49 protein-coding genes and 1 tRNA gene (1 of these 50 cut by a window edge) are annotated in these 57,671 nt (G+C 41.1%); 1 reads left to right on the top strand and 49 read right to left on the bottom strand.

Annotated elements, in window-relative coordinates; translation table 11 throughout:
- From CSV74_RS04425 to CSV74_RS04355, 15 genes are all read right to left on the bottom strand, one after another.
- Positions 1 to 1,435, bottom strand: the 5' portion of a protein-coding gene (locus CSV74_RS04425; RefSeq protein ID WP_099690713.1) for an FAD-dependent oxidoreductase. Its footprint begins 254 nt before the window's first position; 1,435 of the gene's 1,689 nt are visible here — the first part of the coding sequence; its start codon is at positions 1,433 to 1,435; its stop codon lies off the left edge, out of view.
- A gap of 107 nt (positions 1,436 to 1,542) precedes the next feature.
- Complete coding sequence (locus tag CSV74_RS04420) at positions 1,543 to 3,495, bottom strand: hypothetical protein (RefSeq protein ID WP_099690712.1); 1,953 nt, start codon at positions 3,493 to 3,495, stop codon at positions 1,543 to 1,545.
- A gap of 281 nt (positions 3,496 to 3,776) precedes the next feature.
- Positions 3,777 to 4,007, bottom strand: coding sequence for a helix-turn-helix domain-containing protein (locus CSV74_RS04415; RefSeq protein ID WP_083032017.1), 231 nt, complete (start codon positions 4,005 to 4,007; stop codon positions 3,777 to 3,779).
- A 15-nt stretch (positions 4,008 to 4,022) separates the two neighbouring features.
- Positions 4,023 to 4,514: a DUF2975 domain-containing protein gene (locus tag CSV74_RS04410; RefSeq protein WP_099690711.1), complete on the bottom strand. Its 492-nt coding sequence runs from the start codon at positions 4,512 to 4,514 to the stop codon at positions 4,023 to 4,025.
- 330 nt (positions 4,515 to 4,844) lie between these two features.
- Entirely contained in the window at positions 4,845 to 5,243 is a 399-nt protein-coding gene (locus tag CSV74_RS04405; RefSeq protein WP_029053630.1) for a VOC family protein, read from the bottom strand.
- Positions 5,244 to 5,284: 41 nt separating this feature from the next.
- On the bottom strand, positions 5,285 to 5,656 hold the full coding sequence (locus tag CSV74_RS04400; RefSeq protein WP_099690710.1) for an iron chaperone: 372 nt from the start codon (positions 5,654 to 5,656) through the stop codon (positions 5,285 to 5,287).
- 278 nt (positions 5,657 to 5,934) lie between these two features.
- Positions 5,935 to 6,345: an SRPBCC family protein gene (locus CSV74_RS04395; protein ID WP_099690709.1), complete on the bottom strand. Its 411-nt coding sequence runs from the start codon at positions 6,343 to 6,345 to the stop codon at positions 5,935 to 5,937.
- A gap of 3 nt (positions 6,346 to 6,348) precedes the next feature.
- Positions 6,349 to 6,672 carry an ArsR/SmtB family transcription factor gene (locus CSV74_RS04390; protein ID WP_099690708.1) on the bottom strand — a complete coding sequence of 108 codons (324 nt, stop codon included), beginning with the start codon at positions 6,670 to 6,672 and terminating at the stop codon, positions 6,349 to 6,351.
- Positions 6,673 to 7,203: 531 nt separating this feature from the next.
- A complete protein-coding gene (locus CSV74_RS04385; RefSeq protein ID WP_099690707.1) occupies positions 7,204 to 8,748 on the bottom strand; it encodes an acyl-CoA carboxylase subunit beta in 1,545 nt (514 codons plus the stop codon).
- A gap of 26 nt (positions 8,749 to 8,774) precedes the next feature.
- Positions 8,775 to 9,557 carry an enoyl-CoA hydratase gene (locus CSV74_RS04380; RefSeq protein ID WP_099690784.1) on the bottom strand — a complete coding sequence of 261 codons (783 nt, stop codon included), beginning with the start codon at positions 9,555 to 9,557 and terminating at the stop codon, positions 8,775 to 8,777.
- A gap of 13 nt (positions 9,558 to 9,570) precedes the next feature.
- On the bottom strand, positions 9,571 to 10,476 hold the full coding sequence (locus CSV74_RS04375; RefSeq protein WP_099690706.1) for a hydroxymethylglutaryl-CoA lyase: 906 nt from the start codon (positions 10,474 to 10,476) through the stop codon (positions 9,571 to 9,573).
- A gap of 23 nt (positions 10,477 to 10,499) precedes the next feature.
- Positions 10,500 to 10,715, bottom strand: coding sequence for an acetyl-CoA carboxylase biotin carboxyl carrier protein subunit (locus tag CSV74_RS04370; RefSeq protein ID WP_255408324.1), 216 nt, complete (start codon positions 10,713 to 10,715; stop codon positions 10,500 to 10,502).
- 13 nt (positions 10,716 to 10,728) lie between these two features.
- Complete coding sequence (locus tag CSV74_RS04365) at positions 10,729 to 12,096, bottom strand: acetyl-CoA carboxylase biotin carboxylase subunit (RefSeq protein ID WP_099690705.1); 1,368 nt, start codon at positions 12,094 to 12,096, stop codon at positions 10,729 to 10,731.
- Between the two features lie 99 nt (positions 12,097 to 12,195).
- Positions 12,196 to 14,163: an acetate--CoA ligase gene (locus tag CSV74_RS04360; protein ID WP_099690704.1), complete on the bottom strand. Its 1,968-nt coding sequence runs from the start codon at positions 14,161 to 14,163 to the stop codon at positions 12,196 to 12,198.
- A gap of 42 nt (positions 14,164 to 14,205) precedes the next feature.
- The gene (locus tag CSV74_RS04355; protein WP_029053620.1) at positions 14,206 to 15,345 is read right to left on the bottom strand and encodes an acyl-CoA dehydrogenase; all 1,140 of its coding nucleotides are present in this window, start codon (positions 15,343 to 15,345) and stop codon (positions 14,206 to 14,208) included.
- A gap of 237 nt (positions 15,346 to 15,582) precedes the next feature.
- Between CSV74_RS04355 and CSV74_RS04350 the strand changes: the two genes are divergently transcribed.
- On the top strand, positions 15,583 to 17,391 hold the full coding sequence (locus CSV74_RS04350) for a helix-turn-helix domain-containing protein (protein ID WP_099690703.1): 1,809 nt from the start codon (positions 15,583 to 15,585) through the stop codon (positions 17,389 to 17,391).
- A 487-nt stretch (positions 17,392 to 17,878) separates the two neighbouring features.
- On the opposite strand, the gene CSV74_RS04345 is transcribed toward CSV74_RS04350, so the two are convergent.
- From CSV74_RS04345 to CSV74_RS04180, 34 genes are all read right to left on the bottom strand, one after another.
- Positions 17,879 to 18,589, bottom strand: coding sequence for a hypothetical protein (locus CSV74_RS04345; protein ID WP_029052985.1), 711 nt, complete (start codon positions 18,587 to 18,589; stop codon positions 17,879 to 17,881).
- 128 nt (positions 18,590 to 18,717) lie between these two features.
- Positions 18,718 to 19,509 (bottom strand): ABC transporter ATP-binding protein, encoded by a 792-nt coding sequence (locus CSV74_RS04340; protein WP_029052984.1) that lies wholly within the window; start codon positions 19,507 to 19,509, stop codon positions 18,718 to 18,720.
- Between the two features lie 10 nt (positions 19,510 to 19,519).
- Entirely contained in the window at positions 19,520 to 20,281 is a 762-nt protein-coding gene (locus CSV74_RS04335) for an alpha/beta hydrolase (protein WP_099690702.1), read from the bottom strand.
- Positions 20,282 to 20,297: 16 nt separating this feature from the next.
- The gene (locus tag CSV74_RS04330; RefSeq protein WP_099690701.1) at positions 20,298 to 21,335 is read right to left on the bottom strand and encodes a FecCD family ABC transporter permease; all 1,038 of its coding nucleotides are present in this window, start codon (positions 21,333 to 21,335) and stop codon (positions 20,298 to 20,300) included.
- Positions 21,328 to 22,335 (bottom strand): FecCD family ABC transporter permease, encoded by a 1,008-nt coding sequence (locus CSV74_RS04325; RefSeq protein ID WP_099661197.1) that lies wholly within the window; start codon positions 22,333 to 22,335, stop codon positions 21,328 to 21,330. The genes CSV74_RS04330 and CSV74_RS04325 overlap by 8 nt, the downstream gene beginning before the upstream one ends.
- An 11-nt stretch (positions 22,336 to 22,346) precedes the next feature.
- On the bottom strand, positions 22,347 to 23,360 hold the full coding sequence (locus tag CSV74_RS04320; RefSeq protein WP_369823684.1) for an ABC transporter substrate-binding protein: 1,014 nt from the start codon (positions 23,358 to 23,360) through the stop codon (positions 22,347 to 22,349).
- Positions 23,361 to 24,088: 728 nt separating this feature from the next.
- Complete coding sequence (locus CSV74_RS04315; RefSeq protein ID WP_158231742.1) at positions 24,089 to 24,778, bottom strand: 4'-phosphopantetheinyl transferase family protein; 690 nt, start codon at positions 24,776 to 24,778, stop codon at positions 24,089 to 24,091.
- A gap of 50 nt (positions 24,779 to 24,828) precedes the next feature.
- Positions 24,829 to 26,238 carry an MDR family MFS transporter gene (locus tag CSV74_RS04310; protein WP_099690699.1) on the bottom strand — a complete coding sequence of 470 codons (1,410 nt, stop codon included), beginning with the start codon at positions 26,236 to 26,238 and terminating at the stop codon, positions 24,829 to 24,831.
- A gap of 2 nt (positions 26,239 to 26,240) precedes the next feature.
- A complete protein-coding gene (locus CSV74_RS04305) occupies positions 26,241 to 26,462 on the bottom strand; it encodes an MbtH family protein (protein ID WP_099690698.1) in 222 nt (73 codons plus the stop codon).
- A 3-nt stretch (positions 26,463 to 26,465) separates the two neighbouring features.
- Positions 26,466 to 33,641, bottom strand: coding sequence for an amino acid adenylation domain-containing protein (locus tag CSV74_RS04300; RefSeq protein WP_099690697.1), 7,176 nt, complete (start codon positions 33,639 to 33,641; stop codon positions 26,466 to 26,468).
- A gap of 21 nt (positions 33,642 to 33,662) precedes the next feature.
- Positions 33,663 to 34,556, bottom strand: a complete 894-nt coding sequence (locus CSV74_RS04295; protein WP_099690696.1) for an isochorismatase — start codon at positions 34,554 to 34,556, stop codon at positions 33,663 to 33,665.
- A gap of 24 nt (positions 34,557 to 34,580) precedes the next feature.
- The gene (locus CSV74_RS04290) at positions 34,581 to 36,197 is read right to left on the bottom strand and encodes a (2,3-dihydroxybenzoyl)adenylate synthase (protein ID WP_099690695.1); all 1,617 of its coding nucleotides are present in this window, start codon (positions 36,195 to 36,197) and stop codon (positions 34,581 to 34,583) included.
- A 43-nt stretch (positions 36,198 to 36,240) separates the two neighbouring features.
- Positions 36,241 to 37,455: an isochorismate synthase DhbC gene (gene dhbC, locus CSV74_RS04285; RefSeq protein WP_099690694.1), complete on the bottom strand. Its 1,215-nt coding sequence runs from the start codon at positions 37,453 to 37,455 to the stop codon at positions 36,241 to 36,243.
- An 18-nt stretch (positions 37,456 to 37,473) separates the two neighbouring features.
- A complete protein-coding gene (locus CSV74_RS04280; RefSeq protein WP_099690693.1) occupies positions 37,474 to 38,259 on the bottom strand; it encodes a 2,3-dihydro-2,3-dihydroxybenzoate dehydrogenase in 786 nt (261 codons plus the stop codon).
- Positions 38,260 to 38,983: 724 nt separating this feature from the next.
- Positions 38,984 to 39,057 (bottom strand) — tRNA-Arg (locus tag CSV74_RS04275).
- 73 nt (positions 39,058 to 39,130) lie between these two features.
- A complete protein-coding gene (locus CSV74_RS04270) occupies positions 39,131 to 39,622 on the bottom strand; it encodes a metallophosphoesterase (protein WP_099690692.1) in 492 nt (163 codons plus the stop codon).
- Positions 39,619 to 40,233: an XTP/dITP diphosphatase gene (locus CSV74_RS04265; RefSeq protein ID WP_099690691.1), complete on the bottom strand. Its 615-nt coding sequence runs from the start codon at positions 40,231 to 40,233 to the stop codon at positions 39,619 to 39,621. The genes CSV74_RS04270 and CSV74_RS04265 overlap by 4 nt, the downstream gene beginning before the upstream one ends.
- On the bottom strand, positions 40,230 to 40,988 hold the full coding sequence (rph, locus tag CSV74_RS04260) for a ribonuclease PH (protein ID WP_029052969.1): 759 nt from the start codon (positions 40,986 to 40,988) through the stop codon (positions 40,230 to 40,232). Before rph ends, CSV74_RS04265 begins: the two co-directional genes overlap by 4 nt.
- A 129-nt stretch (positions 40,989 to 41,117) precedes the next feature.
- Positions 41,118 to 41,906, bottom strand: a complete 789-nt coding sequence (gene racE, locus CSV74_RS04255; RefSeq protein ID WP_099690690.1) for a glutamate racemase — start codon at positions 41,904 to 41,906, stop codon at positions 41,118 to 41,120.
- A 9-nt stretch (positions 41,907 to 41,915) separates the two neighbouring features.
- Positions 41,916 to 42,323: a MarR family winged helix-turn-helix transcriptional regulator gene (locus CSV74_RS04250; protein WP_099690782.1), complete on the bottom strand. Its 408-nt coding sequence runs from the start codon at positions 42,321 to 42,323 to the stop codon at positions 41,916 to 41,918.
- Positions 42,324 to 42,514: 191 nt separating this feature from the next.
- The gene (locus CSV74_RS04245) at positions 42,515 to 42,727 is read right to left on the bottom strand and encodes a helix-turn-helix domain-containing protein (RefSeq protein ID WP_037561560.1); all 213 of its coding nucleotides are present in this window, start codon (positions 42,725 to 42,727) and stop codon (positions 42,515 to 42,517) included.
- Between the two features lie 75 nt (positions 42,728 to 42,802).
- The gene (locus CSV74_RS04240) at positions 42,803 to 43,252 is read right to left on the bottom strand and encodes an acyl-CoA thioesterase (RefSeq protein ID WP_099690689.1); all 450 of its coding nucleotides are present in this window, start codon (positions 43,250 to 43,252) and stop codon (positions 42,803 to 42,805) included.
- Between the two features lie 272 nt (positions 43,253 to 43,524).
- Positions 43,525 to 44,319 carry a succinate dehydrogenase iron-sulfur subunit gene (gene sdhB, locus CSV74_RS04235; protein ID WP_199083916.1) on the bottom strand — a complete coding sequence of 265 codons (795 nt, stop codon included), beginning with the start codon at positions 44,317 to 44,319 and terminating at the stop codon, positions 43,525 to 43,527.
- The gene (sdhA, locus tag CSV74_RS04230) at positions 44,316 to 46,070 is read right to left on the bottom strand and encodes a succinate dehydrogenase flavoprotein subunit (RefSeq protein ID WP_029052963.1); all 1,755 of its coding nucleotides are present in this window, start codon (positions 46,068 to 46,070) and stop codon (positions 44,316 to 44,318) included. The genes sdhB and sdhA overlap by 4 nt, the downstream gene beginning before the upstream one ends.
- A gap of 48 nt (positions 46,071 to 46,118) precedes the next feature.
- Positions 46,119 to 46,727, bottom strand: a complete 609-nt coding sequence (locus tag CSV74_RS04225; RefSeq protein ID WP_029052962.1) for a succinate dehydrogenase cytochrome b558 subunit — start codon at positions 46,725 to 46,727, stop codon at positions 46,119 to 46,121.
- Positions 46,728 to 47,145: 418 nt separating this feature from the next.
- A complete protein-coding gene (gene uvrC / locus CSV74_RS04220) occupies positions 47,146 to 48,951 on the bottom strand; it encodes an excinuclease ABC subunit UvrC (protein WP_029052961.1) in 1,806 nt (601 codons plus the stop codon).
- A gap of 52 nt (positions 48,952 to 49,003) precedes the next feature.
- Positions 49,004 to 49,318: a thioredoxin gene (gene trxA / locus CSV74_RS04215; RefSeq protein WP_029052960.1), complete on the bottom strand. Its 315-nt coding sequence runs from the start codon at positions 49,316 to 49,318 to the stop codon at positions 49,004 to 49,006.
- Positions 49,319 to 49,403: 85 nt separating this feature from the next.
- Entirely contained in the window at positions 49,404 to 50,378 is a 975-nt protein-coding gene (locus tag CSV74_RS04210) for an electron transfer flavoprotein subunit alpha/FixB family protein (protein WP_029052959.1), read from the bottom strand.
- A 36-nt stretch (positions 50,379 to 50,414) separates the two neighbouring features.
- A complete protein-coding gene (locus tag CSV74_RS04205) occupies positions 50,415 to 51,188 on the bottom strand; it encodes an electron transfer flavoprotein subunit beta/FixA family protein (protein WP_029052958.1) in 774 nt (257 codons plus the stop codon).
- A 23-nt stretch (positions 51,189 to 51,211) separates the two neighbouring features.
- A complete protein-coding gene (locus CSV74_RS04200) occupies positions 51,212 to 51,985 on the bottom strand; it encodes an enoyl-CoA hydratase (RefSeq protein WP_099690688.1) in 774 nt (257 codons plus the stop codon).
- A gap of 26 nt (positions 51,986 to 52,011) precedes the next feature.
- Positions 52,012 to 52,596, bottom strand: a complete 585-nt coding sequence (locus tag CSV74_RS04195) for a fatty acid metabolism transcriptional regulator FadR (protein ID WP_099690687.1) — start codon at positions 52,594 to 52,596, stop codon at positions 52,012 to 52,014.
- Positions 52,597 to 52,685: 89 nt separating this feature from the next.
- Entirely contained in the window at positions 52,686 to 54,389 is a 1,704-nt protein-coding gene (locus CSV74_RS04190) for an AMP-binding protein (RefSeq protein ID WP_099690686.1), read from the bottom strand.
- Between the two features lie 435 nt (positions 54,390 to 54,824).
- Positions 54,825 to 55,238 carry a DUF350 domain-containing protein gene (locus tag CSV74_RS04185; protein ID WP_029052954.1) on the bottom strand — a complete coding sequence of 138 codons (414 nt, stop codon included), beginning with the start codon at positions 55,236 to 55,238 and terminating at the stop codon, positions 54,825 to 54,827.
- A gap of 63 nt (positions 55,239 to 55,301) precedes the next feature.
- The gene (locus CSV74_RS04180; protein ID WP_099690685.1) at positions 55,302 to 57,659 is read right to left on the bottom strand and encodes an endonuclease MutS2; all 2,358 of its coding nucleotides are present in this window, start codon (positions 57,657 to 57,659) and stop codon (positions 55,302 to 55,304) included.
- Positions 57,660 to 57,671: the final 12 nt, after the last annotated feature.

The following is a 57,671-nucleotide window of genomic DNA, read 5'->3' as shown; positions in this document are numbered from 1 at the left end:
GACCGTTCGCAAATTCATTCTCTTCACGTACGTCGATAATCACCGCGTTTTGCTCTACCAGTTCCCGCACTTCTGATACATGGACTTGCTCATAACGGCCGTATAGAATGTTAAGAGCAACAAGTGCGGCTAGATTGACGACGTCTTTAGCCGTACTGTACATAGGTGAATAGGTTAGCTCAAGCTCTTTTAGATCTTCAAGCGTCCCCCCCATCGAGATAAGTGTCGCAATGACATCAATGCGCTTATCCGCATTTCCTTTACCAATTGCTTGCGCCCCTAATACTTTCCCTGTCGGTACTTCAAATACTAATTTGAAGTGGAGTGGATTACTATTAGGCATCAATGAAACTTTATCGGCTGCAATAATATACACGCTATCATGCTGGATTCCTGCTAATTTCGCCATTTTTTCATTGAGGCCTGTGGAAGCTGCTACCAAATCAAAAATCTGGATACTCGATGAGCCGATGACGCCTTTGTTTTGATGAGGAACCCCATACATGTGATCCGCTGCGGCACGTGCTTGACGTTGAGCAGGACCAGCTAAAGCCAGTCTCGTTGGTTTATGAAGTAACTGGTGATACACTTCAATGGCATCTCCGACTGCATAAATTGATTTGTCATTTGTTCTGTAATTGGCATCTACTTTAATTCCACCAAGCTCTCCGATTTCAAGTTTCGCATCTTTCGCAAGCTTTGTCTCGGGACGAACACCTATTGCTAAGACAACCACTTGTGCATCAATTTCTTTACCAGAATTCAACGTAACATTGCTATCAGTAATTTTAGCCAATCCATCGTTTACAATCACTTCGATCCCTTTATCCATTAGTTCCTTATGCAAAATTTGAGCCATATCATAATCAAAAGGCATCATGACCTGGTTGGCAAATTCGATTAACGAAACATTCCGTCCAGCAAGCTTTAAGTTCTCCGCCACTTCTACACCGATGAAACCACCACCGATGACCGCTATATTTTCGATATCTTTCGTTTGTACATAATTGTTCAGACGCTCAATATCTTCCACGTTGCGAACCGTGAAAACGTGTTTCGAATCTACACCTTCTAAATTCGGAACAATTGGACTCGCTCCTGGAGATAACAACAGTCGATCGTAGCTCTCCTCATATGTTTCACCTGTCAGCACATGCGAAATGCTTACCGTTTTTTCTTTGCGATTAATGGCTATCACTTCTTGTCTAACACGCGCATCAATATTATATTTACTTTTAAACACAACAGGATCCATTAATACAAGCTTGTCGCTATCTTCTACAATACCGCTGAGATAAAACGGTAAAGAACAGTTAGAAAAAGATACATGCGGTCCTTTTTCAAACATAATGATTTCCGCTTGCTCATCCATACGTCGAATACGTGCAGCTGTCGAAGCTCCACCTGCTACTCCGCCAATTACAACAATCTTCATCTTGCCATCCCCTTATTTAGTAATTAAACTTAAATAAACTATATACCCCTCAGGGTATATAGTCAACGAATTGATTTAGGATGCATAGTTTGTTTGAAGTTTGAGGATTAGTTCGCGAAGTCTGCAACCAGGCGTCTTAGTAGGATCATCGTTTCTCTTCTTAAGACTTGTGCCGTTTCAATTTTCAACTCAGCCTCTTTACCAAACGAGGAAGCGCGAATACTATTTACCCAATGTGTGAGGTACTCTACTACATGTACTTTATCTACATTTTCTTTCAATAGACTCGTCCCGTTTGCACTAATATAATGATAGAAACTACCGAGCGTGACATAGTGATAGTACTCTTCACTGCCGATCTCGACAGAGGTTAGTCCAGATTCAGGCATCGCTACATCTATTAAAGGCATCGTCTGTTTACCACCTCGAGTTTTAACAAGTTCATGACCGAAGAATTCTTCCACTGCCTTTACATAATCCGCTATAATAAAAGTGGCTTTTTGACTGGATTGTTGATTTTCTGGTTGAAAGTCCTTTTCAAGTTCTCGCCACTTCGCTTCAGCTGTCGTTAAGAGTCGTCTCACTTCGTTAGATCTCAACAAACGAGGCAATTGTCTTCCCGCTTTTTCAAAGCGTTCTTTCTCTTCCACGCCGAAAATCAGCGCACTTTGAGGATGAAGTGATGTAAAGGTCTCTTCCAACAGTGTCATAGCTTGTTTAGGATCAATTGGTTCCAAATCATATTGGTTAGCCTTTTGTATCACTGCTTCCACATCTGGGGATAAATCCTTTAAGTAAAACTCTGTCAGAAATTCATCTAATTGGATCAAGGCATCTGTAATCATAATTTCACGGTATTCGATTCCTTCGTCAGGTACCAATGATAGAACTCGGTTTCTTAACTTCATGCCTTCATTGCCCAATTCCCAGCCAATCAATAAGTTCAAAGCTGGTTCTTTTACATTGCCTTCTTCTGAAGTTAATGTTTTATCTGCCTTATAAAAACATATCATTGCGTTCAGTAAATTTCTTAATATAGCATCTTGATCTTCAAACGGTAATTCAGAAAAATTCGCTGTACACATTTCTTCAATTTCACATTCGTAAAAGAAAAAATTGAAATCGGCCTGGATAAAGGAATCTTCATTGATCTTCCCGCCATGGTGCTCTTCAATTACGTTCTTCATCCGTAATATGTATTCGGAAATCTTCGTTAACTGGGAAACGATATCTCCTTTATACTTCTCAATGCGATATTGAACTGTTCGCATATCACCGTGCAGAACATGTACCGCGTGATAATCATAGGCGAACTTAGAAAGATTCACCAAGCTAATGACAGTTGGTATATCATTTAGATCGAATAGATCTTTGAATGTGATATAGAATTCCAGACCAACACTGTGCATCTCCTTGTACTTCATCATATGAATCAAACGTTTACAAAAACTTCGCTTCGTTGCAAAGTCGATCAATGTATCGTTATGCACAACTTGTAAAAATAGGTCATACAAATTCATGATAGTCTTTTTCGTTACGCTCTCCAAAATATCGGGATCGCGTGTTTTATCCATTAGTACACTAAGTTCATTGAAATACCTCACAAGTGTCTGCATATGATCAGCACGTGTGTTATTCAATGTTGCACATAACGGATATATTTTAAGATTGAATAGCTGCCAGGATTCGGCCACATATCCTTCATTATTGAAGAAATAGAACCAAAGATGGTACCGCCAATCACCTTTGGCTTTAGTATCCTGATCTAGCTCAAACGGATCAAATTCTTCCCCATAAGCTAGCGCTAGTAATGTTTCATTATATTGGCTCGCTAAAGTAATTTCACTGCCATACAAGTCAGATAGTTCTACAAGCAATGCGTATCGTTCATCATCCCGGCACTCGTTAATCACTTTCGTAAACGAAGGATGGTCGATGACATGACAAACATCCAAGTGACGCCCTTTCAGCAACCACTGACGCAACATATAATCCAAAAATTCTTCCGAATCCAAATAAGCCCCAAAATGTCGGGCTGAAAACTCCTGATAAATATCCAAACTAATTCCCCCTTAACATCTGACAACGTGTTGATCTGTACGAATAACAAACTCTATCCTAGAAATAATAAAGTTTAGACTATCCCTATCATATCGCGATTACCCTTTTTTCTCTACTAGAAATCGCTGGTTCAAATAAGGACCTTCAACAGTTTAATACATTCATTTTGTTATAGACAAAAATATAGAGCATTCCATATTTCACGGATTTGCTCTATATCTTTAAGTTATTAATTATCACTTAATGAATTAAAGGCCTGGCAATTGAAGAAATTTGTTTTCTAATCTACTGGACTTACAGTGTCTTCATCCATTTTATATTCTAATATATCTCCAGGCTGACACTCTAAAGCCTTACAAATCGCATCCAAAGTCGAAAGGCGAATCGCTTTCGCCTTTCCGTTTTTCAGTATGGAAATGTTCGCCATTGTAATTCCAACTCGCTCGGAAAGTTCTGTAACACTCATTTTCCTTTTAGCCAACATTACATCAATATTGATGATAATTACCATGTTATTCACCTCAGCTCAGACTATTAAATCATTTTCCTCTTTTAAATCTATAGCTTCTTTTAAAAGCCTTTGGAGAACAGCAGCAAAGACCGCAATCACCATGGAAGCAAAAATAGGTATCATTCCGATTATTACCACACCTGGGGCATCATCTATCTCTGCCATAATAAAGACGAATGGAAGGGCTACTACATACAAGCCACTGATTGTGATCGCACAGTATTTAATTTTCTTTAAAGCCCTAACAGATAACTCGGAGAAAGCTTGATTCTTGTCAATAAAACTTAATAGGTTAAAGGTTTGATACAATGCGAAATAAAATGGGATCACTGAAATATACATGATTAGTAAAATACTATTCACCACATATGCAAAATCCCAACCTCTTCCTGCTGCTTTACTAGCTTCACTTGCAATTTGAGGCAATAAAAATATGCATAAAGCTAGAACTGGAATTCCGATTAATACGACGGCTATCTTTAAAAATAGTGTTGTTCCTCGTTTCATAAAAAGCACCTCGCTTAACTTCTATATTGTAGATTTTACTTTAACACGTGATTTATCGAATATCAATAAATATATGTTGGTTGCCAATATATAAATCCTGCTAAATTTACATAAATGCCTTCTCACCATAGACAAAAAATCTGGAAACCCCACCTACTTCATGAAGCTTTAATAATACCGTTGATTCAACAAAAACGCTGACTTCATTTATATCTTATAAATGAAGTCAGCGTTTTACTGTTTATTATGTCTTTGAAAATAAGAAAGAGCACTCATACTTTTAGTTAAGCACCCGATTGTTAAATATCTCACACCCCACTTGCAACTGAATTACTCTGGCAAATTCAACTGCCAAGAGATCCCGAACTGGTCATTCAGCCATCCGAATTTTTTACTGAACCCATAGTTGTTTATAGGCATGAGTGCCGTACCATTTTGCATCATTTTTTCATACAGGCTATCAATTTCCTCTTCGGTATCACATGTTAGATAAATAGAAAAAGATGGTGTAAACGTAAACTCGTGATCAATATGGCTGTCTATACACATGAACTCCTGTCCCTTTAATGAGAACACCGCTTGAATAACTGTACCTTCTTTACCAGGTCCCTCAGCTCCATAACGAGTAATGCTTTTAATTTCTGAATCTTCGATGAGAGAGGTGTAGTATTTCATAGCTTCTTCCGCTGTACCGCCTTGAAACATTAAAAATGGTTTTACGTCCTTCACATTTAACTTCCCTTTCTTTATATAAACTTTATTTTTCTGTTCTATTTCCGCCAAAAACTCTTATAGTCTGCTTTATCTTGAATATTAAATTCAATAATTTTCTTAAGCAATTCGTAATTGATCGGCTCATTCCACTGAATTCTAAACAAACCTTTAGTAGCGCTGTAGCCGAGTTGTGCAATATCATCTGCAAAGTTCGCAATCCCTGCCGGTTCGGGTGAAACGCTTAAATGATGCTTAGCTGTGGAAAAACCAATAATAAATGTGCCATCATTAGAAAACATTGGTGTATTCCATTTGATTATTGGTTCCAAATTAGGAAATTCATTAGCAACCCACTTCAAAACTTCCTCCGTCCGGTCACGATGTTCGGGATGATCGATACTTGCTAGATATTTTGAAAAAACCATTATGTAACCCCCTCCTAAGATAAATCACTAATCGTTTATAACAACCTCATTCCTTGTATTTAGGTAAGTTACACCTATCGATGCTTGGTCGGCAATGCCATCAAGTTCATCTTTAAATAGAAATGATAAATTGCTATCCAAATAGAGTCAATCTATGATCTCCTTTTTCCTTACATTGTAAAACAGAACACTAATTGGCGAATAAAACCATTTAGTGAGCTGTTTATCGTTACTTATTATACGCTACTTGGGCTTGTTCTGTTAGCTAAAGCCACATGCAATCATTGTTCTACTATTTTTTTAAGTTGCTCTCCAAAATTCATCCAACTATATTTTGCTCCTTCAATTGCTCCTTTGGTCGCTTTTGTTTCTTCACTGAAACCAGTTTGTTCAAAATACACATGTGTAGCACCATCTGTTCCTGTTGATAATGTCCATGTAATCGTAGTAGTTTCTCCGGCACTTGCCCAAGTGTACGTTAGTATATGAGGTTCCTCTACTTCCAGCACTTCACCATTAACGACTCCATCCCACCATTCATTTGGCTCAGAACGAAATTGGAATTTTTCTCCTATCACTGGTGCAAAGTCATTTTTCCATATCCATGTTGCCAGTATCTCTGAGTCTGTTAATGCCTTCCACACTTGCTCAATTGAACTTGAAAATTGAAAATCTAATGTTACATCTGCCATTCTCTATTCCTCCAATAACACTTTTTTAAGTTGTGACACTTTTCCCACCCAAAAATTTTCGTAAAACGTTACCCAGTCTTTAATTTCTTGCAAAGGAGCTGCATTTATTCGATACCTTGTTTCCCTTCCAACTTTACGAACAGTAACTAGGCCAGCCTCTTTAAGAATAGCCAAATGTTTAGATATTGCAGTACGCCCCATTTGAAATTTCGAAGTTAGTTCGTACAAAGGTAATTCATCTGCTTCTGCCAACAAATGTAGCAATTTACGTCTTGTTGGATCAGCGATGGCTACATAAATATCACGTTCATGTTTTTTATCGCTCATAACCTCCCACCTCGCAATAGGACACCCTTTAGTGTCTTCAACTTATGACACTGGCCAGTGTCGTGTCAATGTTTATTCTTGGCATAATTGGCATCGCTTTATTCACTTACCTATAATTAAATTCTTATTCAATCTTTTCTGTTAAAATAATTCTTTATCTTTCTGTGTTTTTACTAATAATTACAAAATACTTACTTCAAATTTAGTAAGGCGAAGTAATTAGTCAGTAAGTGCTCGATTGCGAATAAAATTTATCGACTCAGATAGGGTATGAAATTCATTCGATTATGAAATAAATTTAGAAAAGGTAATAGGCTAAGAATTTGCATGATTTTTTATGAAATGCTTTGGTATTTCAGTGTTACTATTTGAATTCTCACACAAAAAGCACGGTATACATTGATTTAACAATGTAGACCGTGCTTTTTTAATTCGTATATAGATTTCACTTTATGACGTCCTAAGAGGACATGAAAAAATGCAATAGTAGCGATAGTTGACTATTTAATTAAAAGTCCCTGTCACCTTCTATCACACCGGATAAACCGGATGCTTGCGGTCTGTAAACTGGATATATTTCGTCGCATACGCTTCGTATCGCGTAATCAGCTCATCGCGCAGTGAGTCTGCTGGGATGATGCCGTCGATAATCATTTCAGAAGCTAAATGGTAAATGTCGATATCTTCTCGGTATTCGTTACGCTTCTCTTCAATATAAGCTGCGCGCTCTTGCTCAGGCAACGCGGCGATTTTATTCGCGTAGACTGCGTTGATAGCTGCGTCCGGCCCCATGACCGCGATGGAAGCGGTTGGTAGCGCTAAACACGCGTCTGGTTCAAATGCTGGACCTGCCATAGCGTACAACCCTGCGCCATACGCTTTACGGACGATGACGGAAATTTTCGGCACTGTGGCTTCAGACATCGCAGAAATCATTTTCGCGCCGTGGCGTATGATGCCTGCACGTTCAACTTTTGTACCGATCATGAATCCAGGCACGTCGACTAAGAACAGCAGCGGAATGTGGAATGCATCGCAAAGGTTGATAAACTTTGCCGATTTGTCGGCAGAGTCGTGGAATAGCACGCCACCTTTAACACGTGGTTGGTTCGCGATAATGCCGACCGCTTTTCCATCGATGCGTGCAAGGCCAGTAATGAGCTCGCCTGCAAATAGTTTCTTAATTTCAAAAAATGAATCTTCATCGATAATCCCTTTGATCAAGTCGTGCATATTAAACGGAGCGTTTTCGTTTTTCGGAATAATTTCTTCCAATGCCTTCTCCAGCTGTTTCGGCTCCACAGCATCACGTACAGGCGGCTTTTCCGAGAAGTTTGCTGGGAAATACGATAAATATCTTCGCGCTGCTGCGATTGCTTCTTCTTCGCTTTTCGCGAGCACATCGCCGCATCCTGAAGTTGAGCAGTGCATGCGCGCTCCGCCCATTTCCTCTAATGTTACTTTTTCTCCGATAACCATTTCCGCCATGCGCGGTGATCCAAGGTACATCGAAGCGTTTTTGTCGACCATGATGACGATATCGCAAAACGCCGGAATATACGCGCCGCCAGCAGCAGACGGTCCGAACAAGACGCAGATTTGTGGAATCCGGCCGGATAATTTCACTTGATTGTAGAAAATTCTACCTGCACCACGGCGCCCCGGGAACATTTCGACTTGATCCGTAATCCGCGCGCCTGCTGAATCAACTAAGTAAACGAGCGGCACATTCAATTTTTCAGCGGTTTCCTGAATGCGAATAATTTTTTCCACTGTCCGCGCGCCCCATGAGCCTGCTTTGATTGTAGAATCATTTGCCATGACGCAAACAACTTGGCCGTTAATCTTCCCCATACCTGTTACAACACCGTCAGCAGGAAGATCGCCCGCCATGCAGTTCGCAAATTGGCCATCTTCGATTTCAAGATCTGAATCGAATAATAATTTCAAGCGGTCCCGTACGAACATTTTCCCTTGGTCCGCATTTTTCTCATGGTATTTCGGCGCGCCACCTTTTTTTATCTGCTCTACTCTTTCATTCAATGCTTGCTGCAAAGATTTCGTATCTGTTGTCATCGTCCTGCCTCCCTTATAGTCATTTATCATTCGCCAGTATATACAGGCTTGCGTTTTTCCTTAAATGCCTGCAGTCCTTCGAGCCGGTCTTTTGAAGGAATCGTCACTTCATAGGCATTCTGTTCGATTGCGAGCCCCGTCTGCAGTTCGACGTCATAGCCATGGTCAATCGCGAACTTCGCCTGCGCGACAGCAAGCGGGCTGTTCGCTGCGATTTGTCCAGTGATAGCAAGCGCTTTATCCATCAGCTGATCAGGCGCCACAATGTATTCAGCGAGCCCGATTTCCAATGCTTCTGCCGCTTCGACTCTGCGGGCGGTGAAAATAAGCACTTTCGCCCGTCCTTTGCCAATCAATCTCGGCAGACGCTGCGTACCGCCAGCTCCCGGAATAATGCCAAGCGAAGTTTCCGTCAATCCGAACTTTGCTGTCTCTGCAGCAATGCGGATGTCGCATGCCAGCGCCAGTTCTGTTCCGCCGCCGAGCGCAACGCCGTTGACTGCGGCGATGACCGGCTGCGGCAGTAATTCAATACCGTTAATCGTCTCCCGGATTAATGAAACCGTCTTGCGCACATCGACCGGATTCATTCCTGCGCGTTCTTTTAAATCAGCGCCCGCACAAAAAGCTTTTTCACCGGCGCCTGTTAGAATAACTGCGCGTATTTCCCGGTCGTAACGGCATTCCTGCAACGCATCGTAAAGCCCTTGTAGCATCTCGACCGACAATGCATTTGCCGCTTCTGGACGATTCAATACGATGATCGCAATTCCGTCGCCGCGCTTCTCTAGCATCACTTGATTCCCCATATACTCACGTCCTTCACTGATCATGCGCACCGGCAGCCTGCAAGTTTTTACTTGGAAGCGACTGGCCGATTTTTTCTTGAATAAACGCGGATGCCACTAAAATCTTTTCTTCATCGACGCCGGTATGAATGCCCATGCCATGCAACATATACAATAGATCTTCTGTCACCGCGTTGCCTGAAGCACCCGGTGCGTACGGACAGCCACCGAGCCCGCCAGCTGAACTGTCGAATACCGTAATGCCCATATCAAGCGACGCCAGGACATTCGCTAAAGCCATCCCGCGCGTGTCATGGAAATGCATCGCCAATTTGTCTGACGGAAAACGTTTCAATAGCAGGTCAAGCACTTCCTGGACTTGCCGCGGATTCGCAACGCCGATCGTATCGCCCAGCGACAATTCGTCAATGCCCATATCAAACAACGAATCCGCCACGCGGACGACCGCTTCCGTATTGACCACACCTTCGTACGGACAGCCGAACACTGTAGACACATAGCCTCTCGTCTTCTTGCCTGCCGCATTCGCGTCTTGAACAATTTCTTTTAATACAGGCAGTGTATCCGGAATCGTTTTATTAATATTTTTCAAATTATGCGTTTCGCTCGCCGACATGAACACCGCCGCTTCATCGATATCTGCCGCAAATGCCCGTTCAAGCCCTTGGCGGTTCGGGACGAGCGCCGAGTAAGAGACGCCCGGCTCCCGCTTAATGCCCGCCATCACATCAACTGCGTCCGCAAGTGCCGGAATCCATTTCGGATTGACGAAAGACGTCACTTCAATCGATGTCAGACCACTTTTAGACAGCTCATTAATCCAAGCAATTTTGTCATCGGTAGGAATGAAGATTTTTTCGTTCTGGAGTCCGTCGCGCGGTCCGACTTCTTTAATCGTAATCGTTTCAGGCCATTTCATCGTTTCATCTCCTTCTACAGGAATTATTCAATGACTGCGATGACGTCTCCTTCGTTGACGAACTCGCCTTCGTTCACTTTTACTTCTTTTACGACTCCGTCAAAATCAGTAGCAATCGGTATTTCCATTTTCATCGATTCCAAGATGGCGATGTCTTGATCTTCTTCTACTTCGTCTCCTGCTTTCACGAGTACTTTCCAAACGCTTCCTGCCATGCTTGCTGTAATTTCTGTCATAATAATTCCTCCAGAGTCATTTCGTCTGTTTTTGTTTTTTCTTTTTCTTCGTCAAGTATTTTTCCACGAATACCGTCGTCGTATCCCCAAAACGGAATGCTTCATGCGCTGCTACTTCCTGGAGCATCGGGATATTCGTCTTGATGCCTTCAATATGGTAGTTTGATAGCGCTTGTTGCAGCCGGTCGATTGCTTCATCGCGGTCTTTACCTTTAACGACGAGTTTCGCGATCATCGGGTCGTAAAACGGTGTGACGACCGAATCGCCGTGAACTGCCAATTCGTGGCGGATGCCCGGTCCTTCCGGCAGCTCCAGTTTCGTGATCGTTCCAGGTGAAGGGAAAAATGTTTTCGGATCTTCTGCGTAAATCCGCACTTCAATTGCGTGTCCGTCGCGTTTGACGTCTTCTTGCGCAAATGAGAGTGTTCTCCCCGCTGCGATATCAAGCTGCTCCTTCACTAAGTCAAGCCCCGTAATCTCTTCCGTAATCGGGTGCTCAACTTGCAGCCGTGTATTCATTTCAAGAAAGTAGAAGTTTTGATCTGCGTCGACTAAAAACTCGATCGTGCCGGCGTTTTTATAACCGATGGACTTCGCCGCTTTAACCGCCGCTTCGCCCATTTTTCTTCGTGTCTCTTCTGAAATGAATGAAGACGGCGCTTCTTCTACGACTTTTTGGTGGCGGCGCTGGATTGAGCATTCGCGCTCCCATAAGTACACTGTATTTCCTTCATTGTCCGCTAAAATTTGGATTTCGATATGGCGCGGTTTTTCAACGAATTTTTCAATATACATCGCGCCGTCGCCGAAGAAATCAGTCGCTCGTTTTTGATTGCCTTCGAACGCTTTGCGGATTTCGTCGGCGCTGTAGACGACTTGCATACCGATTCCGCCGCCTCCTGCAGACGCCTTCAACATAACCGGATAGCCGATGCTTTCCGCCGCTTCGATCGCATCTTCCGCGTCTGCAAGCGAACGGGTAACACCCGGCACGACCGGAACACCGGCTTTTTCCATCGCCTTGCGTGACGCAATTTTGCTACCCATTTCTGAAATGACTTCAGGCGAAGGCCCGATGAACACGAATCCTTCTTCCTCGCAGCGGCGCGCAAATTCGGCATTTTCAGATAGCAGACCATAGCCTGGGTGAATCGCTTCTGCTTTCGACTGATGCGCTGCTTCTAAAATTTTATCAATTTTCATATAACTTTCCGTTACTCGCGGTCCGCCGAGCAAATATGCTTCATCCGCCTGTTTGACATGGACAGCTTCCGCATCCGCTTCCGAATAGACACCGACCGTTTTAATGCCGAGCGCTCTGCACGTACGTATGACTCGAGCCGCTATTTCCCCGCGGTTCGCAATTAATATCTTTTTAAACATGATGTACACCCTTTCTATTTATCATGTAATCAAGCATTCGTGGGCTTCATTTTAGGTAAAGAGGAAGCCGGAAGCATAAAGACCGGCTCCGCTGTCCATTTATTTGCCCACAGTTTTCGCTTCCATGACGCTCTGAAGTTCTGCAACTGTGGACGGATCTTCAAGCCCCGTCACATCACCTGCAACACTGCCTGTCGTAACGATTTCTTTAATCAGGCGGCGCATAATTTTTCCACTCACCGTTTTCGGCAAAGAGTCGGTTATGACGATTTCTTTCGGCTGGGCAATTTTTCCGATCTGGCGGATGATGTTTTCTTGAATCCGCTCTACTACTTCTTGCCCGTCAGCTGCATCTTCAGAAAGGCAGACGAAAACTAGAGGCACTTCTCCTTTAATTTCATCCGGCACGCCAATGACCGCGCATTCCGCTACGCCTGCACTTTCGAGCACAGCGCTTTCCATTTCCATTGTGCTTAAACGGTGGCCGGCGACGTTGAACGCATCGTCGGAACGGCCGACTACCCAAATATAGCCGTCTTCGTCGATTAGCGCGAGATCGCTTGCGTAGTAGCTGTCGTCGACTTGGCTGTAGTATGAACCGTAGTAACGTTCCGGCTCTCTCCAAATCGTTCGGCACAGCATCGGAAACGGCTTTTTAATGATTAAGTTACCGAGCTGCCCGGCTTTCACGGGTTCGCCGGCTTCATTAACGACATCGAACACCGCGCCTATAAACGGCTTGCCGGAAGAGCCCGGTTTCATCGGCGTCAGCCATGCTGCTCCTGCAATCGGCGAGCCGGCTGTTTCGGTCTGCCCCCAAGTGTTGTTAATATAGACTTTTTTCTTGCCGAGCACTTCATATGTCCAGTGCCACGTCTCCGCATCGAACGGCTCGCCAACGAGTGCGATTACGTCAAGGCATGATAAGTCAAACTGCTCGATCGGCTTCTCGCCCATGCTTTTCAACATGCGCAGCGCAGTCGGAGCGGTAAATAGTTTATTGACACGGTATTTTTCAATGATTTGATAAAAACGTGTTTTCTCGGGATAATCGATTGCCCCTTCGCAAATGACTGTTGTGACGCCGTTCGCAAGTGATCCGACGATGCCCCAAATATGCATCGTCAGCCAGCCGATATCCGCCGTGCACCAAAATACGTCGTCTTCGCGATGGTCGAGATGGTATTTTGCGTAGACATAGTTCTGCACGACGAATGCCGTCCCTGAATGCACGATCCCTTTCGGCTTGCCCGTCGTGCCGCTCGTATAGAAAACGATGCCGCTTTCATTCGCTTCAAGTCGCTCCGGTTCGCAATGGATGCTTGCTTTTTCCGTCAGCTCATGCCACCAGTAATCGCGGCCTTCCTGCATATCGATATCGATTCCCATGCGATTGACGACGATGATCGCTTCAACTGAAGAAGTAGACGGCACCATTTGATCGACTTTTTCTTTCAAACGGATTTCTTTGCCGCGGCGAACTGTCGCATCCGCTGTGATGATGATTTTCGGTTCAAAGCTTTCCAGCCGATCGGACAAAGAGCGCTCGGAATAGCCCGAAAAGACTGCGTTATAAATCGCCCCGACACGGAAACACGCGAGCACCGCTATGACCGCTTCCGCCAAGTTTGGCAGATAAATCGCGACACAATCGCCTTTTTTCACGCCGAACGACCGAAGCACATTGGAAAAACGGTTCACTTCCGCAAGAAGCATCGAATACGTGTAAAACTTTGAATCGCCGTTCTCGCTTTCCCAAATGAGCGCCGTCCGGTTACCGGCACCGTTATGTATATGCCGGTCGAGTAGGTTGATGCTCGGATTTGTAATGCCGTCAACGAAAAACTTGAAGTCAGGGAGCGTGCCGCTGATCGTCTCTGTCCACGGTTCATACCATTCGAGCTCACGGGCCTGCTGATCCCAAAATGCAGCCGGATCTTCCTGGGACTGCCGGAGAAGTTCTTGGAAAGCTTCTGCGCTGCCGATCGAAGTCGAGCGCGCCTTTTCTTCACTAGGATAAATAAGTTTACTATTCGCCGCTACTTGTAAAACTCGTTCACTATCCATTCAATCGCCCCTTTGTCAATTCGTTGAAAATCCTTTCAAAAATCAGCAGCCGATTTGTTTCGCAATGACCATTCGCTGTACTTCGGACGTGCCTTCGCCAATTTCTAAAAGTTTCGCATCGCGGAAGAAACGCTCGACTTGGTATTCTTTAATATAGCCGTAGCCGCCGTGAATCTGCACTGCTTGATCGCAGACGCGCATGCACATTTCAGATGCGAATAATTTCGCAAACGCCGCTTCTTTTTTGAATGGGCGGCCTTGATCTTTCAGCCACGCTGCTTTATACACCATATTGCGTGACAGTTCGATATTCATCGCCATATCCGCAAGTTTGAACTGAATCGCTTGGAAGTTTGAAATGCTTCTGCCGAACTGCTTTCGCTCCTGCGCGTAATTCAGTGCCTTTTCGTACGCTCCCTGCGCTAAACCAACAGCCATCGCACCGATGCCGATCCGTCCGCCGTCAAGCGTTGCCAAAAACTGTTTGTAACCGTTTCCAATTTCACCAAGAAGATTTTCTTTCGGTACACGGACATTTTCCAAAATCAATTCCGTTGTATTAGAAGAATGAAGTCCCATTTTTTCGTAGTTTGCAATGACCGTAAACCCTGGTGTATCAGTCGGCACGATAAACGCGCTGATGCCGTTCGTTCCTTTCGAGCGGTCTGTAATCGCTGTCACCGCAAGATGTTTCGCATAGCTCGCATTCGTAATGAAACATTTCGAACCGTTAATAACCCACTCATCGCCTTCAAGAACAGCTGTCGTTTCTGTACCGCCCGCATCTGACCCTGCATTTGGCTCCGTCAATCCAAAGGCCCCGAACGATTCGCCCGTACAAATCGGCGTAAGATATTTCTCTTTCTGCTCCGGTGTGCCGAATAAATGAAGCGGCGCTCCGCCAAGTGAAATATGCGCAGAATACGTGATGCCTGTTGACGCGCAAACACGACTTAATTCTTCTGTGACGATCGCAAAACTCGTTGTATCCGCTCCTCCACCGCCGTACTCTTCCGAGAAAGGCAACCCCATCAAGCCGAGCTCCGAAAACTTTTCAAAAATCTCTTTCGGGAATTCCCCTGTACGATCGCGCTCATCCGCACCCGGCGCCACTTCCGCTTCCGCAAATTCGCGAACCAGCTTGCGCACCATTTGTTGTTCATCCGTCAAATCAAAATTCATATCCAATACCCTCCATTCTTCTTTTACATTCCGTCATTGCCGTATATCATTCTATCAACACTCAGATTGCAAACGCTTTCATATATACGTATACTTTCAACATACCCGCTTTCATTTTATTCCCAATTCACTTATAATTATAAACAATAAAGAAATCTATTCCATGTGTGATTTTCCGAAAGAATTTGTGTGTTTTACACAAAAACACAAAATACTATAGAGTGAGGATGGTAGATTATGCAGGACACGTTAACTCGCCGGCAGCTCAAATCTCTTGTACATGTTTCCACTGTCATTAACTCTTCATTAGATATTGAAACGATTTTCGATTTGATTATTGATGAAGCAATTTCCGCTGTAGACGCAGCAGGAGGCGGTTCGATTTGGGTTTTCGACCAGCAGAAACAGCGCCTGATGGCCAAATCCGCTCATGGTTTGTTTTATCCACAAATCTTTAAATCGATTGAATTAAGCAGCGGTGAATCCATGACGGGCATGACGTTTCAAGCGGAAAAAGGGTTGGTGTTTAAAAATGAAGAAGAAATCAAACAGGCGCTCGATACACTCACTCCTTGCAACCGGACGTTGCTCGATGAATCTATTTCAAATAATTTTCATTTCACTTCAGTCATTTCATCACCGATTCTATTGAAAGGAACGTGCATCGGTGTCATTACGCTTGATTCATTTGATAAATCGCTTCATTTCAAAAAAGAAGATATGCAGTTGTTAGATGCGATCGCCCAACAAGCCGCCATCGCGCTCGAAAAATCGAATATTTATCATAACGAGAAAAAGACTGTCCAGCTGCTGTCCCGCTCGATCGAAACGCAGCGCACTATCGCCAATCTCGTCGTCAACGGAGAAGGAATTCAGTCCATTATTGACTATATTTACAAAACGATCGGCGAGCATATTTTCTTATTCGATGAGACAGGCGAACTGACCGCTTCTGCCTGTCGCGCGCCTGTTTCAGAAGAGATGAAAAGCGAACTTTTACGCTTTGAGAAACAGAACGACCAGTCGCTCAACAGCCCGTATAGCGTCTCTAATATCACGATAGGCCTCGAAAACTATCAATTCATCGCGCTACCGCTACAATCGAAAATGAAGCCACTTGGTTCGCTCATCATTGTCTCAAAAGACCCAATTGGAGAAGACGGAATCAACGCGCTAGAACACATCTGCACGGTCATCATGCTCGAGCTCGTCAAAGAACAAGCTGTCTACGAAACACAGCAGCGTCTGCAGGGTGAATTCATGACAAAAATTTTATCCGGCCAGGCAATCGATGAAACATTAACGAAGCAGGCAAAAAAACTACAATTTGACTTGAACCGCAACTACATCGCTGTCAGCGTCAGCGTCGAAAACAAAGACAAATTGCAGCGCGGAGCTATAAGCGAAAACGTCATCAACAACCTGCTCCATATGGCGAATAAATATTTCCTGGGAAAGAACTCGCAAGGCGCCGCGCTCATCGATCAAAACAAGCTCGCCGCCTTATTCTCTTACCCTGCCAAACTGCAGGCAGCAAACCAGGCAGGCAGCATTAAACAACTCGCCTTGCACTTGCAGCAGGAAATTGAAAAAACATACAACGAACTCGACATCACCATCGGCATCGGCAGAATGAAACCAAACCTCGCCGCCGCCCACGAATCATTCAAAGAAGCTGAAAAATGCATCACATTCATGAAAAACTACCAATTCGAAGAACGCGCCCTGTCCTACACAGACCTCGGCATCCAACGCTTCATCTTACGGAATTCAGAAGAAGAGCTGCTCGATTTCGTCCATGAAGTCATCGGCCCGCTCATTCAATACGAACAAGCCCGAAAAGGAGACTTGCTGCAAACACTACTTACCTATTTGCGTCAAAACCAAAACATCAAACGAACTGCCATTGCCCTTCACGTCCACACGAACACGCTGAACTATCGCCTGAAACGGATTGAAGAAATTCTTTCAACCGACCTGACAGATGGCCAGCAATTATTTAACATTCAGCTGGCCGGGAATATTTACCACTATATTAAACGATGACAAGGGGATAGGCTCCTTGTCACTGTCTTCATCCAAATAGCTGGGTTGCATAAATTATTAATCAGCAAGTGTCCCGCTTGCGAAATCGCTTTATCGATGTAATTGCATATTTCACTAGTGTGTTGTTAAATGCATGTCATTTTACACTCGACACTTATAAAAACCCTAATACTTTTATTAGTTTTATACATAGTCTCCTTCAAAAGCCAAAAAACCCCTCTCAAGATTGAGAAAGGTCTATCGGCTGATTAAGCATACAGTATTTACTTCTTGTATCATTTAACTCTACCAACGACTATAAATCTTGAAAAAAGTCATGGTATTTTTGAAATCCTCCGTCTCTCTCTAAATCAATTTTGTAGCTGATAGAGAAAAACAACTATAATCCTCATAATTAACAAATGCGCTTCAATGTTTACTACATCTTACTCATACTATAATATTGAACTTTAGTATTGATCAAGAAATTTTACAGTCTTATTAAACTTTACATGTCAATTGATAAAAATTCAGTCAACATATGTTCATGCTTGTCGATCATAATTTGTTCCGGTTTGATGCCCTGCTCACAAAGAACTGCAATATTCTGCACAAGGAATTCGTCACTGCCGACTACATAGAAGAGCCCCTCCTTGTCTGCAGAAAGACTTTTCACTTCTTCATAATAGTCTTTACGGGTGTCGACGAATTGTGATGTGAACTTCTTGTCAGGTGCGGACTCAAAAATATTTGTGAATAAGAAATCATTTGATGAGTCGATGTTCAACGAATGAATTTTATTGACGTGATCAGCACGTTCGAAATAATCAAGTACGAGCGGTCTAAAAGTCGCCAGACCAACGCCTGATGACAGCAAGTAAACATTTTTGTCTTCTCTTTTAAGCGGTACATTTGAGTGAGTTTTAAAGATTGCAACCTCATCGCCAACTTCAAGGCTCCTTAATATCTTTTTAAACTCAGAGCACTGCTCTTTGATGCGTGTTGTAATACCGATGGAATTTTCGTGCGGTAAAGTGGAGATTGACATGTGACGAATCAAGCTACGGTTTGGTTTATCACCCGCATTAAAACCTTCCAGTGCGAAGTGAGTATGGGAACCTTCTTCCCATGTAAAGTCTTTCGGACAGTCGAGCATGTACGTTCTAACCTCAGGCGTTTCTTTAATGATTGCATTAATTTTAGTCCAGTATATTTGCATTATATATTCTCCTTAGCTAATTATATGTATTGTTACTAAAACTTTTAATTCCATTTAAATACCTCTCTAAGAGGCTAAATATAAGACTGTTGATCCCACACTTATACTAGTTAAATGACAATATGTATTCATAATACACTCGTATTTAATTTCCCATAAGATAAGCATATTGGCTTTTGACTAAAAGGACACACCGATAGGATTGCTTGAATTTGAAAGATCTGCTGCAAATGTTCACACGTAACGACGCGCTCTGGTATACCTTCTGTTACAATTTCACCATTATTCATAGCTATTAAGAAATCTGAAAAACGAGAGGCATGATTTATATCATGCAACACCATCACAATCGTTTTCCCTTGTTCTTTGTTGAGTCGTTCTACCAATTGTAAAACATCAAGTTGATGCGCCATATCAAGATACGTCGTCGGTTCATCTAATATTAAAATATCTGTATCTTGAGCAAGCGCCATCGCAATCCATACACGTTGTCGCTGTCCCCCAGATAATGCTTCAATGGGTCGCTCTTGAAATTCAGTTAAGTTTGTTGCTTCTAACGCCCAATCAATCGCCTCAATATCTTCTTTTTTTAACCGACCAAAACTTGACTGATGTGGAAAACGACCATATGCGACGAGCTCATGTACCGTTAATCCATCGGGTGCTTCCGCTGTTTGGGGTAAGATGGCCATCTTTTTTGCGATTTCTTTCGTGCTTGTCTCATGAATCGCTTTTTGATCAATAAAGACTGCGCCATGACTCGCTTGTAAAATACGGGAAATTGTTTTTAATAAAGTAGATTTGCCACATCCATTCGGTCCAATAATTGTCGTGATTTGTCCTTTAGGTATCGCGACACTTAGTTCTTCAATAATGATTTTCGAGCCATAACCGACAGTAATTTCTTCAACATCAATCATTTCATTCACCTCACTTATTTTTCATTAAAAACCGCAATGCTTGGCACATACTGGCTGGAATGATGGACATATGATTTTCATCCGGTGATGTAAACATTTCGACCGATTGCATGGGCACAGATTTTAGATGGTTATATAGGGATTGTGCATTTTCAAACATCTTATGCTTTTGCTGTTGTTCTGACGCTATAAAGATCACACTTTCTACAGGAGTAATTTTTAAAGCTTCCTGTAGTATTTGCTCTTGATTCCACCAAAGAGATGGACTGCAAATATAATAATGTGTGAATAATTCCGGCTCCAAAATAAGCGTTTGAACTAGAAATAGACCTCCCAACGAATGGCCAAAAACTAGTTGCTTTCGAACATCTATTTCGACTTCTTGTCGAACCATTCGTTTCACTTTTTTCAATACCTCTAAAAATTCTTGCGCACCGCCAGAAGTAGGCCACGGTACTCCCGACGGCCGTTCTGGTAAGTTGACAACTTCACTCTGTGGTGTGAAATCATATATACGTAGAGGTGAATAAATTTCTTCTTGCTCATATCCTATTGATACAATTACCGCAAGAGGTACGCCTGTTTTTTCGGTGCGTTGCGCTTGCAACATCACAACACTTTCGAAAAGAACGCCGTAAGCATTCCCATCTAATATATAAAAGACAGGATACCCTTCCTCTGGCGCTGGTTCCTTAGGGATGGCAATTTTAATTCTGTAGTCAGTCTCTGATATAGAATGACGTATTGATTTCACTATATGTGTATATCCCATAACCAATCTCCATTCTTTATACCCGTACTTTTCGGCTATTTCGCATTAATAAATAAATGAAATAAGGTACCCCAATAATTGAAATAACAATTCCAACTGGCAATTCAGCAGTTGCAAAGAACGCCTTACCAATCCAATCTCCTGTTACAACAAGTATCATTCCGATAATCCCGCTCATCGGAATGATATGTTGATGATGAATACCTACTAATCGCCTTGAAATGTGAGGTGCTAGTAATCCGACAAATGCAATGCTTCCAGAAACAATCACACTTGCACTGATCAATCCAACCGCCCCCATTACCAACAACACACGCTGTCGGTTTATCCGAACCCCTAAACCAACAATCGTTATATCATGGAGTTGTAACACATTAAGAATGGGTGCTTTCCAAACGAGTAACGGAATGATTAGTAGAACCCAAGGTAACATAGATAATACTTGTTGCCATGATGCACTATAAATACTTCCTGATAACCAAACTGTCGCCATTTCAAAATCTTTGGGATCCATCTTCAACGAGATAAAAAGGGTAAGCGCACCAATACCAGAATTCAATGCAATACCAACTAAAATCAAACGTTTTGGATCGAGCTGGCCTTGATGACTTGAAAGTATAAATAGCAGGAGAGTAGCGAGGACTCCACCAAGCCATCCCCATACAGACACCCCGACGATCGAGAGACTTGACATCTCATTCACATTCCCCTGAACAAAAAACATATAGAGAACCACTGTGAGTCCTACACCAGACTGAATACCTAAAATACCTGGATCGGCTAAATTATTTTTCGTCACACCTTGTAAAACGGCTCCTACTACTCCCAGTGATAAACCGACTAGAACACCAATAACTATTCTAGGCATCCTAAAACCAAAGATCACAAGTTCATGATTTGGAATATGATCGACACCAAATAACGTTCGGAACGTTTCAGATACCGTCAATGGGTATTGACCACTTGTAAGGCTCAAGTAAATAACGAGTAACGTAAATATGATTCCAATACTTGCTACTACAAAGAAACGCTTATTTAGATTCAGCTTAGGCATAACGCTTCCCTCCCTTTGTTTGAATCAGATAAAGGAAAAAAGGTACGCCTACAAGTGCCGTAATGACACCGACTGGAGTTTCAAATGGAGGGTTAATCAAACGGCTTACTATATCTGCCCATGCAAAAAATAGCGCACCGAACAATCCGGCGTATAGAACAATCTTTTTATAATCTTCCCCAACTAAAAAACGTGTGATATGCGGAATGATTAAACCGATAAAAGTAACCTTACCAACCAAAGCTACAGACACACCTGTTAACAGTGCGACACTCACTAATGTCAATGTTTTCATCACCACTAGGTTAATTCCTAAACCTTGTGCGACTTCATCTCCTAGGGAAATGGCTGTAATAGACTTTGAAACGTAAAATGCTAAGAAAAGTCCGATGATTGCTAAAGGTACAGACCATTGAAGCATGACCGGGTCAATTTGATGAAGTCTCGTATTGTACCAAAAGCTGATATTTTGTGATATTTGAAAATATGTTGCCAGAGCTTGTGATACGCCGTTCAAAAACATACCTAGAATTGTTCCGATAATTACAAGCGATAAAGGCGACATGCCACCTGGCACTAGCTTGGCGACTCCAAAAACAAACACTGCGCCCATTAAAGAACCTATAAATGAAAAGATTAGGAGGGTTGCAGGTTGAACGTTCGGAAGAAATATCATTGACAATGTGATAACAAAAACCGAACCGTCTGTCACACCCATAATGCCGGGCGAGGCCAAGTAGTTTCTCGTCATTCCTTGCATAAGCGCTCCAGATATCGCGATGAAAGCACCGATCAACAAAGCACCTAACACCCTAGAGATCCTGGAAGATCGTATGATTAGATGTTCCATATTCGTTTGATCAAAATGAACCAAGGCTTGCCAAATTGTTAAAACCGAATAACGACTAGCCCCATACATGATTGAATATGTTATTGTGACGATAAATAAAATCAATAGGAAAAGGATTAATACAATCTTATTCTTTCGAATTATGGACATCTAAATTCCCTCTATTTCTTTAACACGTTTTCTTCCAGAGCTTTTAAGAATTCGATTTTACTTAATACAGTTCCTCCTTCTAATAAAGAATCTACAATATTGCTATAAGCAGCATCATTTTTGAAAGCGTTGATATTTTGAATAATTGGATTCTTTTTCAATTCTTCATATGCTTGCTCATTCTCTTGATTTCCACTTGTTTGAACTTGGATGAAAAGAACATCTGGATTTACTTCTGCTAGCTGTTCAATTGAAATCTCTTCTTGAGCTTTTGCTTTCTGGATAACTTCTGGAACATCTATTCCTAGTTCATTGTATAAAGAAGGGTTAAAGAATACATCCTCTGGGTAGACAAACAAACTACCACCACGAATGCGAATCGCCATTACTGTTTTGCCTTCAAACTCTTCCTTTATTTCTGTCGCAGCTTTAATATCTTTGTCATATTGGGCTAGAAGTGTTTTCGCTTCTTCTTCTTTATCTCCTAGTTGAGCCATTAGCTTCAGATTATCTTGCCAATTCGTTGAAATATGGGAAACTAAAATTGTAGGTGCAATTTGTTCCAATTTTTCAACCACTTCATCTTTAAATTTTGTCGTTCCCAAAATTACGTCTGGCTGCAGTTCTAGAATTTTTTCAAAATTTGGTTGTTGCTTTTCACCGATTGACTCTGTATTTCCTACCACCGCTTTAAATGTTTCTGGGAATTCTCCTGCAACCGTAATCCCTCCCACTGGTTCTATATTTAAAACCGTTGCGTCTTCCATCGCTTCCATCGCTCCTGTAATGACAATGCGTTCCACGTTTTCTGGTACAGAATAGGTCTCACCTAAGTATGTAATTTCTTGCATGCCATTTCCAGCTGCACCATCATCTGCAGATTGTTGCGTTGCTTCTTTTTCAACAGTGGATTCCTGTTTATCATTCTCTGGTGTTTTTTCCCCTTCTACTTTTCCTCCACATGCAGCAAGTACCAATATAGCCATCAATGCAAATACTAATAAGCTTAATTGCTTCTTCATCATTCATCTTCTCCTTTTAATTTAAGTATCGATGCCTAATTGTCCTTGAGACGGCAAACCTTCGTATTTTTTACGATCAAAACCACGCTCGGCAAGTAACAGCATAACTTGCATTAAGAATAACGTTGATGAAGTAGTCCATTCCCAAGTACTGCAATGCTGCCATCTGTGGCCCTCGCTTTATACCCATGAATTATTTCATCTACTCCCTCTATCGAAATTCTAATTATTACCCAATGCGCGAAGGAATCATCTCAGGATTATTCTAAATCCATTTAACAGTCAGATAATTAAACTGAATATATTTTTATAACAAATCACTCTGAGTTCGATCGATCTTTTATGCGTCTGACTTTGTATTTCCGACGAGGAAATTGCAACCACGTAAAACGTACATCATTTGCATACAGTTAGCCTATCCTGTCGTATGCCTAATGTTAGACCAATTACTACAGATTTTTTTCATCCTTCCTCTATTCCTTCCCTCCTTTATATCTGAGTACTAAAAAATGAGACTTCCTTTTTTGCCGTAGTAAATAAACACCACCCTCCTCAACTGAGAACAATTCTCATTTTATCGATAATGAGAATCATTGTCAATCAATAAATGAAATTTCTTCTAAAGATGTCAATAGTTATATAACATCAATTGAGAAGCGTGGCGGCAAATGGATCGATCCCCTACTAGATATAGCTACTTTTAAATTTTATTTGGAAATGAAAATAGTAATTCAACACATTTGATCAAAATACATTTCGATGGGATGTTCAAGAAACATATTCCCTCCAGTCATGCGTGCACACACAGTTAGCTTGTAATCTGTATGAATCGCATATTGTTTACATATGAAATTCGTTACTAGCTCCTTTTCGTGCGAACTACCAACTTCCATAAGGTTACCTACGTGTTTTCTTATGCGAATAGCATCTAGCGGGATAACCAGTCCCTTTCCTACTGCTTTTGTATAACTTTCCTTCATAGTCCAAATTTCATAGCATGTATGATTTCTATCATTTGAATTACGTATCATTTGGTATTCATCTACAGTAAAAAGTTGTTTAGCCAAGAGTAAATCAAACGTTTGAATTTCCTCAATATCAATACCTACATCCTGATTGTGTACTGCACAAACTACGTATTTACCTGAGTGAGATATATTAAACTGAATAAATGGATAATCAGGTAAATACGGTTTGCCATATGCATTTCTTTTTAAGGTTATTTCTTTTAATGTTTTTCCAGTCCGTTGCTTTAAAACATGATCTAATAAATAATCTCCTATAATAGTTCGGTATGCATCATCCAGATGGTAGAACCTTCGAATATGCTTTTGTCTTTCTTTAGGCACTTTTAAAAGTAATTCCCCCAATTTTACTTGACTCTTTTCTTTAGGTAATTGACAAATATAGACTTCTACCATATGGAATGCTCCCTTCATCTTTACAGTTTGATTTATTTTATAACAGACCGCTATTCTGCTTTCTCAACCAGATTCATGTGTAGGGTGGGATCATTTTCAGTCGTTTTATTCATTCTCACTGCTATTAAACATGCAATTATTAAAAATATCGAAGCGCCGAACAATGCATATTGATAGGTTAGCAAGTTAACCGGTTCCCCTGCTGACGTATTGGATGTTCCTAGCACACCTGATAAGATAGCAACTCCAAGAACTGCGCCAAGTCTATTTTGCATATTAAATAGCATTGTAGCTCTGCCCATTGATGGAGAGTCTATATTCTTAAAAGCTGATATTTGCGCTGCTCCAACTGTTTGTCCTAAGAAAAACCCTATTCCAAACATTAAAAACCTAAGTAACCACGGATTAGATGCAACAAATAATGAAATAAGCATAAAAACAATGATTGTACCAATAAGAGAAAAAATAAGGAGTCGCCGCAAACCCATTTTTTTCAATGTCCAAGGCATTAGCTGGGAAGCCACCATTAATCCAAGTGCTTCTATGAATGTGGTTAGACCTGTATGAAAAGCACTAACGTTCAACGCATTTTGATACATTAGCGGAAAAACATATAGCATTCCAAGTAAACCCGCGGCGGAACAAAGACCAATAAAACTCATTGAGCGGAACATTGGATCCTTGAACAATCTCACATCTATCATTGGTTTATCCTCACGCAGTTCAAGGCGAACAAGTAAAACCATTAATACAAGTCCCAAACATCCCGATACTATAATTTCAGGAGATGTCCACCCTTTAACAGTTCCCTGTGTCAATGCATAAATCGACAGCGAAAAACCTGTTAAGGATAATATAAACCCTTTATAATCAAATGCTCCGGCCGTTGGCTCAACATGTTCCTGTAAATATACCTTCCCAATAAATAAAGCGAGCAAGCCTATAGGTATATTTATAAAAAATATCCAACGCCAAGAAATTGTATCTACTAAAAACCCACCTATAATAGGACCGAGTGCCGGAGCTAGTGCGATCGGTATAATTAGCATACGTGACAGCTTGGGACGCTCTTCATGAGTAAATGTCCGAAATAGAATGGCCATGCCAACAGGGGTAATGAAGCCTGCCCCAATACCCTGGAGAATCCTGTATACATTCAACGTAAACATATTATGAGCAAATCCGCACAAGACAGATGCAATAGTAAATATGCTTATCGCACTCAAAAATACCCGTTTTGTTCCAAAACGATCTCCCATCCAGCCTGCTGCTGGTAGAAACATAGCTAAACTAATTAGATATCCAATATTTATGGTTCCCATGGCTTCAGGAGGAACATGGAATGTTCCTCCAATAGCCGGCAATGCCACATTAACAATTGTACTGTCGAGAGCTGACATAAACATCGCTAATACATATACTGCACATACAGCAAACTTCACACTTACACGTTTCTTCATGGTTAATTCCTATTGCTAACATTCTCAATTGTCTTCGCACTGTTCGGCATTAAATTATCCCAATTGGAATTTACATAATCCAAACATTCTTGCCTATTCGCCACTCCATAAACCTGATCCCAGCCCGATGGAATGTCAAGAAAACCAGGCCAAAGAGAATATTGTCCCTCACTATTGATTAATACAGCATACGATTCCTCTGCGTTTTCAAAAGGGTTACTCATGTTCTATCTCTCCCTCTCTGAGTTTATTTTAGTCGATTCATACAACATGCTTAGCTTTTTAGATAGAATCTCTCCGATTTCTGCTAATGGTTCCGGTTGGCACATATCTTTATGACGACAATGAATATCATATACTTCCAACTTGCCATCGATGTAAGGGTCCCATGTATTAGTGGAAATTGGATCAAACCACTCTGGGGTAATAGTCGATCTGAAAAACAAGACATCACCTTGATATATCTCCGGTTCAAATTCACTTAAGTTTTGAACAGATTGTACATATGTTTCCTTTAAATTAGTAATTGTTTTGTCATCAAGACTCGCTAACGCACTTCCATCCTTTCTTAACAACTCTATGGCATCTTCGAGCGTAAGTGCATCTCCATTTACGCTTTCAGGATCATAACCTCCCAATGCAAGCAAAGCAATAAGTGCTTCTTCCTCATCTGGAACATTCTCAATTGGAAGAAAATGATTTGGATAAGAATCTAACATAGCAACTAGCGCAACCTTTTCACCCTTTTTCTGTAGTTTTGTCGACATGGCTTGCATGATATTACCTCCGAGTGACCATCCCAGTAAATAGTAAGGACCTCGTGGTTGAACAGATTGTATCTGTTCAACATAATCCTCAGCCATCTCATCTAGTGAATGGGGATGATTATCTGGATCGGAAATACCTCGTGCCTGAAGACCGTAAATTGGATAATCTTTGTCCAATTCCTTCATCAGACCTGCGTAACACCAACTAAGTCCGCCAGCCGGATGAACACAGAATAAAGGAGATAAGCTTCCACTTGTTCGAATTGGTAACAAAACCTCTAGCGCACTTGTATTGTCACCAGTCTCCAATCGTTCTGCCAGTCCCGCAACCGTAGGAGACTCAAAGAGATTTCCAATACTTAGGTCAATACCAAATGATTCTTTGATTCGAGTCATTAGTTGGACAGCAAGTAACGAGTGCCCCCCTAGGTGGAAGAATTCGTCATCAATTCCTACATACGGCAAGTCCAATACTTCCATAAATAGATTACATAATATTTCCTCCTGTGGTGTTCTAGGTCCTTTGTCTGTTACTTCCTCAGAATAATCTGGATCAGGTAAAGCCTTGTAATCTAGCTTCCCATTAGGAGTTAATGGTAATATATCAATCATGATAAATGCGGAAGGTATCATATAATCTGGCAAACGTTTAGTAACCCAACGTCGAATATCAACACCATTTTCACTTGCGTCGGAATTTAATATTATATAAGCAAGCAGTTGATCTCCACTAGAATGGCCCTCACTGCTGACCACGGTTACCTGTTCAATGCTAGGGTGCTCGGATAGCACAGATTCAATTTCCCCTAGCTCAATCCTAAAGCCTCTTATTTTCACCTGTTGATCAGCGCGTCCGATGTAATCTAACATGTCATATTCTTTCCAACGGGCTAAATCACCCGTACGGTACATTCTTGATCCATTTTCAACGAATGGATTTGCCACGAATCGGTCAGCCGTTAAACCTGGTCTTCCTAAATATCCCCTTGCTAATCCTGGACCAGATACATACATTTCTCCAATAACCCCTATTGGTACTGGCTGTAAATATTCATCCAATATATATACATTTAAGTCTTTTATCCCCTGACCGATAATACTATTCGCTCTTAGTGATACAAGAGTTTCGTTAATTTCCATATACGTAACATGTACGGTCGTTTCCGTAATTCCATACATATTAATTAGTTTAGGTGCGTCCACTGTATGGCGCTTATACCAATCCTCTAGTCGATTAAGTTCAAGCGCTTCTCCCCCAAAAATGACATATCGTAATTGCAGCTGTTTACCTATTTCCTGCTGTTCTCTGTCCGCCTGCATTAATTGATAAAATGCGGAAGGAGTTTGATTCAGTACCGTTACTTTCTCATTCACTACTAGTTGTAAAAACTCATACGGAGAACGGCTAATCTCATACGATACAATAACCAATCTTCCACCATAGAGCAGAGCCCCCCACATTTCCCATACCGAAAAGTCAAACGCATAGGAGTGGAATAAAGTCCATACATCATCCGCATTAAATTGGAACCATTCGTCTGTAGATCCTAGTAGACGATTCACATTTTGATGGGGAATCACTACGCCTTTAGGCAGACCAGTGGAACCCGAAGTATATATAATATATGCCGGATGAAGAGCTTGTAACGGCTCTGTACGCTCTGCATCTATTGGATTCGTATCTTTTTGTTTACTAAGTACTTTCTGTGTATCTTCTGCATCTAAAACAAGTTTTGGCATGGCATGATTATTAGGTAATTTATTTGTATACTCTTCATTTGTAATCGCCATCAGAGGCTTTACGTCCTCTATCATAAAGGTAATTCGTTCACTCGGATAATTAGGGTCAATTGGCACGTATGCAGCTCCAGCTTTTATAATACCAAGCATAGCGATTACCATTTCCATTGATCTAGGTAAAGCTAAGACAATATATTGCTCCGGTCCAACACCTTGACCAATTAATAGGTGCGCAAGTTGATTAGCCCTTTCATTCAATGTTTGATATGTCATTTGTTCGTTTTCAAAGATGAGCGCAATATTTTTTGGTTCAAGCATGGCCTGCTTTTCAAATCGTACAGACAAACTGGATTCTTCCTGTTCATCATTCACTTTTACATCTTTGACGAGCTCTTTCTTTTCATTTTGATCTAAAATCTCCAGAAGTCCGATTGGTTGATCCTGATCAAGTACGGCAGATTCTAACAACCGAATCAGTCTATTTACCATCGATTGTATTGTCTCTTCTGTAAACAAGTCTGTACTATACTCAAGGAATCCATCTAATCCTTCCGCATACCCCGATTCACTTACATTTTCTCGAAACTCTAACGTCATATCGAATTTAGAAGCTCCTACGCTATATAATGACAATTCACTCTTCATTTCAGGTAAATCTAACTTTGGCTCAGGTGTATTTTGTAATGCAAGCATGATTTGGAATAATGGATGCCTTGATCTAGAACGCGGAGGATTCAATTCCTCTACCAATCTTTCAAAAGGTAAATCCTGGTTTTCATACGCATTCAAATTTACCTTTCTCACTCTACCAAGCAACTCCTTAAAGCTCGGATTACCAGATGTATCAGTACGTAATACTAAAGTGTTAATAAACAACCCCACGAGATTTGTCAAAGCATCATCATTTCTTCCAGCTACCGGACTCCCTAAAGGTATATCATATCCTGCCCCAAGACGAGTCAGTAACGCCGTAAGACCAGCTTGCAACGTCATAAATAAACTAACTCCGTTTTGTGCAGAGATATGAAGTAACTTCTGATGAAGACTCGCGTCAATCGTAAAGCGATACGTTTTCCCTAGATAGCTAGACTCCACTGGTCGTGGATAATCTGTCGGCAGTTCTAAATGATCAGGTAAGTCTGCTAAAGTATTTAACCAATAATCAAGCTGTTCTTTAACAAGACTCTCTTGTCCTTGCTTTTCTTCCAATAAATTCTCTTGCCAATATGCATAATCCGCGTATTGTACTGGTAGATTTGTCCAATTCGGCTGTTTGCCATTAACGCGGCTCATATATGCCTTCTTCAAATCTTGTGTTAACGGCGTCAAGGACCATCCATCGCCAACGATATGATGTAGTAACAGTACAACAACATGTTCTTCCTCTGCGGTTGAAAAGAGCTCAACTCGAAATGCAGGTTCCTCATCCAATTGGAAGCAATATTTAACAGTATGATTCAATCGGCTTGTTAACTCGGATGCTTCTATTTGGTGTACATGTAAATCTGGCTTAACCTTTTCTGGATTTAATACCTCTTGCCTGGCTGTCCCCGCATGTTCGGGAAAAATAGTTCGCAACGGTTCATGTCTTTCTATTACATCGCAGATTGCTTCTTGCAATGCGTTCTTATCTAATTTCCCTGATAATCGAACCACTAGTGGTATATTATATGTAGGGCTTGGTCCTTCTAACTGATATAGGAACCATAATCGACGCTGCGCAAACGATAATGGAATATCGCCCTTGGACTCGACTCTTTGAACAGGGGGCCTTCCTTTCCGTCCTGCCTCTAACTGTTTAACAAGTCCTACTACAGTCGGTGTTTCAAAGATTTTCCCTATCCCAACTTCCACTTCAAAGACTTCACGAATACGATTCGCTAACTGTACAGCAAGTAACGAATGACCGCCAAGATGGAAGAAACTATCGTCAATTCCCACTTGTGAAACATTTAACACTTGTTTAAATAAATCACAAACTATTTCCTCCTGTGGCGTTCTAGGATCCCGACTATCTTTCCCTTTTTCGAATTCTGGAGACGGTAATGCTTTGCGGTCTATTTTCTTATTTGGCGTCAGCGGCAAATCATCCATTATAAAAAAGGCAGAAGGAACCATATAATCAGGAAGTAGTTCTTCTACAGATTGACGTGTTTTAGCTAAATCAATAATCGCTTTCTTTTCTGGCACGAGATAAGCTATTAAACGGTAATCCCCTGGTTGGTCCTCCCTAGCAACAACGACTACTTGACTAACCTCCGATGTTTTCGCTATGACGGATTCAATTTCTCCAAGCTCTATTCGAAAACCGCGGATTTTCACTTGATGATCTGACCTGCCAATATAATCAAGCTTTCCATCCGCATGCCAACGTGCAATATCGCCTGTTTTGTACATCCGTTCACCTGGATTTCCATATGGATTAGCAATGAATGTATCTGCTGTTAAATCCGGTCGATTAAAATAGCCCTGTGCTAATCCTTTACCAGCAATATATAAATCTCCACTTACCCCTGGAGGGACAGGCTGTAAACCGGCATCTAAAATGAATATTTGTGTATTATCGATCGGATAGCCAACAGAAGGAGTACCGGTTTCCCCTGTATGTAAAGTAATAGCTGTAGACCAGATTGTCGTTTCTGTTGGTCCATACAAATTTGTCACTTCACAATCTAGCTCATGTAATGATTTTACGAGTTTTTCAGGAACCGCTTCTCCGCCGACCAAGATACGTATTCCACGAAGTACTTCTGGATAGGTCGACACAAGCGCATTCCAGTGTGTGGGCGTTGCCTGCATAATGGAAATATTGCGATCTTTAATCAATTGTGCTAATATTGCCGGGTCTTTGTTTGCGTTATTCTTTGCAATCACACAACATGCACCACTAATGAGCGGAAGAAATATTTCCAATGCTGAAATGTCAAAAGCAATTGTCGTAACTGCTAAAAGACGATCCTGATGACTCAAAGCAAACTTATTTTGCATCGAGCAAAGGAAGTTGGTTAATCCTTCGACTGTAACAACGACACCTTTCGGACGCCCTGTCGATCCGGAAGTATAAATCATGTACGCTGGACTCTTGGGCACTACTATTCTGTTCGGATAATCTATATCTGCATAAGCAGTTATTTGATTGCGAACAGCGGGATCATCCAATACGACATGATCTACATGACTGTCTGGTAATTGAGATTGTATGTCCTGATGTGTCAGGATACACATCGGCTGTGCATCTTCCAAAATATAAGAAATTCGCTCAACAGGATATTCGGGGTCAATTGGCAAATACGCTGCTCCCGCTTTTAAAACAGCCAACATTGCAATAACCATGTCTACGGATCGGGGTAAAGCCAAAGCAGCAAACTTACCAGGTCCTAGTCCCTTTTCCTCAAGTAAATACGCCAGACAATTAACCCGTTTATTTAATGCTGCATAAGAAAGGCTTTCGTCGTCGAACCTTAAGGCCTCGGCATGCGGTGTACGGGTAACTTGTTTTAAAAATATTTCTTGTACAGACATATAAGACAATTGTTGAGTTGTTTGATTCCACTTATTGATTACATTGTCAAACTCTCCAGGCAAAAGTACCCCTAATTGAGATATTGGCAACTGCGCATCTGCAGCAGCTATATTTTCAATCAAATTTACCAAACGATTTAGATGAAGAGTCACCTCATCCGGTTCATACATATCCGCATTGGCATCTAAATCAATCCTTATCCCTTTTCCGTCTTGTTGATCATATATATTGAAGGATAGGTCATCTACTGGACCCGTATGGAGCTTATTTGTCGTTCCTTTACTACCAGCGAAATCCAATCCATAATCAAATGGCATCATATTTATTTGAGGTCCGAACAAGCGTTGACCATCTCCTAATAACTTCAGATCATGCCGTAAATATTCATGACGATAATGCTGATGGGACCGCACTTGCTTCATTTCTTGTTGAACTTGCTCTATCAACTCTATGAAACTCATTTTGGGTTGTATATTCAGTCTTAGTGGTAGTAAATTCATTATCATTGCTGGGACCTTTACTGAAGATGTACCCATACGACACATCATTGGTAAGCAAAGCACAATGTCCTCACTACTAGTTAAACGCTGCATATAGACAGCAACAGCTGCTACAATCGTTTCATACCAGTTTCCCCCTCTGGAACTAGCCGTTTTCCTTAACCGCTCGATCGTATCTGCTTGCAAATAACTTGTCTTATGGATAATGCGTTTAGATAATCCTAACGATGAACCCTTTAAACTAACAATGTCTGGATGATCCTGGAATCGGCCCATCCAAAACTCACGGTCTTGAATAAATTTATCCGAACGTACATACGATTGATGTTCATCCAATACCTTTTGAAAATCACCCAACTGATTTCCCTTTATCGTTTCTTGCTTTACTAGGGCTGTATAAATCTGAGCAACACGTTGTACGATTAGAGAAAAACCGAAAGCATCTGCTGCAATATGATGAATACGCAAATACCACAAACTTCGATTCTCGCTTATCTTAAATAGTGCCTGTTTAACAACGACATCTTTAGTTAAATCTAACGGTTTATCTATATCAGATTTCATCCATTTTTTTGCAGATTGATCAGGGTCCACTTCCCCAGTAACATCGATAAGTTCAAGCGAAAAATCCCTTTTCTCGAGAATATGCTGCCATGGACCATTTTCGTCTACTCCATATTTAGCATGAATGGAATCTGTCTCTTTCATTACTTGTTCTACAGCCTTCTTAAAATACTCCACATGTAGCTTTCCATTTATGTCAATATACTCCGCTGTATTATAAACAGGGTTATCCGACTCCAATTGCTGCGCATACCAAATTCCAGCTTGCGCACCCGTTAATGACTGATGCTTTGTTAACACGCTAGGCATACAATACCCCCTCCTTTATATTTATACGTTCACCATTCGGCTTTCCATTAAATCACGCCATTCAGCTAATGTTTTTCTCTCCACTAAGTCCATAAAGCTTACTTCCAGACCTTGTTGTCGCCATGCTTCAACTAAACTCATAAGTCCAATAGAATCCAGCCCCATATAAAATAAATCGTCTGTGTCTGAGAGATCCTTCGCTTGTATATCCAGTAAGCAGGCAACTTGCTCATGAATTGTTTCAAATGTAAGGGATTCATTTTTGCTATTTTCTGTACCTTTCGACAGTACTTTGATTAATTCATCTGTAGACGTCGTAACACCGCAACGTTTGGCCGCATAATCCAATGCCATTTTATGTTCATCATACGAAAAGTCGGCAACCGCATCTGCTACGAGGAAAGGCTGTATATCATACATGAATGCCTCTGCAGCCGTCATTAAACATCCTATATGGGCATAAACTCCACAAATAATTAGTTGGTCACGCCCTTGTTTTTGTAATACATTCAAGAAATCTGATTTTTTAAATGCACTATAACGCCATTTAGTTAACATTAAATCATTTGAACCTGGTGCTAAATCTTTAATAATCCCTGTTTGAGCTGGATCATCGGATAATCCTTTTCCCCAAAAGTCAGTGAGGAGTGCCCGTTCTGTCGGGTTCTGATTCCCTGGTTGCGCTGTATAAGCAACTGGAATCCCTTGCTTTTTGCACTGCTCTTTCAATTTTGCGATATTATGAATCAATTCGGTTATCGGTGATTGTTCTGTATCATAGAAGTTCAAAAAATAATTCTGCATATCATGTATGAGCAGAACTGCCCTCTCCGGATCCACCTGCCACGACACTTTATTTGTTGGATAAATAGATATATTCGGCATTTGATAAGATGGAATAGTAGGAATTCCCATGTAATCACGTCCATTTCGTTTATTTTATTTATAGATAGGCGATAGTTTCTTTGTAATTATTTCACGCAATGCTTTTTTACTGACCTTTCCAAAAGATGTTTGTGGAAAGGTATCCACTATTTCAACCCGGTCAGGAATCTTAAAATCCGCGATCCCTCTTTTTATTAGAAAATCCTTCATTTCAACTTTAGTTATCATCCCCTCATTAGGGATAACAAACGCACATGACCTCTCTCCAAGAAATTGATCCGGCATAGAGACGACTGCAACATCAAACACATTAGGATGTGAAGCAATATGATCTTCCATTTCCTCTGCCGCTATCTTTTCACCGCCACGATTTATCTGGTCCTTAATACGACCTTCTACGACAATATTTCCCGCTTCGTCTAAGCTAACTAAATCACCTGTGCGATAAAATCCATTCAATGTAAATGCTTTAGCATTATGCTGTTCCGCCTTATAGTATCCGCGAATAGTATATGGGCCCCTAGTTAACAATTCCCCTACTTCACCTAGTTCAACTTCGCGATCCTCTTCGTCAACTACACGAATCTCATCATAGGGTGACATCGGTCGTCCCTGCGTGTTAATAATAGTCTCTTCTGGATCATCTAATCTTGTGTAATTAACCAACCCTTCAGCCATCCCATACACTTGTTGCAGCTTACATCCAAAGGCTTGTTGCATACGTTTAGCTATTTCAGCATTGAAATGCGCTCCGCCTACTTGAATGATTTCTAAACTAGTGAAATCATTTGAACGTGTCTTCAACGCTTCCAACCAAATAATGGCTATCGGTGGAACAAGTGCTACAATCGTTACCTTTTCTTTTTCGATTATAGGGAAAGCCTCGTCTGGACTAGATCCTGTTGCTAGCACAATCCTTGCGCCAGCATAAAGTGAACCGAGCACTCCCGGTGAACTCAAAGGATAATTATGCGCGATTGCTAAAACTGCAAGGTAGACACTATTCTCATCCATTCTACATATTTCATTACTCTTACGAAGACTATAAATATACTCATCATGTGTTCGTGGAATTAATTTAGATAACCCTGTACTTCCACCGGATAATTGTAAAAAAGCGATGTCATTTGGATAAACATTAGGCTGAATATACTCTTCTTCCAAATAAAGATCTGCTAACTGTTCCAACTCTTCAGATTCACCAAGTGTAATGATATGCTCTAAAGTACTTGTTTCACGCTGAATGGTCTTAGCCATTTCATGATAATGATACCCAGAGAAGTTTTCCGGCATTATATAAGCCTTTGCCTTGGTCAACTCACAAAAATACTGTATTTCACTATATCGGTGCGACGGCAAGGCAAATACTGGCAACACTCCTAATCGGAACAAGGCAAAACAAACCTCAAAAAACTCAACTGTATTTGGAATTTGAATGACTACTCTATCTTCTTTTTTAAAACCAAGTTTTTGAAACCCAGAAGCAAGTTGATCTACTCTTTTATCCAAAGTTTCATAACTTACTTGTTTTCCCCCATCAGTTATTGCAATCTTATTACCGTGCTTTTCTGCTCTTTCTCGAAGCATCTGTCCAAATGTTTCTCCACGCCAACAATCCTTTTCACGATAAAATGCAGCTATTTTATCGGGCCATGGTTGACACCCTTCCATAAGTATTCCTCCCTGTTTACTTAGTTTTTGACATATCTATGCCCTACTGTTTTTCAATACCCATAGCATCCAACATCGTTTTGAACTTCGCTCCAGTCTCATTCAGTTCTTCCTCGGGAATGGAGCCAGCAACTACACCTGCACCCGCAAATAATCGTATATCGTTTTCTTCAACTTCCGCACAACGAATCGTGACTATCCATTCTCCATTTCCATTTTCATCACACCAGCCGACCATTCCAGCAAAAAAACTTCTATTAAACGGCTCAATCTCATAAATGGCTTCACGTGCTAACTCTGTCGGATGTCCACATACCGCCGGTGTAGGATGTAACGCAATACCTAATTCTAAAGAAGATGTTTCCGCCTGTTTTAATGTTCCATATATTTCTGTTGACAGATGCCACATTGCTTCTGTCTTAATTAATGACGGTATTTCTGGAACATCCATCGATTCACAAAAAGGAGCTAATGATTCTTTTACCATATCGACAACCACTGCGTGTTCATATAAATCTTTTTCAGATTCCAACAGTTCTAACGCTCTACGCTGATCTTCTTTTGGATCATCACTTCGAGGTCTCGAGCCTGCTAATGGATTTGCGAATAAAGTTGAATCGTTTTTAGATACAAGCAATTCTGGACTAGCACCAAATAATATACGTTTCCCATTTGTCGATACCGTTTCCTTATTTCTAATCGTATTAACGTCTGATATATCAACAGCAAATGTGTATCCTTGCTTATTATGATGTTCCAACCTTTTTAAAATCTGTTTTACATCAATCTGCTCTTTCGTTTTAAAATTCAAAGCTCTAGAAACAACTATCTTATCTATTTGCCCCGACGAAATCTTATTTAGGCCTTGATTGACACCTTTCATATATTCTGCTGGCTCCGGAATATATTGAATATCATACGGCTGTAAAGAAATATTTTCCGGTTGGCCACTATCTTTTACCAATGTGGAAGTTACTTTTACTTCCTCAGGTATGATCATTTTTGCAGCTTCTGAGTAATCAAACGGAACTGCACCTACAACGATCGGATGCGGATGTCCTGCCCGGTTCGCCTGTTCAAATGCCTCTTCCACTCTAACCGGTAAACTATATATTTGATTTTTAGTTTTCCGTGTCTCCTTTACCACTGAGAAAACGCCTTTCCCCATAATCGTTCGCTTTGACGATGATAAAAAGAAATCTCCTAATTCATATTCATCTAAAATCGACTTTACCTTTGACATACTCACTTTACTCATATTTCTGTTTCCTCCTCGTTAAACACCTAGTGTGGCTCCACCATCAACAACCATATCGTGCATGGTGATATGTGATGCATCATCTGACGCAAAAAATAATACTGAGTTCGCAATATCGGATGGTGTTCCAATTTTACCAAGTGGAATACCAACTCGATAAACCTCAGATTGTCCATCTATCGTTTCTATTTCTCCCTCTTCATTACTCCAAAGTTTTCTTAGCATTTTTGTATCAGTAGATCCAGGCGAAATAACATTACAGCGTATATTATGCTTCGCAAGTTCCAGACCAAGACATTTTGTGAACATAGTTGCTGCCGCCTTTGAAGCTCCATAGGCCGCCATTCCAATTCTAGGAATATGGCTAGCGTTGGAACTTACCGTAATAATCGATCCCTTTTTACGTGGAATCATTTGCCTACTGACTATTTTAGACATACAGAATACACCCGTTGCATTAACAGAAAAACTTGCATCCCAATCCGCCTCATCCAAGTTGTCTATTAAATCTAACTTCAGTACTCCTGCCACATTCACCAATATATCTATCGGTCCAAGCTTAGACTCAACAGTAGAAATAACTTCTTCTACGATCATTGAGTCTGTTACATCTGCAGGAAAAGCTGTAATTGGATATCCTCTTTCTTGCATCTTTTTAATGCATTTAACTAATTCATCTTTGTCCTTATCGATCGCCGCTATCACCGCTCCATGTTCAGCTAACCGCTCTACTATTAATCGGCCTATACCTCCGGATGCGCCCGTGACAACAGCTATTTTACCTTCTAATTCGCTCTCTCTCATCGTCCCATTCCTTTCGACTTAATGAGTTACAATTGATATTGATACTGATAATCATTATCAATTGATAACTTCATGCTAGTTTAATTAAAGACAATAATCAAGGCGTTTTTGAGTTTTAAGAATTAAGTCCTATATTTATTTTTTGAACTAGGTAATGTTTTTTTGTATCTTTTAATTATATAAAGTTACTTTAAAACAACTCCAAATAGTCAACCTTCTCGGTAGCTAAAGCCTTCTTCACCTGTATATCATCGCTTTATTGCCGGTAAACTACTTCCCAAACGCTATGATGAAAAAAATAATTAGCATAAACAAAAAAAGCTTACCGAAAGTAAATATACCTAGCTCTTTGGCTTGGTACCCTTTCAGTCTGCTTTTCTTTTCACGTTATCGTATTTTTTCACTTTTAGACGTTTGTTGAATATAACCCTCTACTGTTAGTTAGCAGTCCATATTTTTTTCATTTACGAAGGCATAAGCCATTTGCCAAGGCACCTCAACATTATAAAGAAGAGCATTGAACCGAATATAAAATTAACACAGTAAAGAACTTTGAGGACATTTGGGTGAAAATAAGTTTGAAATTTGGTTATTGTGTGTATTCACTTGAAAAATTTTCGCGTTCAAGTGTTACTAATTTCATTCAAAACAAAAAGCACCGTAAACATTGGTTTAACAATGTTTACGGTGCTTTTTTGGTTCTTATCTAGATATTACTTTATTACGTCCCAGGAGGGATTCGAACCCCCGACCGATGCCTTAGAAGGGCATTGCTCTATCCAGCTGAGCTACTGAGACAAACACCTGCAACCACAGGCACAAGAACTATTATATGCATAATCCAAAGATAAGTCAACACTATTTCATAAAACTATTTATTAAATATAATTTGGTCTATTAAGTCGTGGTTCATGCCATAAAAACTCACAGTATAAACATCGTCGATTTCGATGACTGCGTATGTCGCTACCCTACCTCCACGTGGTTGAGTCGTGCTTCCCGGATTAACAAACAATACACCGTTGATCATCTCCGCGCCATATAAATGGGAATGTCCGAATAAAGCAATAGTTGCTTGTTGCTCAGCTGCTGCGTAAGAAAGGGTGAGCATAGAGCGCTTAACGTCGTGTTCATGGCCGTGGACAATAAATACAGTCTCATCGCCCAATTTCTGTACAATGGTTGCTGGAAATTGCTCGTCGCGGTCACAGTTACCACGAACAATATGGATTCCATTAAGCAATGGATCTTTTGCCGATAATTCACTGTCGCCACAATGGAATATTTCGTCTGCTTGCAATGATTTTATCAGCTTCACTGTATTCAAGTCGCCATGTGAATCACTTAAAACAAGTAGCTTCATTTCATTTCACCTATCCGTGTAAGAAATTCTGGTAGTTGTTTTTTTAGTTGAGCTAAAGCTGCTCCGCGATGAGAGATGGCATTTTTCTCTTCTGCAGATAATTCTGCCATCGTTTTCCCTCTACTAGGTACATAAAATATTGGATCATAGCCGAATCCATTCGTTCCTTGTCGTTGATCTGTAATGATACCTTCACAGCTGCCAGAATAAGTAGTTGTCCCGATACCAGGACCGGCAATCGCTAGAACACACCGAAATCGAGCTTGACGCGCCGTTTCAGGCACTTCCACAAGATTAGCTAGCAATTTATCGATATTCGCTTCATCGTCCGATGGCTCGCCTGCATAGCGTGCAGAGTAGACACCTGGCTCGCCATTTAGTACATCGACTTCCAGCCCGCTGTCATCGGCAATTACTACTTTCCCCAATAAATTTGCAACAGTCTCTGCTTTTAATACGGCATTTTCAACGAAAGTGGTACCCGTTTCTTCTACATCAATTGATTCTTCAATATCTTGCAATGTCAGCACATTGATACCTAAAGGGCGAAAGAGAACTTCAAAGTCTTTCGCCTTGCCTTTATTATTCGTTGCGATTAATACTTCCTTCATTGCGCTTCGCCTACCTGTTGTCCAATCTTATCTGCCAACTCGCCTAATACTTCTTTTTGAATTGCAATCAATTGTTCGATACCTGATTCAGCCAACGTCAATAAATCATTCATTTCCGCGCGAGAAAAAGTAGCTTCTTCGCCTGTCCCTTGCAGTTCCACGAATTGGCCTTGTCCCGTCATCACCACATTCATATCCACGTCAGCAGAAGAATCTTCTACGTAGTCAAGATCCGTGATCAATTGACCGTCAGCCAGTTTCCCTACACTTGTAGCAGCTAGGAAGTCACGAACCGGGAATACGGGTAGCTTCTTTTCGATTTGTAATTTATTCGCAGCGATGACCAATGCAACAAATGCACCTGTAATGGAAGACGTTCGCGTTCCACCATCTGCCTGAATGACATCACAGTCAATCCAAATTGTACGCTCCCCAATAGCATCTAAATCAACGACTGCACGCAAAGCTCGTCCGATCAAACGCTGGATTTCCATCGTACGACCGCCCACTTTACCGCGGGAAGATTCTCGGATGGTCCGTTGTCCTGTTGCGCGTGGCAACATGGAATATTCAGCAGAGATCCATCCTTTTCCACTATTACGCATAAATGGCGGTACACGATCTTCAATCGTCGCTGTACAAATCACTTTCGTATTTCCAACTGAAATCAGTACGGAACCTTCTGGGTGAATCAAATAATCCTTCTCAATTGTTACTGTACGAATATCTTCTGTTGCTCTTCCATCATGTCGCATGCAATATCCTCCATTTTTATCCATTTATTTAGTGTGAACAGTTCTTCAAGTCTACGTTCAATCTATCTTATCATATTCACAGCAAAAAACCCGAAAACAACGTACTGTTTTCGGGTACTGCAATACATGTTATAAAGTCAGCTTGCGTACATCTGCCTGCGGAATGGCAAGCCAATCTTCAACGATGGCTCGAAACTTTTCCATTGAGCCTGTTGTGTAGAATATTGGCTCTTCCGCTGATATAGATAGTAATTGCTTCGCTTCAAGAATCCGTTCAACATCAATCACAGTCTCCGCTGCTGAAGAAATAACATTCTTTTGATTGGAGAAATGCGCTTCAATATGTTCTTGTAATAATGGATAATGCGTACAGCCAAGAATTACAGAATCAAACGGATAGTTATGCAACGGAAGTAACGTCCGGTCGACTATATCCCTTGCTGCCTGTGTACGGTATTCTCCATTTTCAACGATTGGCACAAATTCCGGACACGCGAGTGAATGGACTTTGGCTTCCGGTTTTAAAGCTTGTATCGCTAGATCATAGGCTTTACTTTTCACGGTGCCTTCTGTACCCAGCACAGCAATTTCGTCTGTTCGCGATGCATTGATAGCCGCCCTGGCTCCTGGCTCAATAACACCGACAACAGGAAAATCAAATTGCTGTCGTACTTCTTCTAGCGCGATAGCAGTCGCGGTGTTACACGCAATAACGAGCATTTTTATACCCATTTGCGCCAAACTGTTGACCATGTCCATTGTAAATTGCAACACTTCTTCCGCAGGTCGAGGACCATACGGACAACGTGCATCATCGCCAATGTAAATAATAGGTTCATTCGGTAGGTAGTTGCGTAACTCTCTTACAACTGTCAGTCCGCCAACTCCCGAATCAATTACTCCAATAGGTGCGTTCAATGTAATCCCTCAATCTCTTGTCATCTGTTCATGTAGTGTAGCCAGCAATTCTGAAAACTGCTGAATTTCCTGCCCATTTGAATTCACAAGGACATCTTGCAAATACTCTTGTCTCTTCTGTATGACCTCTTCAATAATCCGTATTCCTTCAGGTAATAAATGAACACGGACAACCCGACGATCCTTATCATCTCGCACACGTCTCACTAGTTGACTATTTTCCATTCGGTCTACCAAATCAGTCGTGGTGCTAAATGCTAGGAACATTCTATTGGATAGATCTCCAATGGTCATATCACCATGTTCTAACAACCATTGAAGAGCACTGAATTGAGGAGGCGTAATGGTAGAATTCTTTAATATTTTTCGACCTTGTTCCTTGATGATGGACGCAATGTATCGCAAGTCTTTTTCCATCTTTACGATATCAGTTGGTACGTTTTGTTGTTCATTCAACAAAAAATCAGCTCCCTGAAATGAGTCCTATCTTTTCATTGTACCGTTTTCGTTGATGAACGCAACAATTTTTCCTTCGTTTTATGCTAGAGAAGAAGTAATTGACACCGATTGCACAAAATTGGTCTACTATCCTAAGCTGGGCATCATTTTTAGTTCAGCCGTAACTCTCCCAATCGCAATAATTCAACGATCGCTTGTGCTCTGCCTGATACACCCAGTTTTTGAATCGTATTTGAAATGTGATTTCGTACGGTTTTCTCACTAATCGTCAGTTGTCCAGCAATTTCTTTTGTTGTAAAATCATCTACCAGCAAAGTGAAAATTTGTCGTTCCCGATTTGTTAATAAAGAACGGTTTTGCATTTCATCCAAGATGCGCCCCTCCTCTTTACGCTTTCCCCATAGGATATGTAAGCATAAGGGCGTCTGTGTAGGCTTTTACGAGTTTTCTAGGAACATCCTCTTCTCTTCTTCTGTCCATGCAACAGGTCTTCCATCAGCTTTACCAATTTGAACGATAGCACTCCTACCTGTAAAGACGATTTCATTACGTTCATTCTTAGCCATATAATGCAGATCAACTGAACTCGTACCCATAGAATTGGCTTTCACGTGGATTTGCAGCTTTTCGTCAAAGTATACTTGCTTAGCGAAATCGCATTGTAAATCCGCTACTATTGGAATAGTCGTGCCCTTTGGATCGATCCACTTTGTCATATGGTTTAGATGTTTCAAATATTCAATTCTGGCATACTCAAAATATGCAAATACCTTTGTGTTGTTCAGATGCCCATACATATCCGTCTCTGAAAAACGTACTGAAACGTCCGCATGAAAATGAAATCCTTCTATCCATTCCTCTATATTATCAATATAACTTTCTCTCATTCACTCACACTCCTTCATAATGAATAAATATTCATTACTTTATTATATCAAAATACGAATTGACGTCAAATATATCCATCACACTACTGTTAGCGCAAATTCAATTGAATACTAGGAGAGGGTTGTAGGTAAAATTGCTTTCTAAAGGAGCAACATTAAACTTCTTTGTCTATTCCTCAACTCCTGCTTCCTATCATAATCTGAAGGCAGTAAACATCAAAAAAGCTGTCCTAGAAAGTCATAGACTTCCTGGACAGCTTGCTTTATAGAAATTAATCTACTTGGTGGTCACTTCCGAAGAAGTTCTTGAACATTTGGATTGTTGTTGCTCTACCGATTGCACCGATAGAAGTGGTTAACGGAATACCTTTAGGACAAGCAACTACACAGTTTTGTGAGTTACCGCACTCAGTGATTCCTCCGTCTCCCATAACAGTAGCCAAACGCTCATCTTTGTTCATTGAACCAGTCGGATGTGCGTTGAATAGACGCACTTGTGACATCAATGCAGGACCCATGAAATTCGTCTTGTCGTTTACGTTTGGACAAGCTTCTAGACATACACCGCAAGTCATACATTTAGACAGTTCATATGCCCATTGACGCTTACGTTCAGGCATACGAGGACCTTCACCAAGGTCATACGTACCATCGATCGGAACCCATGCTTTGATACGCTTTAACGAATCGAACATGAATTCACGGTCAACAACCAAGTCACGAACGACCGGGAATGTGCGCATAGGCTCAAGTTTAATCGGTTGTGTTAACTGATCAACCAGCGCAGTACATGACTGACGAGGGCGACCGTTTATTACCATTGAACATGCACCACAAACTTCTTCCAAACAGTTCATATCCCAGTTAATAGGAGTTGATTTCTCACCTTTAGCATTTACTGGGTTACGTCTGATTTCCATTAGAGCCGAAATTACGTTCATATTCGGGCGATATGGAACTTCAAATCTTTCAACATAAGGGCTTGAAGTGGCAGTATCTTGACGATGAATGTCAAATACGACAGTTTTTGTAGCAGTTGCAGTTTGTTGTTCGCTCACTTTTGTCAATCTCCTTTCTTCGCTGAGTAATCACGGATACGTGGAGGAATTAGAGATGTATCTACATCTTCATACGAAATAATTGGTGCAGAAACTCCATCAAATTCCGCAATTGTTGTTTTCAAGAAGTTCTCATCGTCACGATTCGGGAAGTCTGGCTTATAGTGCGCGCCACGGCTCTCATCACGATTCAATGCACCTAAAGTGATTACACGTGCTAGATAAAGCATGTTTTTCAACTGGCGTGTAAACATAGCTCCTTGGTTTGACCATTGCTGTGTATCCGTAATATTAATATTTTCATAACGCTCAAGTAACTCGACAATTTTCTCGTCTGTTTGCTTCAATTTATCATTGAAACGAACAACCGTTACGTTGTCAGTCATCCATTCGCCTAGCTCTCTGTGAAGTACGTACGCATTCTCTGTACCGTTCATCTTGAGAGTATCTTCCCATTTCTGTTGCTCTTCTTTCACTGCATCTTCGAAGATCGTTGCTGGCAGTTCATCAGCTGTTCGCTTCAAATGCTTCATGTAATCAATTGCGTACGGTCCTGCGACCATACCACCATAGATTGCAGATAGTAATGAGTTGGCTCCTAAACGGTTTGCACCGTGTTGTGAGAAGTCACATTCCCCTGCTGCGAATAGACCCGGGATACTTGTTTGCTGATGATCATCTACCCATAGTCCACCCATTGAATAGTGAACAGCCGGGAAAATTTTCATTGGCAATTTACGTGGATCATCTCCTGTGAACTTTTCATAAATCTCGATGATTCCACCAAGTTTAATGTCAAGTTCTTTAGGGTCCTTGTGGGATAGATCCAAGTACACCATGTTTTCTCCGTTGATACCTAGTTTTTGGTTTACGCACACGTCAAAGATTTCACGTGTTGCGATGTCCCGAGGAACTAAGTTACCGTAGTCCGGATATTTCTCTTCCAAGAAGTACCAAGGTTTACCGTCTTTATATGTCCAAATACGTCCACCTTCACCACGTGCTGATTCACTCATGAGACGAAGTTTGTCATCTCCAGGAATTGCTGTCGGATGGATTTGAATGAATTCACCATTTGCATATTTTGCACCTTGCTGATATACGATCGATGCCGCAGAACCTGTATTGATTACAGAGTTTGTAGACTTACCGAAGATAATACCAGGGCCGCCTGTTGCCATGATGACAGCATCCGCCTTGAATGCTTGAATTTCCATTGTCTTCATGTTTTGCGCTTTAATACCGCGGCACGTTCCCTCTTCATCTTTGATGATTCCAAGGAATTCCCAGTGCTCATATTTTTGTACTAATCCAGCTACCTCATGCGAACGCACTTGTTCATCAAGAGCATAAAGTAACTGTTGTCCAGTTGTCGCACCTGCATACGCTGTACGGTGGTGAAGTGTACCACCGAAACGACGGAAATCCAACAGACCTTCTGGCGTACGGTTAAACATAACGCCCATACGGTCCAATAAGTGGATGATTCCAGGAGCTGCTGCCGTCATTGCTTGTACTGGTTTTTGATTCGCTAGGAAGTCTCCACCGTAAACTGTATCATCGAAGTGAATGTCGACCGAGTCGCCTTCACCTTTCGTGTTTACAGCACCGTTAATGCCACCTTGGGCACATACGGAGTGGGAACGTTTTACTGGTACTAGCGAGAACAAGTCAACCGGTACACCAGCTTCTGCTGATTTGATGGTAGCCATTAGTCCAGCTAGTCCTCCACCGACGACAATCAATCTGCCTTTTGCCATTATTGTGTCACTCCTCAATTATACGTAATTTCATTAGTTAGTTGTTATTTACACAAAAGCTAGAAGTGCCTGAATTCCAATTATAGAAAGTACTAGGAATACAACGATTGTGATATAAGATACGATTTTTTGTGATTGTGGTGATTGTGCAATTCCCCATGTAACACAGAAAGACCATAGTCCATTTGCTAAGTGGAATGTAGCAGATAGAATACCTAGGATATAGAATACAAGCATAAGTGGATTCGATAAGATATCGGCCATCATGTTGAAGTCTACTTCAGCTCCAAGTGCTTTTTGAATACGAGTTTCGTATACGTGCCAAGCAATGAAGATGACAAGGAATACCCCAGTGAAACGTTGGAGCGTGAACATCCAGTTACGGAAAGTACTGTAATGGCCCACGTTGTATTTCGCTGAAAACGCTATGTACACTCCGTAAAACGCGTGGAACATGAGTGGAATGTAGATAATAAACCATTCCAAGAAAGATACAAACGGCAAGTTCCCCATAAAATTAGATGCTGTGTTGAATGCTTCCTCACCGCGTGTTGCAAAATGGTTAATTACTAAGTGTTGGGCAACAAATAGTCCAACTGGAATTACACCAAGCAACGAATGTAGACGGCGTAAGAAAAAATCTGTTTCTTTCGACAAGTCTTTTACCCTCCCTTATTTCTGAGATTATACTGTCGTGATGCGGTTTCTTTATCTAGTTCGCATTCACCAGTATCTCTCTTCATGGTACAATATGATAACATGTATATTGTACTCCTCTGTATTGGACAGGTCAAGACGCTGTGTACTTTTTATAGTAGATTATGATTTTTCTAAAAACGTCGAATAACACTTTGCTTTTCCTATGATCCGACAATGCTTGACATAGTTTGAAGCCCGTAGAAATTAGGGTTTGAGAAATTTTCATTTCTTATTTCTACATTACTCAACTCATTTATTCATGAAATTTACGCTTCTCAGTTAATTAACTATTTATTCTAATAAAATGTATTGGAAATTAAGCGCCTGCCAGTAATATGGTGAAAAAGCATTATATGTCAATGAAAGCCCCTCGACTTTATTGCTCAGCAAGGGGCTTTTCGGATGTTTCAGGTTGTTGGAAATGTGCAAGTAACTCATCAGCTACTTTCTTTGGCATCCCCGCTTCTTTTAATTGTTCAGGTGTTGCTTCGCGAATGGCTTTCACGGTTTTAAAGTGTTTCAGTAATTGCTGTTTACGTTTCGGTCCAACACCTTCAATTCCATCCAGTGAAGAAGTTAGTGAAGATGCTCCCCGCCGCTGTCTATGGAACGTAATAGCAAATCGATGGACTTCATCTTGAACACGTTGCAATAAATAAAATGCTTCACTAGTTTTCTTTAACGGGACAATTTCTGGCGGATGACCGTACAGCAACTGTGCTGTATTATGTTTATCATCTTTTGCCAACCCAGCTATCGGAATCGAGAGGCCTAGTTCATCCTCTAACACTTCCCGAGCAATCTCCATCTGTCCTTTTCCACCATCAATAACAATTAAATCAGGTAAAGGCAATTGATCTTTTAATACACGTGTATAACGTCTTCTAACGACTTCACGCATTGCACCATAGTCATCATGTGCTGCTGCCGTTTTAGTTTTATACTTCCGGTAATCTTTGCGATTAGGTCTTCCATCTACAAAGGATATCATCGCGGATACCGGTTCCACGCCATGTGTATGGGAGTTATCAAACGCTTCAATGCGAAGAGGCGTACTGATATTCATAGCTTCCCCAAGTTCTTCACATGCACCAATAGTACGTTCTTCTTGGCGCTCAATTATTTGGAATTTAGCGTTCAATGCAATGGACGCATTTTTAGCAGCCAGTTTAACAAGATCTTTTTTCTTTCCACGTTGTGGTAGTAACACATTCGTATCGAGCAATTGATCTGCTAACGCAAAATCAACGGTTTCTGGAAGAAGTACTTCTTTTGGCAATAAATGGTGAGCTTCTCCATAGAAACGGCCCAGATACGTTAGTAATTCTTCTTCAGGATCCTGATAAGCTGGGAAAATGGATACATCCCGCTCTATCATTTTACCTTGTCTGACAAAAAACACTTGCACGCACATCCAGCCTTTGTCAACTGCATAGCCAAAAATATCACGATCTGTAAAATCATTCGCATTCATATTCTGCTTTTCCATAACGGTTTCAATATTGGTAATTTGATCACGATATTCTTTCGCTCGTTCAAAATCTAATTCTTCCGCTGCTTCGTTCATTTTTTGTTGAAGTTCCTTTTTTACTTCCTTATAACCGCCATTTAGGAATCGCGTAATGTCTGCAATCATTTCGGTATATGCTTCGGCAGGCACTTCTTTAATACAAGGCGCCAGACATTGACCGATATGATAGTACAAACACGCCCGCGTAGGGATACTTTGACATTTACGGTATGGATATAAGCGATCCAGTAACTTTTTCGTTTCATGTGCGGCCGTAGCATTAGGGTACGGTCCGAAGTATTTACCAGATTTTTTATTGACTTTGCGTGTAATGATCAACTTTGGATGACGTTCATTGGTAATTTTCAAGTAAGGATATGTTTTGTCATCTTTAAGCATAATATTGTATTTCGGATCGTATTTCTTAATCATGTTTAATTCTAAAATCAATGCTTCAATTTCAGAATTGGTCACTATATATTCAAAGTCTTCTATTTCTCCGACCAATCGCTGTGTTTTGCCATCATGGGAACCCGTAAAATAGCTACGAACACGGTTTTTTAACACTTTTGCTTTCCCGACATAAATGACAGTACCTTGACGATCCTTCATTAAATAGCAACCCGGCAATTCGGGGAGAATTGAAAGTTTATGTTCAATGATTTCATTCATTATTTTCACCTACTAAAAGACCGGGCTGCTCTTGCGGCCCGGTCTCTTCTATTTACGCATGTTTTTCTACTAGTTGTGCAAGTGCTTCTTTTGGTTGGAAACCTACTACCTTTTCAGCTACTTCTCCATCTTTAAAGAGAAGTAATGTAGGGATCGACATGATACCGAACTGGCTAGCAGTTGCTTGGTTATCATCCACGTTTACTTTTACGATGTTCGCTTTACCTTCAAGTTCACCTGAAAGTTCTTCAAGGACTGGAGCGATCATTTTACATGGTCCACACCAAGGTGCCCAAAAGTCCACTAGTACTACGCCTTCTTTTACGTTTTCAGCAAAGTTTGAATCAGTCGCATTAATAATTGCCATTCTTATTTCCTCCTTAGTCTTTAACTATATTCGTATTGTATCATGGAGGTAAAGAAGGAGCTAAAAAAATGCCTGTATCAATTAATTAGCTGACTTTGATCTTTTGAATTTCTTCAATCATGATCGGAATGATCTCGAAGATGTCACCTACGATACCGTAATCTGCAATTTTAAAGATGTTCGCTTCGGGATCTTTGTTGATTGCCACAATGACTTTCGAGTTGGACATACCTGCTACGTGCTGGATCGCTCCAGAAATTCCAGCTGCGATATATAAGTCGGGCGTAACAACTTTACCCGTTTGTCCAATCTGTAGTGAATAGTCACAGTAGTCTGCGTCACATGCTCCACGTGAAGCACCGACTGCACCGCCTAGAAGATCAGCCAATTCTTTTAAAGGTTTAAACCCTTCAGGTCCTTTGACTCCACGGCCACCCGCTACGATTACTTTTGCTTCAGACAAATCTACGCCTTCTGTTGATTTACGTACTACGTCTTTGATAACAGAACGAAGATTCGCAATTTCTACAGTTTTCGCTGTTACGTCACCTGAGCGGCTGGCATCATGTGCTAACGGCTCAATATTGTTCGGACGGATTGTGATAAATTGTAAACCTTCTTTAATTTCCACTTTTTCAAATGCTTTACCAGAGTAGATGGGACGGATGAATTCTGCATCGTCGCCTTCTCCTTCAATCTTTGTCACATCTGAAATTAATCCAGTACCAAGCTTACTTGCAATTTTGGGTGATAAGTCTTTCCCCATAGCTGTGTGTCCAAATACGACACCGTCGGGAGATTCGTCACCGTAGACTGCTAGGAACGCTTGCCCAAAGCCGTCTGGTGTGTAATGCTTCAAGTGTGGGTGCTCAACCGTTACTACACGATCCGCCCCATAATGAATCATTTCTTCGCCAAGTGACTGAACTTGATCCCCTATTAGAACTGCAACAACTTCTCCGCCGCCTGAAATATTCTTTGCTGCTGCAATTGTTTCAAATGATACGTTACGTAGTTCTCCATCACGTGCTTCACCTAAAACTAACATTTTCTTTGACATAATGTAGTCCCTCCTAAGTACAGTTCTCTATATGAATTAAATTACTTTCGCTTCGTTACGCAATAATTTTATAAGTTCAGCCGCTTGATCTGCTGGCTCTCCTTCAAGTACGCGCCCTGCTGCTTTTGCAGGTGGTAAGAAGACTTCCTTTGTTTCCGTCTTTGCTTCTACGTCATCTTCGTCTAGGTCTAGATCATCGAACTCTAGGTCTTCAAGAGGTTTCTTCTTGGCTTTCATGATCCCAGGCAAAGAAGGATAACGTGGTTCGTTCAGACCTTGTTGTGCTGTGACAAGAAGTGGCAGGGAAGTTTCAATAGTTTCCGAATCCCCCTCTACGTCTCGTACAACGGTTGCGTTCGTTCCGTCTATCGTTAATTCAGTAATTGTCGTGACATAGTTAATGCCTAGCAATTCTGCTACACGTGGTCCTACTTGACCTGAGCCACCATCAATTGCTACGTTACCAGCTAGAATCAGATCAGCATTTTTATCCTTTAGGTAATCTGCAATGACTTTTGCAGAAGTATATTCGTCGATATCATCTATGTCATCTTCAATATTGATCAGGACTGCTTTATCTGCACCCATCGCCAATGCTGTACGTAATTGTTTCTCGGAATCTTCGTCTCCGATTGATAATACAGTTACTTCCCCACCGTGTTCGTCACGTAGTTTAATAGCTTCTTCTACTGCGTACTCATCGTATGGGTTGATGATGAATTCTGCGCCATCTTCAGCAATGGCACCGTTTGAAATTGAAATTTTTTCTTCCGTATCAAATGTTCTTTTTACTAATGCATAAATGTTCATTAATAGAACCTCCTATTCGATAATTACTTCCCGTTAAATGTAGGTTGACGTTTTTCAATAAATGCTTGAATACCTTCTTTTGCATCTTCAGAGACGAAAACTTCTCCAAATGATTTCGCTTCTTCTTCTACACCTTCATAGAATGACTGATCTTTTGAGTACGAAAGCATACGCAAAGCATGCTTCACTGCAATCGGGCTCTTTTGAGAAATCTTCTTCGCTAGTTTCAAAGTTCCAGCTGAAAGTTCTTCGTCTGAATATGCATGATTTGCAAGTCCCCACTGTACTGCGTCTTCACCTGAGATTGGATCGCTAGTTAACATTATTTCTGCTGCCTTCGCTACACCAACTAGGCGCGGTAAACGTTGCGTACCTGCAAATCCAGGAATGAGACCTAGTTGCAATTCAGGCAAGCCTAGTTTCGCACTCTTCGTAACCAAACGGATGTGGCAAGCCATGGCAAGCTCTAAACCACCGCCAAGTGCTGCTCCATGAATGGAAGCGATTACAGGTTTAGGGAAATTCTCTAAACGCTCGAAAACTTCTTGTCCTTTACTAGAAAGCTTCGAGAACGCTGCCCCTGTGTCAACTGTTGTGAATTCTTTAATGTCGGCACCCGCTGAGAAGAATCGACCTTCACCGTATAGAACCACAACGCGAACATCGTCGTCGTGCTCTACGCTAGTTAACAGCTGATCTACTTCTTCAATCAATTTCGAAGACAGTGCGTTCGCCGGTGGATGGTCAATTTTCGCTAATGCGACATGTCCGTCTTTCTCTAAGTTAATCAATGTCATCTACTATCTCTCCTTTAATGCAATACTTACTGTAGTTTGTAGCCATGCAATAGCATGTTACTAACTTTAGGTGCTAATCTAATTAAATTAAACTTCTGTTCGTTCATCACCCAAGAGGTAATGGTCTCGTCCATCGTGCCAAATAACATCTGCCTTGCTAGTCTAAGGTCAAGATTAGGAGACAACTCTCCTTTCTCTACCCCTTCTTCGAGCAAAGTATCCAACAAAACCATATATTCTTTTAACACATTATTGATTTGGAATCGCAGATCTTTATTTGACTGTCTGAGCTCCAATTGTGTGACGATCGCTAAGTGAGGATCTTCTTGTAGTACGGTAAAATGATTTTCTACAACCAATTGCAATTTTTCTGCTATAGGAAGATCTTTTTTTAGTATTTCTTTAATGTTCTCTACGAATATTTCCATTTTTTCTCTGAATACAGATATGAGGATGTCTTCTTTATTTTTAAAGTATAAATAAATCGTTCCATCCGCAACTCCAGCTTCCTTAGCAATTTTCGAGACTTGCGCTTGGTGGTACCCATTCTCCGCAATAACAATTACTGCAGCATCTACAATTTGTTTATATTTAGGTTTTGTTCGCTTCATTAATGTTTCACCACCAAAAAGAAAATATGAATGATGATTCATTCATATTTTCATGTTAATATTCTTTTAGGTTATAGTCAAGCATTTTGTTACGAACTTTTTAATGAATTTTGAACTTCCGTTAATTTCTTTCGCTCTTCCTCTACTAATGTTCTACGCAAAATTTTACCTACTGCTGTTTTAGGTAAATCTTCACGGAAATCATAATGCTTCGGCACTTTAAATGCAGCAAGTTGCTTTCTGCAATACGTATCTAATTCTTTTTCCGTTATGGAATATCCTTCTTTTAAAACAATATACGCTTTAACTGTTTCACCACGATATGGATCTGGTACACCCGCCACGATACATTCTAGAATTGCTGGATGTTCATACAGGACTTCTTCAATCTCACGTGGATAGACATTGAATCCACTTGCGATAATCATATCTTTTTTACGATCGACTACATAGAAGTATCCGTCCTCATCCATATACCCTAGATCTCCTGTCAAAAACCATCCATTGCGGAATGATTCCTTTGTGTCGTCAGGTCTATTCCAATAACCTGTCATGACTTGAGGACCTTTTATCGCAATCTCCCCAATTTCTCCTACTGGTAACGGTTCTGATGAGCCTGGTCCAAGCACACATCCATCCGTATCAGGCCACGGAACACCGATAGAGCCACGCTTTTCTAGTCCATCCCACACAAAGTTTGCCATAGCAACTGGAGATGTCTCTGTTAAGCCATACCCTTCTACAAGTTTCCCACCGGTTACCGCTTCAAATTTTTCTTTCACTTCAATGGGTAATGCGGCAGATCCACTGATACAAGCTTTAATAGAAGACAGATCGTATTTCTCCAAATCAGGATGATTTAACAGGCCAATATAGATTGTGGGTGCACCTGGGAATAGAGTAGGTTTTTGTTTATCAATATCTTTCAATGCAGTCTTGAAATCAAATTTAGGTATCAACACCATTTTATGACCTTTCATTACGGCGAATACTAAGACCGTTGTCATTCCATAGACATGGAAGAAAGGTAGAATTCCCATGATTGTTTCTTCGCCATCCGTCGTTTGGTATAACCACGCACTACACATTTCAGTATTGCTGATTAAATTGGAATGCGTCAGTTCTACGCCTTTTGGCGGTCCTGTCGTTCCTCCAGTATACTGCAATAATGCAATATCACCTTTCTCATAAGCTATATGGATCGGATCGGGTTTTGTTGATTTCATTATTTCAGTATATACATGATGAATGCCACGGTGTTCCACTTTTACAGCCAACTTATGTTCTTTCTTCTGAATGAAAGGATAGACTAGGTTTTTGGGGAATGGAAGATAATCTTTAATTCCCGTAATGATAATATTTTCAAGCGCAGTCCCATTCATTGCTTTCGTGACCCGAGGGAACAAGATATCAAGCGAAATAATCGCTTTTGCACCCGAATCAGAAAGTTGATAGTGCAATTCGCGCTCTGTATACAATGGATTAGTCTGGACTACTATTGCACCTGCATAGAGAATTCCAAAGTATGCGATGGCGCTTTGCGGACAGTTCGGAAGCATGATGGCTACACGATCACCTTTTACGACTCCTAATTTTTGCAAGTAGCTAGCAAATTTTAGAGCAGACTCGTGAAATTCTTTGAACGTGATGTCTTTCCCCATAAAATGAATGGCTGTGTTATTTGAATATTTTTTGCTAGACCTTGTAAGATAGTCTTGCAATGGAATATTTTCGTATTCTAAAGAAGTCGGAATTTCTTTTGGATATGCAGCAAGCCAAGGTTTATTTGTCATCTTTACAACTCCTTTACGTTAATGTAATTGTTAGAACATTCCTTATTCATTAGTATATCGATAAACTAATTAGTTTACAAGATAAATATGAAAGCGCTTTATTCCCTTGCATACGTACCTCTTAGTTTATGTGAGAGTAATTACTTTTATTCATTTTTAGAAATAGAAAGGCTGAACATGGGATATAGGTGGGGATTTCCGCATCAGAGGGGAAGCGAGAGATGGGTAAGCATCCGCCAGCTGAAACTTCCATTCTCTCTCACTTACTACTTACCTATTTTCTGTTTACAATTGCTCTCCACCATTTCAAATATTAAAAAACACCAAGACCGAGGTCAAGGTGTGTTGTTAAAGAGCCAGTATACTCCGACGAGGACGAAGAGTACACAGACTACTAATAGTATCTTAATTAATCTTTCCATAATATGCGGTCTCCTATGAAATACTGGCGCCGATGACGAATGACAGACCTACCGAAATGCAGAGCGAGATGAAGCCGACGGAGCGATTGTCCGCTTGAATCTCTTCATCCACCTTAAACTTCGGCGTCAAGAACTCGAACAGCAAATAGGCAAAAACGAGAAGCACGAAACCGAATAAGCCCCAGCCCATCATTTGTGGCAGGCTATTATGCTGCTCGATAGAATAGCGGAAAATATTAGCGACACCAAATATTTTTCCGCCTGTCGCCATCGCCACTGACAAATTCCCTTTGCGGATCTCTTCCCAGTTTTTATATTTTGTTACGATTTCAAATAGCACCATTGATACGATCAAGCACAGTGTAACGACACTGAAATACCCGGCCGTTTCAACTAATGGATGACTCCAAAATCCCGTATGATTCATCACGCTACACCTTCTTTATGTTCTCTTGCTTGTCATACGGTCCAAGCAGTTGAAAGGTTTCATTTATTTTAATTCTACTACGGTAACGCCACTTCCGCCTTCGCCTGCTTCACCAAAGCGATAGGATTTCACGCGTGAATGTTTTTTCAAATATTGTTGAACACCTTGTCGAAGTGCTCCCGTTCCTTTACCGTGAATAATGTTCACTTGATGGTAGTTGGATAATAACGCATCATCAATGTACTTCTCCGTTCGGGCAAGAGCATCTTCATATCGTTCACCACGTAAATCGAGCTCCATTTTAACATGTTCGGAACGCCCTCTTACTGCTGAAACTGTGACATGTTTCTTTTCTTTTTCAGGCTTTGTATATTGCAATTCGGATTCAGGTAATTTCATCTTCAAAATACCAATTTGAACGATCCATTCTTTGTCTGATACTTTTTCGACAAGAGTTCCTTTTTGTCCGTATGCGAGTACTTTCACTTCGTCCCCTTGTTGTAATGGACGAGGTCCTGCTTGAGCTTTAATGGTTTTCTTTTTCTTCTCTTCAGGTGCAGCGCCTTCCAAACGTTTTCGGGCATCGATTAACTCATGCTCCTTAACGCTGGCTCCCGCATTCATTCGTAGAGCACGCAAGTCTGAAATAACCGCTTCGGATTCTGTTTTGGCTTGATCCACGATTTTTTTCGCTTTCTCTTTGGCTGCTTCCGTTAAACGGTCTTTTTGCTCTTCAAATTCCTGTAATTTATCGTGTAATTCTTTTTTTAGTTTCTCTGTTTCGAGAAGTACATCATGAGTACGCTCTGCATCTTTTTCAGATTGTACACGGCTCGTTTCAAGAGAAGCAATCATGGAATCTACTTCCCCTCGATTTTCTCCGGTGAAACCCTTTGCACGGTCTATTATGTGACTTTGCAAACCTAAACGTTGTGATATTTCAAATGCATTACTTCGTCCTGGCACTCCGATCAACAAACGATAGGTAGGACTCAATGTATCAATATCGAATTCAACACTTGCATTGGCTATACCAGGTCGGTTAAAACCATATGCTTTTAGTTCCGGGTAGTGAGTAGTTGCCATCACACGTGCGCCAGTACCGTGCACTTCATCCAAAATGGATATAGCAAGCGCAGCACCTTCTTGAGGATCTGTCCCGGAACCTAATTCATCGAATAATAATAGAGAACGTTCATCGAACTTCTTCAATATATTAACAATGTTGACCATATGAGATGAAAATGTACTCAAGCTCTGTTCGATCGATTGCTCATCGCCGATATCTGCATAAATTGAATCAAAGACCGCAATTTCAGAGCCATCGAGTACCGGAATTGGCAAACCTGATTGTGCCATCAAAGTACAAAGACCAACTGTTTTTAGCGTAACAGTCTTACCGCCTGTATTTGGACCCGTGATAACAATTGTTGTAATATCGTCGCCAAATTCAATCGTATTTGCTACCGCTTCATTAATCGGTAGAAGTGGATGACGCGCTTTAGCAAGGCGCATATAACCATTTGCATTCACAGCTGGTTTCGTACATTTATTCGCAGTACCGTATTTAGCTTTTGCTAAAATGACATCAACTTCTGCCAATAACTGCACTAAGGTGAATAGTTCATGGGCGATTTCCTGAACACTGGCAGATAAGGCAAGCAAAATCTTTTCAATTTCTTCCTGCTCTTTAACTTTCAGTTCACGAATCTCGTTATTCGCCTGCACGACTGCATCTGGCTCAATAAACAGCGTTTGGCCAGATGATGACATATCGTGAATTACACCGCCATAGTGAGAGCGATATTCTGCTTTAACGGGAATACAATAACGATCATTTCGCATTGTGACGATTGCGTCAGACAACATTTTCGATGCGTTTTTCCCTCTCGTATAACTTTCAAGACGTTCACGCACACGACTTTCTTGGATACGTAAACTTTGGCGAATCGAACGTAACGCGGATGAAGCACTGTCCATTACTCGACCATTATCATCGATTGCTGCATTGACTTCATGTTCAATTGCTGTTAGGATCGGCATCGCTTCCTTACGTGCCATTAAATGAGGAATAGTAATCTCGCCTTCAGCCGTAACCGCTTCTAAAAACTGACGAAGAATTCTGCTAGCACGGATGGTATCGGCAATTTCCACTAGTTCCATTGCGCTTAACATGCCGCCAATTTGCGCTCGTTTAGCGTGGGATCTAATATCGTGGATTCCACCCATCGGTACATTCCCGCGGATTCGTAAAAGTGCCAATCCTTCGTCTGTTTCCTCAAGTAACCGATTGACATCTTCAAGACTTTTTGAAGGTACTAACCGCTCTATATGTGCTCGGCCCGCAATGGACGTACATTGTGCCGATACTTGTTGAATGATTTTATCAAATTCAAGTGTTTTTAAGACACGCTTTTCCAATGTCTTACACTT

The organism is Sporosarcina sp. P19 (genome assembly GCF_002743165.1).
Lineage (GTDB): Bacteria > Bacillota > Bacilli > Bacillales_A > Planococcaceae > Sporosarcina > Sporosarcina ureae.
This window is presented reverse-complemented; position numbering and strand designations above follow the sequence as displayed.

Bases quoted from the DNA above. Each gene is read 5' to 3' on its own strand.
- uvrC (WP_029052961.1), bottom strand. From the start codon at position 48,951: ATGAATGAAATCATTGAACATAAACTTTCAATTCTCCCCGAATTGCCG.
- CSV74_RS04210 (WP_029052959.1), bottom strand. From the start codon at position 50,378: ATGTCAAAGAAAATGTTAGTTTTAGGTGAAGCACGTGATGGAGAACTA.
- CSV74_RS04315 (WP_158231742.1), bottom strand. From the start codon at position 24,778: ATGGTAGAAGTCTATATTTGTCAATTACCTAAAGAAAAGAGTCAAGTA.
- CSV74_RS04270 (WP_099690692.1), bottom strand. From the start codon at position 39,622: ATGAAGCTACTTGTTTTAAGTGATTCACATGGCGACTTGAATACAGTG.
- CSV74_RS04345 (WP_029052985.1), bottom strand. From the start codon at position 18,589: ATGCAAATATACTGGACTAAAATTAATGCAATCATTAAAGAAACGCCT.
- CSV74_RS04300 (WP_099690697.1), bottom strand. From the start codon at position 33,641: ATGCCTAGCGTGTTAACAAAGCATCAGTCATTAACGGGTGCGCAAGCT.
- sdhA (WP_029052963.1), bottom strand. From the start codon at position 46,070: ATGGCAAAAGGCAGATTGATTGTCGTCGGTGGAGGACTAGCTGGACTA.
- CSV74_RS04185 (WP_029052954.1), bottom strand. From the start codon at position 55,238: ATGAATCATACGGGATTTTGGAGTCATCCATTAGTTGAAACGGCCGGG.
- CSV74_RS04250 (WP_099690782.1), bottom strand. From the start codon at position 42,323: ATGGAAAAAGACTTGCGATACATTGCGTCCATCATCAAGGAACAAGGT.
- CSV74_RS04325 (WP_099661197.1), bottom strand. From the start codon at position 22,335: ATGTCCATAATTCGAAAGAATAAGATTGTATTAATCCTTTTCCTATTG.
- CSV74_RS04310 (WP_099690699.1), bottom strand. From the start codon at position 26,238: ATGAAGAAACGTGTAAGTGTGAAGTTTGCTGTATGTGCAGTATATGTA.
- CSV74_RS04190 (WP_099690686.1), bottom strand. From the start codon at position 54,389: ATGACAAATAAACCTTGGCTTGCTGCATATCCAAAAGAAATTCCGACT.
- CSV74_RS04320 (WP_369823684.1), bottom strand. From the start codon at position 23,360: ATGATGAAGAAGCAATTAAGCTTATTAGTATTTGCATTGATGGCTATA.
- CSV74_RS04295 (WP_099690696.1), bottom strand. From the start codon at position 34,556: ATGGGAATTCCTACTATTCCATCTTATCAAATGCCGAATATATCTATT.
- CSV74_RS04415 (WP_083032017.1), bottom strand. From the start codon at position 4,007: ATGGTAATTATCATCAATATTGATGTAATGTTGGCTAAAAGGAAAATG.
- CSV74_RS04380 (WP_099690784.1), bottom strand. From the start codon at position 9,557: ATGGGGAATCAAGTGATGCTAGAGAAGCGCGGCGACGGAATTGCGATC.
- CSV74_RS04375 (WP_099690706.1), bottom strand. From the start codon at position 10,476: ATGAAATGGCCTGAAACGATTACGATTAAAGAAGTCGGACCGCGCGAC.
- CSV74_RS04305 (WP_099690698.1), bottom strand. From the start codon at position 26,462: ATGAGTAACCCTTTTGAAAACGCAGAGGAATCGTATGCTGTATTAATC.
- CSV74_RS04335 (WP_099690702.1), bottom strand. From the start codon at position 20,281: ATGGGATATACACATATAGTGAAATCAATACGTCATTCTATATCAGAG.
- dhbC (WP_099690694.1), bottom strand. From the start codon at position 37,455: ATGAGTAAAGTGAGTATGTCAAAGGTAAAGTCGATTTTAGATGAATAT.
- CSV74_RS04195 (WP_099690687.1), bottom strand. From the start codon at position 52,596: ATGAAGCGAACAAAACCTAAATATAAACAAATTGTAGATGCTGCAGTA.
- CSV74_RS04240 (WP_099690689.1), bottom strand. From the start codon at position 43,252: ATGAGAGAAAGTTATATTGATAATATAGAGGAATGGATAGAAGGATTT.
- CSV74_RS04280 (WP_099690693.1), bottom strand. From the start codon at position 38,259: ATGAGAGAGAGCGAATTAGAAGGTAAAATAGCTGTTGTCACGGGCGCA.
- CSV74_RS04330 (WP_099690701.1), bottom strand. From the start codon at position 21,335: ATGCCTAAGCTGAATCTAAATAAGCGTTTCTTTGTAGTAGCAAGTATT.
- CSV74_RS04290 (WP_099690695.1), bottom strand. From the start codon at position 36,197: ATGGAAGGGTGTCAACCATGGCCCGATAAAATAGCTGCATTTTATCGT.
- rph (WP_029052969.1), bottom strand. From the start codon at position 40,988: ATGCGACATGATGGAAGAGCAACAGAAGATATTCGTACAGTAACAATT.
- CSV74_RS04395 (WP_099690709.1), bottom strand. From the start codon at position 6,345: ATGGCAGATGTAACATTAGATTTTCAATTTTCAAGTTCAATTGAGCAA.
- CSV74_RS04390 (WP_099690708.1), bottom strand. From the start codon at position 6,672: ATGAGCGATAAAAAACATGAACGTGATATTTATGTAGCCATCGCTGAT.
- CSV74_RS04340 (WP_029052984.1), bottom strand. From the start codon at position 19,509: ATGATTGATGTTGAAGAAATTACTGTCGGTTATGGCTCGAAAATCATT.
- CSV74_RS04205 (WP_029052958.1), bottom strand. From the start codon at position 51,188: ATGAACATTTATGCATTAGTAAAAAGAACATTTGATACGGAAGAAAAA.
- trxA (WP_029052960.1), bottom strand. From the start codon at position 49,318: ATGGCAATTATTAATGCGACTGATTCAAACTTTGCTGAAAACGTAAAA.
- CSV74_RS04355 (WP_029053620.1), bottom strand. From the start codon at position 15,345: ATGAATTTTGATTTGACGGATGAACAACAAATGGTGCGCAAGCTGGTT.
- CSV74_RS04245 (WP_037561560.1), bottom strand. From the start codon at position 42,727: ATGCAAAACCGTTCTTTATTAACAAATCGGGAACGACAAATTTTCACT.
- CSV74_RS04365 (WP_099690705.1), bottom strand. From the start codon at position 12,096: ATGTTTAAAAAGATATTAATTGCGAACCGCGGGGAAATAGCGGCTCGA.
- CSV74_RS04350 (WP_099690703.1), top strand. From the start codon at position 15,583: ATGCAGGACACGTTAACTCGCCGGCAGCTCAAATCTCTTGTACATGTT.
- CSV74_RS04410 (WP_099690711.1), bottom strand. From the start codon at position 4,514: ATGAAACGAGGAACAACACTATTTTTAAAGATAGCCGTCGTATTAATC.
- CSV74_RS04385 (WP_099690707.1), bottom strand. From the start codon at position 8,748: ATGACAACAGATACGAAATCTTTGCAGCAAGCATTGAATGAAAGAGTA.
- CSV74_RS04265 (WP_099690691.1), bottom strand. From the start codon at position 40,233: ATGAAGGAAGTATTAATCGCAACGAATAATAAAGGCAAGGCGAAAGAC.
- CSV74_RS04360 (WP_099690704.1), bottom strand. From the start codon at position 14,163: ATGGATAGTGAACGAGTTTTACAAGTAGCGGCGAATAGTAAACTTATT.
- CSV74_RS04200 (WP_099690688.1), bottom strand. From the start codon at position 51,985: ATGACATTGATTAACTTAGAGAAAGACGGACATGTCGCATTAGCGAAA.